The following is a 57,671-nucleotide window of genomic DNA, read 5'->3' on the forward strand; positions in this document are numbered from 1 at the left end:
ATCGACACCGAAGAGCGCTGGGGCATTCACCGTCCAGCACCTTCGTTCGCGGAACAAGCTGGCGGCAACGACCTGCTGGAAACCGGCATCAAGGTTATCGACCTGGTTTGCCCGTTCGCCAAGGGCGGTAAAGTCGGTCTGTTCGGTGGTGCCGGTGTAGGCAAGACCGTAAACATGATGGAACTGATCCGTAACATCGCCATCGAGCACAGCGGTTATTCCGTGTTCGCCGGTGTGGGTGAGCGTACTCGTGAGGGTAACGACTTCTACCACGAGATGAAGGACTCCAACGTTCTGGACAAAGTGGCACTGGTTTACGGTCAGATGAACGAGCCGCCGGGAAACCGTCTGCGCGTAGCCCTGACTGGCCTGACCATGGCCGAGAAGTTCCGTGACGAAGGTAACGACGTTCTGCTGTTCGTCGACAACATCTATCGTTACACCTTGGCCGGTACTGAAGTATCCGCACTGCTGGGCCGTATGCCTTCGGCAGTAGGCTACCAGCCGACCCTGGCTGAAGAGATGGGCGTTCTGCAAGAACGTATCACTTCGACCAAGGAAGGTTCGATCACCTCGATCCAAGCGGTATACGTACCTGCGGATGACTTGACCGACCCGTCGCCTGCGACCACCTTCGCCCACTTGGACGCCACCGTCGTACTGTCCCGTGACATCGCTTCCCTGGGTATCTACCCAGCGGTCGATCCACTCGACTCGACTTCGCGCCAACTGGACCCGAACGTGATCGGCCAGGAGCACTACGACACCGCTCGCGGCGTTCAGTACGTGCTGCAGCGTTACAAAGAACTGAAGGACATCATTGCGATCCTGGGTATGGACGAACTGTCGGAAACCGACAAGCAGTTGGTATCCCGCGCTCGTAAGATCCAGCGCTTCTTGTCGCAGCCGTTCTTCGTGGCTGAAGTCTTCACCGGTGCCTCGGGTAAATACGTTTCCCTGAAAGACACCATTGCTGGCTTCAAAGGCATCCTCAACGGTGACTACGACCACCTGCCAGAACAAGCGTTCTACATGGTCGGCGGCATCGAAGAAGCGATCGAGAAAGCCAAGAAACTGTAATCCCGGCGCCCGGCAACGGGCGCTCATCAGGTTGAGGCAATCAGATGGCTATGACAGTCCATTGCGATATCGTCAGCGCGGAAGGGGAAATCTTCTCCGGTCTGGTAGAAATGGTGATTGCACACGGCGAACTCGGTGACCTGGGTATTGCCATGGGCCACGCGCCATTGATCACCAGCTTGAAGCCAGGTCCGATTACGCTGACCAAGCAAGGCGGGGAAAAGGAGGTGTTCTACATCTCCGGTGGTTTCCTCGAGGTTCAGCCGAACATGGTCAAGGTACTTGCCGACACCGTGCAACGTGCTGGCGACCTGGACGAAGCTTCTGCTCAGGAAGCCGTCAAGGCTGCCGAGAAGGCCCTGCACGAGAAAGGTGCGGACTTCGACTACAGCGCTGCTGCTGTACGTCTGGCCGAGGCTGCAGCTCAGCTGCGCACGCTCCAGCAGATCCGCAAGAAGTAAGCGGCCACGCCGTCATGCTTCATGCGCGATTGATTAAAAAGGGTAGCCTCGGCTACCCTTTTTCTTTTTTAGCAAAATACTTCTCTGGTCTGAAGCCGGACCGCCCAGGATTGGTAGCCATTCATGTCTCTTGAAATCGTCATTCTCGCCGCAGGCCAGGGCACCCGCATGCGTTCGGCATTGCCCAAGGTGCTGCACCCGGTCGCGGGTAACTCCATGCTCGGGCATGTTATCCACAGTGCCCGGCAGTTGGACCCACAACGTATCCACGTGGTGATCGGCCATGGTGCTGATGTGGTGCGTGAGCGCCTGGCCGCGGATGACCTGAATTTCGTTCTGCAAGACAAGCAACTGGGGACCGGTCACGCCACCGCCCAAGCCGTGCCGTTCATCACAGCCGACACCGTGCTGATCCTCTACGGCGATGTGCCGCTGATCGAAGTCGAAACCCTGCAACGCCTGCTCAAGCATGTAGTACCTGGCCAGATGGGCCTGCTCACCGTAGAACTGGATGACCCTACCGGCTACGGGCGCATCGTGCGTAACACTGACGGGAAGGTCGCGGCAATCGTCGAGCACAAGGACGCCAGCGAAGCCCAGCGCGCCATTACCGAAGGCAACACCGGTATTCTTGCGGTCCCTGCCAATAAGCTCGCGGATTGGATGAGCCGTTTGTCCAACAACAACGCCCAGGGCGAGTACTACCTCACTGACGTGATCGAAATGGCTGTCAGCGATGGCCTGCTGGTCGCCACCGAGCAGCCCCACGACCCTATGGAAGTGCAAGGCGCCAACGACCGCAAGCAGCTTGCAGAGCTCGAACGTCACTACCAACTGCGTGAAGGCCGCCGCCTGATGGCCCAGGGCGTGACCCTGCGCGACCCGGCGCGTTTTGATGTACGTGGTGAAGTCACCGTGGGCCGCGACGTGCTGATCGATATCAACGTCATCCTCGAAGGCCGCGTGATCATCGAAGACGACGTGGTGATCGGCCCGAACTGCGTGATCAAGGACAGCACCCTGCGCAAAGGCGTGGTGATCAAGGCCAATAGTCATATCGACGGTGCAGTGATGGGCGAGGGCAGTGATGCGGGTCCGTTTGCACGGTTGCGTCCGGGCAGCGTGTTGGGAGCCAAGGCCCATGTGGGTAACTTTGTCGAATTGAAAAATGCCCATCTGGGCGAAGGCGCCAAGGCCGGCCACTTAACGTACCTGGGCGATGCTGTGATCGGTGCGCGGACCAACATCGGCGCCGGCACCATCACCTGCAACTACGACGGTGCCAACAAGTATCAGACGACTATTGGTGAGGATGTGTTTATAGGCTCCAATAATTCGTTGGTTGCACCTGTAACCATCGGAGATGGCTCGAACACCGCTGCCGGTTCCACCATCAATCAGGATGTGGATAAGTCCCAACTGGCCGTAGCCCGCGCCCGCCAACGCAACATTGACGGATGGAAGCGTCCGGTCAAAATCAAAAAGACCTGAGTTATCCACAGCCTCATCAGCAGTGCTATCCAAATGTGGGAGGGGGCTTGCCCCCGATGGCGGATTTTCAGTCAATGTTTTAGTCGACTGATCTACCGCAATCGGGGGCAAGCCCCCTCCCACATTTGTCGTGTGTTGTTCGAAAAATCTGTTCCCGACGCTTGACGATATCTTGCCAATAGGTTTTGATTGCCTTCGTTATCTTTCGAAACGAAACTTATCATTACCATGTCGAAACGAAATACACCCCAACGACGCCACAACATCCTGACGTTGCTCAATGAACAGGGCGAAGTCAGCGTGGACGAACTGGCCAAGCGTTTCGAAACCTCGGAAGTGACCATCCGCAAGGACCTGGCCGCCCTCGAAAGCAACGGCCTGTTGCTGCGTCGCTACGGCGGCGCAATCACCATGCCCCAGGAACTGGTCGGTGATCCGGCCCAGCCCATCTCGGCCTACAAGCGCGCTATCGCCCGTGCCGCCGTGATGCGTCTGCGCGAACACGCCCGCATCATCATCGACAGCGGCAGCACCACTGCCGCCATGATCCCCGAACTGGGCCATCAGCCCGGCCTGGTGGTGATGACCAACTCCCTGCACGTGGCCAGCGCCTTGAGCGAACTGGAACACGAGCCGGTGCTGTTGATGACCGGCGGCACCTGGGACCCCCATTCGGACTCGTTCCAGGGGCAAGTCGCCGAGCAGGTGTTGCGGTCCTACGACTTTGATCAACTGTTCATCGGTGCCGACGGCATCGATCTGCAGCGCGGTACCACCACCTTTAACGAATTGCTGGGCCTGAGCCGCGTGATGGCCGAAGTCGCCCGGGAAGTGGTGGTGATGGTCGAATCCGACAAGATCGGCCGCAAGATTCCCAACCTGGAACTGCCCTGGAGCAGCGTCCATACCCTTATTACCGATGATCGCCTGCCGCTCGAGGCCCGCGACCAGATCCAAGCCCGCGGCATTACGCTGATATGCGCGGCAATCATCTAGGAGAAACACCATGTGTGGAATTGTAGGCGCAGTCGCTGAACGCAACGTCACCGCCATCTTGCTCGAAGGCCTCAAGCGCCTGGAATACCGTGGGTATGACAGCGCCGGTGTGGCTGTCTTCACCAACGCCGGCAAGCTCGAACGCATGCGTCGCCCAGGCAAGGTCAGCGAGCTGGAGCAGGCGTTGCTCGGTGAGCCGCTGGTCGGCCGCCTGGGCATTGCCCACACCCGTTGGGCTACCCACGGTGCGCCGTGCGAACGCAACGCCCACCCGCATTTCTCCGGTGACCTGGCGGTGGTGCATAACGGCATCATCGAAAACCACGAAGTGCTGCGCGAACAACTCAAGGGCCTGGGCTACGTGTTCACCTCGGACACCGATACCGAAGTCATTGCCCACCTGCTGAACCACAAGCTCAAGGACCTCGGTGACCTGACTGTCGCCCTCAAGGCCACCGTCAAGGAGCTGCACGGCGCCTACGGCCTGGCGGTGATCAGTGCCAGCCAGCCCGACCGCCTGGTCGCCGCCCGCAGCGGTAGCCCGCTGGTGATCGGCCTGGGCCTGGGCGAGAACTTCCTCGCCTCCGACCAACTGGCCCTGCGCCAGGTCACCGACCGTTTCATGTACCTGGAAGAAGGCGATATCGCCGATATCCGCCGTGAAAGCGTGCAGATCTGGGACGTCAACGGCCAATCCGTCGAGCGCGAAGCCGTGCAATACCGCGACGGTGCCGAAGCCGCCGACAAAGGCGAGTTCCGCCACTTCATGCTCAAGGAAATCCACGAGCAGCCCGCCGTGGTGCAACGCACCCTGGAAGGTCGCCTTGGCGACAAGCAAGTGCTGGTCAACGCCTTTGGCCCGCAGGCCGCCGAGCTGTTCGCCAAAGTACGCAATGTCCAGATCGTCGCCTGCGGCACCAGCTACCACGCCGGTATGGTTGCGCGTTACTGGTTGGAAGAACTGGCCGGCATCCCTTGCCAGGTCGAAGTCGCCAGCGAGTTCCGCTACCGCAAGGTGGTGGTGCAGCCCGACAGCCTGTTCGTGACCATCTCCCAGTCCGGTGAAACCGCCGATACCCTGGCTGCCCTGCGTAACGCCAAAGAACTGGGCTTCCTCGCCAGCCTGGCGATTTGCAACGTCAGCATCAGCTCCCTGGTGCGTGAGTCCGACCTGACCCTGCTGACCCAAGCCGGTCGCGAAATCGGCGTCGCCTCCACCAAGGCGTTCACCACCCAACTGGTGGGCCTGCTGCTGCTGACTCTGTCCCTGGGTCAGGTACGTGGCACATTGGCCGCCGGTGTCGAAGCCACCCTGGTAGAAGAACTGCGCCGCCTGCCGACGCGCCTGGGCGAAGCCCTGGCCATGGACAGCACGGTAGAAAAAGTTGCCGAGCTGTTTGCCGACAAGAATCACACCCTGTTCCTGGGTCGTGGCGCCCAGTACCCGGTAGCGATGGAAGGCTCCCTGAAGCTCAAGGAAATCTCCTATATCCACGCCGAAGCTTATCCGGCCGGCGAGTTGAAACACGGCCCATTGGCGCTGGTGGACGACGACATGCCGGTGGTCACCGTGGCGCCAAACAACGAACTGCTGGAGAAGCTCAAGTCCAACCTGCAGGAAGTCCGCGCCCGTGGCGGCCAGTTGATCGTCTTCGCCGACGAAAAAGCCGGCATGACCAACGGCGAAGGCACCCACGTCATCAACATGCCGCATATCCACGACACCCTGTCGCCGATCCTCTACACCATCCCGCTGCAGCTGCTGTCTTACTACGTCGCGGTGCTCAAGGGCACTGACGTCGACCAGCCGCGTAACCTGGCGAAGTCGGTGACGGTGGAGTAACCCGCTTTACCCTGGAGGCCCAACTGAAGCTACGAAATAAAGTCTGTCGGAAATAAATAAAGTCTGTCGCTGGCGCCTTCGATCCCCCGCGATTGAGGAGCCGGTGACGCTTTGTCCGGGCCACCGTGCTCGGGACGCACTTCAAGGTTTAGACGAGCAAATGATCTTAGCTATTCAGCCTGAGGAGACGGTGCGTTCCTTTGTGGCAAGAACTCTTTTTATTAAAGGGAAACATTCTTCCGAGGAGGTTTTTCGGAAGTTTCCCAAAAACTGCATCTTAAGCACGGATATTTTGTCGATCGCCGGAACGCAGGGATGGATTGGTTGCTACGGCTTTAACAAAATTCTTCATAAGCATACTGATTATCCGCTAAAAGAGATTTTTAAAAATATTCAAGATATTTCCTACTCTAGGGACGAATATATAGGTCGTCCGAATCTCTATAGTTCCGATAGTACCCAGGCCGGGTTTTGCCCAGTTTGTGTTGCCGAAGATGTTGAACGCTTAGGGTTCTCCTTTTGGCGACGTGCTCACTGTTGTGAGCTGAAAGTCTGTGCTGAGCACAATGTAGAGTTAGTCAAACGCTGCCCATACTGTGACAAGCCGTTCCGCCATGGTGGCCATGATCTGAATGTGATGTGGGCTACCTGTGAGGGACAGCAGTTTAAAGATAGCTCAGTGATGTTGAACGCAGACCAATTTGAGCTGAAGAAAGCTCAATTCTTTGCAGAGATCCTGTCAGCCACCCATCACCTCTCTGAGGAGGCAGTTCTTGCGGCCTTGGATGAGAAAGTCCATCAAAATGACAAACTAAAGCTTAAAATTTGGAATTCCAGATACAACCAGCCTCTAGGATATACAATTAAACGGCGGCTAGAGATTGTCCAAGAGGCTAGGTCTAGGAACAGGCTGCCACATGGAGAAACTACTGATTTTATTATTCAGGCTATATTGGGAGTCTATGAAAGATTTGCTGACTTTGTCATTGACGTGAAGTCGTATGGGGACGAAGTTCGCCCAGTGGAGACATTATGGTCTACTTATATAGCAGGACATCAAGAGTCAACACATTTCGTTGAAGAAAACTATGACCAAGGTGTTGGTGTCTGGTGTTGTCCGTTCCCTGCTAGGGACTTTTTACGGATGTGGGATTGGCGGCCAGTGTATTATCCCTGCTGTAGTTTTGAGCGACCAAAAAGAAAAGGTCCTCAACCTCGACCCGAGCTAGTCAAGAAAGCGCCGCCGGGTGTTTACAGACGGAAATAGGTTTCCGCTCTAAATGTACGCTACGAGGACTAACCTCCAATAAAGTGATTCCCATGAGTATCGATATCCCCGTCATACTATAGGATCAACAGCTCAATCCCTGGCGGTGAGCACCGCTTTTCCTCTCGCAGGCCGCTAGGGAGCCAGAACAGGTCACATATAGACTCCGTGTTCAATTCTGAGCAATACGTCTCGAACCTCGGGATAGCCGCTAGGTTTGGTCAGCATCTCGCAAGGGCTGCGTCGGTTGAGCGCAAGTACTGGTGAACCGAGCCACCTATCGGCGCTTTTACGATTTCCTAAGGTGTGACTTGCCTGCATCAAGACTTGTACCCGTCTGAACTCGTAGCCACGGTATGTTGAGCTCCAGCATGCTGGCGGGCGCGAAAGGGCCAATCCTAGGATCGAAATCTTACTCATGTCCTTACACCTCGTTCGTTTCTTCAGCTAGCGTGAGGGGCTACCGAAATCCGCTGGCCTTACCGCATTGCACGTGGTCGTGAAGGACCTTCGACTTGGAGCGATGCAGCACCGTGGACAAGAATGCTCTTGAGGCGGGGTATCGGTTCCGATTTTCCAAGCAAGACGAGAGCATGGGAACCCGGGCGTAAAGCTCGGTCGTAGTGACTGGACCGCGCTGCAGTCCAGTAATCGCCTCGTACGCCGTTCGTATCATGCTGAGCAGCCGAGAATCCCGGGCCTCCCAGTCAATGGGGTGTTTTTCCACTTTGGCCGGTTTGACGAAGGTTTGCTCTTTGGCCATCAACCATGCTTTGTCGTTTCTATAAAGCCAGGCATAGATAGAAGGAATGGTGTTTCTCAAAGCCTGGACCCCCAGTTCAGGATGCAAATTGTGTAGATATTGCCACTGCGCTCTGTGCTCCGCTAGTTCCCGGCTGTTCCTAGCTTCAATAGCCAGGGCATTGGTAACTGGATTGGCACGCAACAACCTATTGATCGTTGAGACCGAGATCTCAAGCTCTTTACAAAGCTTCTGTTTCGGAATGCCCTTGCCCAGTTTTGAGAGCAGAACCTCTTTAAGCTGGCCTTTTAATCGTTTGGGCCTTGGAGTGTTTTTGGTTGGAGCCGCAGCGTTTGAAAGCGAGACTTGCTCATCAGGTTTTCGCGATGGAGTGCTAGCGACTCGCTGGACTAATCTGGCGACTTCAGCGTCGTAGGCCTTCAGGAACGAGCGCAGGTCATCAAATAGCCAATCAATCAGTAGCAGATGCTTCAAAGGATGAATGCTTCTGCGGGGGGTACGGATAAGCTGGTTCATAAATGACTCAGTGCTTTTCTCATCTTCCGGCAATGATTCAAACAGATGAAAGCGGCGAAGCGGCTCTATGCGATCAAGCAGCGATGCAGATCTACCCCCTTGGAGCACAGCTTTTCGATAGGTCGCAGCGACGGTGCAGGACTCGAGGGACATTACTCTGCCGATGACCGCAAGATCGATGACATTGTTTGCCAAGTTCAGGAAAGCCGGGCGTAACCACAGCTTCTGTGAGGAGGCCTGTTGGATCAAGCAGTCCTTGGTTGGTAGCGACCATTCAAACCTACCTGACCACCGCCTACTTTTGGTGGATACCATGAGCCAAGCTTGGTGGCGTGGACAGATCAACACACCTGGATATTGGTGTGTGAGGTGCCAGTAAGCTATACCATGGGCGTCCACATCCTCGCGCATACAATACGGACATGCTTTCAACGGGTGTTCAGCGCCAAAACCACTTGATACCAAGCCAAGTCGATATTTAAGTGAATCAATTCGATCGCCTTTTATAGTTATTATTGCATCTTCAATTTTTATTTTATTTTGGAACGGTACAAACACTGAGAATATTGTGTGATGTAGGAGAATCGACTCCGCGTTTCCCCAATAATGAAATCCATTCTGTTCTAAAGCTGCTATGCCGCAAGGAATATCATGCTTTATAAATTTCTCAGATAGGCCCAGCACGGCAGTCGATGTAGTCGCAGGGTCCAGGTTACCCATTACAAGATGCTGTCGACTGCATAGGCTGAATAGTGTTTCGTCGGGTAGCCAGTCCAGCCGAGGGAATTGCCCTCTCACCCATTCCTGACCTGAAGTGACGCTCATGTGGCCTCCGAGCGGAAACAGAGGAAATGAGTTTAGCGGCCGGCTACTCGTGCTACGGATCAATTTCGCCTAAACAGGTAGACGATTATTCACGAATCGTAGGTCCCATAACTGGGGGGATTTACCAAATTTTTTTAATTGCCGGGTCATCTATGCATGCCGGTTTTTGGCGCTCCAAGCACCGAAAACACTGGGAAGTCAGTAAAAAAGCGCCGGCGGAGGCGCAACTTAGCTGTTTTATTCCAGTTGTCAACCGACATTTTTCGGCGGTACCATGCATCATTAATTGACGTTTACTAAAGGCAGTACTGAAACTGAAGATGCATTACAAACGACCGATGCAAATTCTGCCTAATTAACGTCGAGGTTGCTATCAAAGTGCAGCTATCTCAAACGAGATAGTTTGAGTGCCTATTACTGAAGCTTGAGGAAAAACAACATGGAATCTGGATAGAAAACCCAGGAGCCAGATAGACAAAGGCCCAAGTGTGACCTTGGGCCTTTGAGGATAAGTCAGCTTTCGACTCCTGACGAATCCATTGTCTATCCCCTCGCGTAGGGCGTCAAGCCCTGCACGGCTCCGCTCGTCTCCAGAAAAGTATACCGCGCGTGGTGTAGCTATCGCCGTGCCCGCGCTATTGGATGGCTTATTCAACCGATGTAGGTGGACTGTTATGCGTCACCTGCTAAGGATTGAATGGATGGTAGATAACATAAGTGGATCTAAAAAAATCGTTACTCCGCATAATAGGCCGACAAGGCCGTTTCAAATGGGGAGACAATTACTTATCCGGAATTTATGCGGTCCCTGGTGAAGCACCCAAGGGCTCTCGTATATGCCGCCTTAATAGCAGGAAGCTTGGACGAGCGCTGCATCTTCTTTCTACCCCTGAAAGAATCTTCGCACAACTGGCTCTTTATAATCCCGACGTGTTCGAGTTGCATGAGCAGAAAATGCTCAGCCCCATTCCACAAGTTCATCCACTTCAAGGAAACCCCTTAGCTGCTGGGCTGAAACTTCTGCCAGTGAAGGGAACATCATTGGTTGCAGAGGAAATCGGTCTCAAACACGCTACAGCTGTCGTGACCTACGATGATGGTGAGCGCCAGAGGGTTCCCCACCCCTATTTGGGCGATCTGCTTCTCTATATCCAGCCGCAAGGCTCGGACCCCTATGCCGTGAACTGGACAGTAAAGTTGAATGCGATGGATTTTGATGAGGTCGCTCGGGGAAGTTTGAAGAGCTTGGCGAAACAGAAAGAAAACCGCGAGAAAGCTCGCTTACGGCACGCCTTGGAAGAGATTTACTACCACAGTGCAGGAATCAGGACTGTGAGGGTTTCCAGGGATCTGCTGGATCCAGTCCTAGTGGCCAACTTGGATCTTCTGTATGGCTACCATGATCGCGAGATCAGCCTCGAATCAAATCTTCTCGAGGATTTCTCACACGACATCGAAGACTGTGTCACTCAAGGGAGACCAGTAGCGTCCGTTGCGTTGATGTACGGACAGCGGTGGGGGCGGCGTGATCTGTTTCTGACGAAGATCTACAAAGACATATGGGAGCGCAAACTACCGGTCAGTTTGTTTGACCCGATCCTTATCGATCATCCATTGATGACGGATGCGCCGGATGTTCTGCAGGTCTATAGCTCACTTTTTGCCGGGCTATCCGAATGATCACTGGTTCTAAGCTGAGAGCACCTGAAGGATTCAAAGGGCTGACGAAGGATGTCGAATACTATTTCCTTGCAGGTGACGGCAGGGTAAACAGGGCACGCCTTGTATTTTTTGATGAAGAGGGCACGACTGCAAGTTTGCTAACGTTTTCCCGGCCTGAATTTGATCTGGCTCTGACCAATGGTGATCTTGTGGAATGCGGTAGCGACGCCACACCTCCTTGGTTAATGGCCATCCGTGGCATTTCAGTGGATCAATTGGAAAAAGATCGGGTAAGGGCAACGAAAAGCTACGATGAAATGGTTAACAAGCGTTACCTCGCCATAGCGGAGTTGGTAGGCCATGCTGAAGAGATCCTCTCTAACGACAATCCCGAATCGATCATCAACGCTCATGCTGCCAATCAGTCACCTTCTCAGAATGCAGCCCGGTTGAGGTTTTGGTTTTTTAGCTATCTGGTATTCGGCCGCTCGAAGTGGGCGCTTATGCCCAAGTTCGACCGCTGCGGCAGAGGCAAAAGGGAACAGACCGCAGACGGGCAAATGTTGGGAAGGCCGCCAAAGTCAGGACGCAAATCCCGATCTCCTGCTACGGCCCAAATGCAGGCTTCTATCCTGGACGGGTTCATCAAATACAACGATAAAACTAAATCTGACGCTGAAATCTTTGGTGCCGTGCTGGTGGGTGAATTCGGTTGTATTCCTTTTACAACATCGACAGGAAATAAGAAGTTCTATCACCCCGAAGGTAAGCCTTTCCCCACAAAAGGACAGTACGATTACTACCTTGGTCAGGCGATAAGCACCAAGGCATATAGGAAGGCACGTAGAGGTACCAGTGGGGCTCGAGCTAAGTCCGGGTTTGTTGGAAGCTTTTCCCATGACTTGGTCAATGTAAACCAACTTGTTGAATTTGACGGCTATAACCCCAAAGGCAAGATATCTGGCTTGCTCGAAGGATCCGCTATGGATTCGGCCTGTATAGTTCGAGGGGTGTGTGGCCAGTCTGGTGCCGTAGTCGCCTTGGGTTTCTCCGAAAACAAAGAAACTATGGAAGCCTACCGCATGGCCCTGTTCTCGATGGCCATTTGCAAGGTCAAATTTGCGTCGTTGTTTGGTCTGACGATCAGAAAAGAAGACTGGCCGACTTACGGTCTGCCGCAAAACATCGTCTTTGACCGTGGGCCAGGCTCTACCATGGGCGTACCGATTCGTTCAGAAGCAGTGGCCCGTGGCGAAATGATGAGTTGGTTATCCAGACTTGAACTGACTCCTACTCACTCGGGTCAGTCGAAAGCAACGGTTGAATCGTCGCATCCTAGGACCAAATCTGACAATGATCAGCCAACACACTTTCATAGCTCTCTCAACTTTGTAGAGATATGCAAGCGGCATATTCTGCAAGCTATTTACGATAACCATGTTTCAGATGCTGAAGGGAGAATGACACCTGAGATGTTGGAAGTGGGCTTCAGCCCCACCCCGCATAACATTTACAAGTTCTATAGTGATCTTGGTTACGATTCCGGCACGGAGGTAAGTTTTGACTACGCCGTGAGAGAATTCCTGACACTTCATCCGGCGCACATCAAAAGGAGTGGGGTATATTTTTATGGTCGTAAGTACAATTCATCGAAGCTAATTGACACCGAGGTTTTTGACCGCATTGCGCTCAATGGCAAGATACCGGTCAAAGCTTATGTGATGACCATGTGTGTCAGACATATCTGGATCGAATTAGAAGGCGTTTTGTACGAGTTGGACTTTGTAAAGCCGGCGAGCGTACATCCCAGCAGTGTCGACATTTCGCTGTCGGATCTTCAAGTGCTCAATGAGAATCGGCTGCGCGGCAATGCGGAGCGTCGTGAGGAGAAGCCCGCAATCCTTCAGGATCGCAATGCCCAATTTTTTCACGCCACAGGCAAAGCCTGGGACAGTGGCACCCGCAAGCCTGGGCGTCCTGCGAAGGGCGGAGCGGCTGAGCGTGATGCCGCTGACCAGAAGCGGTTGATGGGGAAAGGCAATGACTAACATCTTTTCTGCACGCTTTGACGGGCTGGACACGCTGGCTGATATCCGGCGTTTGATTACAGTGCAACCTGATCCGGTAGCCGGGCTTGAGGAGTTGAGCCCTGCATTGGCCGCTGAGCGTTTGTCAGAGGTACTGAAGACGATTTTCCTTCCCAACCAGTTTTCTTTGGACTTCATCAAAGATAGCGTTGATCGTGCGCGCAGCTTTTCGGCTGAGAGTTTCTCCACGGACCGGCAATATCAGCGGCGGCTGTATCACCCCCCTGAGAACGAGGCGTTTCCTATCTGCCTCACCGGCCTTGCAGGGGTTGGGAAGAGCCAAACTATCAGTGCGCTGATGAAGGTGATGCCTGGACCTGCACCGTATGCATCCGCTCATTACCACGAACCTCATATATTAATCTCGTACTGGTACGCCAGCGCCAGGGGTAAGGCTGGCGGCAGGCAGCTGTTGGGAGACTTCCTTGGCGGCGACGCAACAGGGGTGAGAGCGAACACGTCCAAGCTTCTGACCGAATGCCGGCGTAGGGTCAATCGTGATGGTGTATCACTGATGGTGCTCGAAGAAATGCAGCATCAGAGTACTGGGCAAGGCGTAGCCCGGGTGACGGACATATTGCTCACCATGGCCGGGCTTGGGGTTCCTATGATCTATGTGGCCAACTACAGCCTGGGCCACAAATTGCTGACAAGGAACAGTGAGGACAAGCAACGGCTTCTCTCTGAACCCCGTGTCATGCTACCGGACCATCCTGACTCGAAGGCCTGGAAGGATTACGTTCTAGAATGCATACGGGTAAGCGGGCGGCGCGTATCTGCAGATCCGAGTGCCCTGATACATGAGCTGTATCGCTGGACGTTCGGTATAAAGCGCTTGGCGGTACAACTGATCAAGGTGGCGTATCTTGAAGCCCGTGCAGCCCGTCGCCATACGATTACTTTGGAGGACGTCAATAAAGCATACCTTTCAGCCGCTTACTCCAGTAGTAGGGACGACGTCGAGGAGCTAATTCGCCTCAGCGTTCATAAGAACAAAACCAGGGTCAGGCCTGACCTTCGTTGCCCGTTCCCGGTGCCGATGCCATCAAACGTCTTGAGCTTTGCCAAGGACGATCGTGCTTCACGGGTGAGCGAGAAGGTTTTTGTTTCATCCCTTACAGCCGAGGAGCGCAAGAGTTTCGAGCAGCTCCATCCACCGGGTTCACCGTCCAATCTCCCTTCGAAGCCCAAGCGGGAGAAGAAACCAGCATTGCCCGCGCAAACTCGGGAAGGCTTAGAAGATGCGTACAGCCGACTGCTATCAGAGTCCAAAGGGTCACCTAAGCCCAGAGGGCCTGCAAAGTAAGCTCTACGAAAGCAGTCGCGTGTCCTTCCAAGACATTGTCAGTCCTATGAAGAGGGTGTGGCCTGCAACAGCGCAGGCAACACATTCTCGGCCGAGCCCATGAGCATCAGCTCGTTTGGAGCTCCTAGGCAAACGTCTGCAATGTTGACGTGGATGACCGTCGCGCCAGATGTCGACGCGATTTCAGGAATATCCGCCGCAGGCCTGACGATTCCCGAAGTCCCGACGGAGATCAGAACGTCGCAATTTTTGACGTCAGCCAATGCTGCTTTCCAAGATCCTGAAGGCAGATCCTCTCCAAACCACACAACTCCGGGTCGGAGTTTCCCATTGCACCGGGTACACCGTGGAGGCTCTACCCATTGTCCTTCTGCAGAGACCTGGAATTGATCAGTTGTGAGTTCCGCCGGACGCTTGCAGGCAAAGCAGATCGGATTGATCAAGCTGCCGTGCAAATGCACGACGTTCTGAGATCCCGCGCGCTCGTGCAGGTCATCGATATTCTGAGTGATAACCGAAACCTTTATGCCGGTGCTCGCCAGTCGGCTAATCGAAAGATGAGCGGCGTTTGGTTGGGCTTGGCCAGCTTGGGAACGCCGCCACAGGTACCACCCCCAGACCAGTTGAGGGTTCTCTCGAAAAGCCCGTGCTGTTTCCAACTTTTCAGGGGCGTGTTTCTCCCAAAAGCCTGTGAGCTTGTCGCGAAATGTTGGAATTCCACTTGCAGCAGAGACGCCGGCGCCGGTGAAAAACACGACTTTTCGAGCAGCGGCCAGGGCTCCGATAGCTCTATCCCAATCGTTCATCTGGGGACTTTCGCGTCTGTGGCGTAAGTGATCGGGGAGTGATAGCTGCTTTCGGTGGAAGAGCTGAAAACCGGACCCATTGGGGACACGTCAGGATCTGAAGCTTCTTCTATCCTACCCGCCAGCAGCATCTGAAACGGATTTGGATAGTGACGCAGGAGAAATTTGGCTTCACGGCGTATCCGTTCGGGCAAAGATATATCTTGGGATAGTTCGAGCAGAAATTCCCCCGATTGAATGACTGCACGGGTGCGTTCATTCGGCATGGTCATATTGAGCCCCTCAAAGTCATCGTGCAGGAGTACCTTGGTACTCATTCTCGGTAATCTTCAGTTTAGCTCTGTTGAGCTGGCCTAAGGGCTAGGCACGCCGATCTGCATCTTCTATGGCTCCAGGTGCTCCTAACCTCGGGTGCTGTGCATACCGTAACCTCCTATCTTTTTATATGTCCTTTTTCAACAACAAGACACATAAAAAAAGGGTTGCCTTGATAATGTGGTTCACGCTGTGAACTTCCCTGAATAGAAGCAGTGATTTTCTAATGAAACTCATGAGTTGGATTTCATAGTACTTTTCCCGGCTCATGCCTTCCTTGCTCGGATAATACGTGATGCATTGACTTGACTCCTTATAGTTATATTTGTAGTGGGCGATGGCATTCCTAAGTTTGTTATCGATGGCATTAAGATCTATCGCATAAAATGAGCTGTCTATGAAATCGATTTTGTTGCCTAGGTCGACGTTAGCAAAAGCATCAAGGCTTTCTAGGCCTGGCCTAATACCCTTTTTCGTTTGCTTTAAAGACGATTCGAACTGGTTAAAGTCGCCACGTTTCAATAGGTTGTTGATACCGGCAATCAGTGTTATTTGACGTGAGAATACTTCAGCAAGGTCTTTGTAAAAATTATTGCAACTATCAAAGTCTGCAGTCGACATCATGGCTGGGATGTCACCCAGCTGTTCTGTATCAGCGTAGTCATAGAAGAAAGCAGGCCGAAAAGCTAAGTCCATAGAAACTAATTTTGGATATAGAGATAGACAGTCGTTGTGTAAGTTTTTAAGGAAGCCATTGCTCAGTATACTGTCGATGAACTCAATAGTTTTTTCGCGATGATTGTCGAGTAGCCAATAATAAATTTTAGGAGCCACATCGCTAATCTCAGCATTATGCTCATGTATCGTAAATGGCGAGGACATGACTGAAGTCGCAGAATACAGTGCTGCTAATACGTCTTGTTTCTTTCTCGATATTAAGCTGACCCCTGGAATTCTTGCGCAAACCTTTTCGAAACTATCAAGATCTCCTCTTTTGTACTGGGTAATAAGGCTGAACAGATCTCGTTGTACCGGATAGAGGTAATTCAGCATATGCAGTCGCTGATTAAGATGTGCGTACGCTCCCATACCTAGCTCTTGGGTCACACGAAGAAATGTAGTCATCCCCTGCTTGTATTCCCCTACGTAGACAGGAAAATCTAGGTGGAGGTCGACAAAAGGCTTATCACCCTTGAATGGGGCCTCAAAATCCTCGACTTTTTCAGCCCCCTGCAGTTCGGCGTCAACTTGCCCGAACACAAATGAAATCCTTTCCTCGCAGTTGGGGCAGGCGAACTGGAAGGGTTGAATGTCACGATTTGACATCCCAATCCGACAGTCGATTTCAGTCCCGCATGTGATACACCTAAAACATTCACAAAGATTCATCTTGGCTCCCTATTATTCCCAAGATATGCCTCGTTTCTAACTGGCACATTCAGCCAGTGGTTATCTGCAACGTTCTTGATCTAGCTAATGAGTCATTGTGACTGGACATAGGTATTGCTGGAAATACGTTAGTGCCCTTAATTGATTCCAGCCAGCTTTTGGTTTGCGCCAAGCCATTGGCCTGCTGAGCCTCACAAGGATGGTTGGGGCCTAGCCGTATGGGCTAGCTCACCGAATGTGCTACATGTGAGAAGTCTTCCCAAAGACCTGATCGATTCGGATCCCCGGATCGGGACGGTAGTGGCGCTGAAGGTGAGTTGTTTACAAAGAGAATGACCTTATGGTCTTTACAAGAGAAGGGACCGGTGGGCGCTGGGCACGCGCGCTCGCTAGGGTAAAAGATCATGCAGGGGGCCGCCGCAAGAGGCGAATCTGGCAGCGCCCCGATGCGGGGCGCCATCCGCTGCGGAGTTAACTTATAAAAACTGTGCTAAAAGGAGTGGTTTCGCTCAATCTAGTTTAAAGGCCATACCAGTGCCCAGCAGCTGAGCCTTGCTTATGAAAGTAGCTGCTCACTTTGCTTTGGGCTCATGTAGGAGTGCTGCTGCGTCCAGTCAATGCTGGAAGGCGATCTACCAGCACACAGCGGATATAGCCAAGACGCTCGACTGCAATGCTTAAAATCAAGGTAGTAGTTAGGGTGGTGGTCCCACATCGTAGAGTCATTAGTCGGCGCTGTGCAGTTGTACTCGCTGAATTGCAAGTTTCTATTCTCATTGAGAAACTTGACGAAACTTGCCAGGCAGCCATGACCACCACCACCCATATGACCATTTAGATAAAAGCGACCGCTATATCCCGATGCAATGTTTAGTTTGTCGTCCTTGCATCTGAACATCAGCAAGGTACCGTCATGCGGGCCTGAATTGCCTTCGGCATCCTCAACGGTGCAGAGCCGGACCAGCTTGATACTGATACCGCTACCGCTGATAGCTGGCTCGAAAAACTCGTGATAGTTCCCGCCAATTTCTGGATATGAAAACATGGAGCTAGAGCCACTGATTAGCCACTCCAGGCTGCAACTGTAGCGATCAGCAATACGTTTGGCCAGATCAAAGGGCAGCGCTTCACGACCGTCGATGCAGTTCATCAGCGTTGCCGGCGACGGTTCCCCCAAGGCCAGCGACAGGTGAGGTAAATCGCTGCGCTCGTGCCAAGGAAAAACGTTGTCTTCGCGCAAGCGCGCAAATAGCTTTTGCAAGCGCTGGCCTGTAGAGCGCTGCCAGGATTCACATAAGGACGTCGCCTCAGGCTTGGGCGCATTGAGAGACTCGAGGTAGCGCGCCAGGCCAAACCGTGTTTCCCCCTCTAGGGAGCGTTCATGTCTGGCAGCTGACTGGAGCAGCAACTGGTGCAAGTTATCAGGAAAGTCGCGAACGCTTAATCTGGCCATGGATGATACTCGCTGTCATTTTGAGGGCATTTTGCTGTCATGTCGGCATAATAGCGTCAAAATGACAGCAAGCGCTATCTATTGCGGTATATCTGAATAATCACATTGCTAAGGCTGGATACGGGCGGGCATCAAGTTGGCACGTTAGAGGCACGTTGGGGTTACGGCGCTGCTCACGACGGGGATCGTTATGAATTGCACCTTTGTGAAAGGTGCTTCTTCCAGACAGTCGCATACCTAAAACAGGAGAGGCGAACTCAACATATGTTTAGCGCAGATGCCTCCGAGCTGCCCGATGATCTCAGTCTCGTGGCGAAGGATGACTACTTCGCTGACTCTGGCCGTTGAGGTGGGAAATGAAAGGGCGTCGAAAGATCAAAACGGATAAGTGGTTTATTCGGGAGTAGATCATCAAGGAAGTCCGAGAAAAACTGTTTTCTAAAGTGGGTGTAAACCGGACTTGTTAGAAAGCATTTGTGCTTCAGATCGACTGGCGAAGTCTACACAGTGCCAGGAACCGATCAGCACTAAGTCGCTCCTTATAGCGCTCAGCGGTGAGCGTCCGCGAGGTGCTTGATCCGCCGCTAGAAGAAAGCAGTGTCGGCAACTCTCAAATAGAGTCAAGTCAGTTACTTCCGACCACCTCCGTGCGAGGCTCGGATAATGGGTCCCATGGCTTCGATCATTAACGCCAAGGTCTGCGCCCCCTCTTCTGTTCCATCCCAAGCACAACCCAGCGCTTTGCGAATCGCAGGGTGCTGAGCCAAGTCTGTTACATCGTGAACTATGCCAATATTGGCATAACTTAATGCTTTCTCGATTGCGGGAGTGAGGCTCTTGATGTGCCCAGTCAAAAACTTCGAAATGGTATATTGGGGCACACCACAACGCCTTGAGTACTCATTATCTGAGATCCCTAGGTCTGTGATATAACGTCGAAGCTGCCCACGAGCAGCGAGCACTTCTACTGATGATGTTGTTGCGATTCTTGGCATAGATCAGTACGATATCAAGTGTGAGCTAGGGCAACAAGCTCTCAATCACTAGGAGGTGGAAGAGGGATGCGAACGATTGACTCTGTGAGACGCTACCGGGCAGCGCTGGATGCGCGCACCCGTTTGGGTCAAATCCTGACTCCGCAACCCATGGCTGATGCCGTGCTGCGACTGCTTGGTGCCCAAGGCGGTGATTGGTTGGAGCTTGGATCTGGCTCAGGCCGCTTGGCTCAGGCCGTTCATAGTGCAGCGCAGCCGGCAAGTTATACCGGGGTGGAACTTGAACAGGCCATGATCGATGCCAGCCCGCAGCTGAGTGGCGTGCGCTATCTAAAGCGCGATGTACTGTCGGTCTCCGGCCTAGGAAAAGCGCTTGGGAACGCCCAATTCGACCATGTGATCGGCAACCCGCCATACGGTATTCACGATCTACCCGCCCGAGCACGCAAGCGCTTAATGTCCTTCTGCCCCGACCTCGACATTCAACACGCCTGGGCCCCCATCGATCTCTACTTCGTCATGGAGTCATTGACCAGACTCAAAGCTGCAGGCTCTGCGGCCTTCATTGTGGGCGCTGATATCCCCTGCGCCATCCAGAGCCAGCCATTCCGCAAGCAACTCATCGAATCGGCAAGTTCAGTGGAATGCTACGAGCTCCCCAGATTCGCTTTCGGCTGGCAGGTCGAGGTTCAGGCCTATGTTCTGGTGATTCGATTCGGACACAAACGACTTCGCCATGTCACACTGGGGAAGCTCGACGATGAGTTTGCGTTGATCGCACAACGCAGAATCGGCGTCGCGCAGGCCATCGAAAGCATGGACTCTAGCCACCATGCATTTGAGGAAATGGATTCTACCCTGAGGCGCGCTCGCGGCTCTGTCACCATGAGAGACCTCAACGTGTCCATCGTCAGGGGAAGTCGAACTCGCACCCAATTTGCGCAACTTGGTGTGCAGCACTTTCACACGTCGGACTTCCCCAAGTCTGGCCTGGAAATCGCTTTCGAAAGCGCTACATTGCCCGGCTACCAGCACGCCACGGCCGGAGATATTCTGCTGCCGCGGGTGGGAACTCGCTGCATCGAACGCAAAGCCGTGGTAGTCAGTGGGGAGAGCCCATATTCGGACTCAGTATTCAGAGTACGAGCGCCGGCCGAGCACCTGGAGCGAGTCGTGCGCTGGATTACCAGCGCTGAATGCTCGGATTGGCGCCGCGGAGCGGCACGGGGGGCTTGCGCCAAGCATTTGACCGTCGCGAAACTTCTCGACATGCCCGTACCTGTTTGAAACCAAGAACACGGATCGATTTGGCGCCAAGGGCTGCAACATTACGAAGAGCGAAAAATCATGCACAGCTTGTTGCTAGGGAATGGCGTCAACCGGGCTGCGTTGCAGAAAGACTGGACACAGATCCTGCGCGAGCTGGCCACACAGTTCGAGGTAGCAGAGTTGATCGATTATCTGGACGATAAGCCTTTGTCCATGTTCATCGAAGAATTGTGCGCTCGATCACCTGGCGTTTTCCGAGAAACCGAACACGCTGTGAAAGTGGCATTCGCCAAACTGCTTGAGCAGATCAGCCCTATTGAGGCGCACCGGCGAATATGTGAGCAATTCAAAGTCATCCTCACTACCAACTACGATTTCACCATTGAGGAAGCGTTCACAGGCCCACTCCATGCTCCTGCCTTTCTGTCCCCCGAATCTCGATACAGTCTATTCCGTCGCTATAAAGCAGGCGAAAGGGAGGTCTGGCATATTCATGGCGACTCAGACAGACCCAGCTCAATGGTCTTGGGATACGACCAGTATGCCGGCAGCCTTCAGAAAATCCGTAATTACGTCACTGAAGGCGTAGAGATCAAGAAGCTCGGTTACCGCCTCTCCTCTCCGGTCAAGAATGGCGATCTCGATTTCACGTCGAATAAAAGTGTCTATTCTTGGGTCGATCATTTCCTCAGAGATCACCTACATATCGTCGGATTGGGCATGGATTTCACCGAAATTGACCTTTGGTGGCTGCTCCTCCATAAGCGTAGACGCCTCAACCAGACAGGCAAAGTTTTTTACTACCAAGCGGGACTTGCTCCCAGCAAAAATACAGCCGCCACGTCACTGATGAAGTCCCTCAACGTGGAAATCGTTCACGTCGTGGCGGATAGTTGGACCGAGTGCTATCTACACATCGCCGACGAGATCGGACGCAGGGTTAACGCTCACCCTGAACTACTAACCCGACATGATCGCTCGACAGGGGGATTTAGCTCCCCGCTACCCCGCAGCCCAAGGCCAAAACAAAAACAGGGAAGTTTCAAATTCCCTGTCACTCCAGAGGATCTGAGGCGCTTCAAAAGCCTCCGCCCTTAGGCCATCTCTACCTCATACCAATGCATGCAATGCACACCCCTGGTACGACCCGGCTTTCGCTTGGGGTGATCGAAAAGAACACGAGCCTTGCGTTGGTCGGCGCAATACAACGCCGCTCCGATCGCCATCGGCTTAGTACCGAACGGGCAGATGGCCAAGCGGTTGCATTCGCTTCTCGAGGTGAGTGCCGAAGTGGCCGTCATGAGCAAATCATAAGCAGCTTTCGGGTTATTCGCCCCGCAGTACTTAACGTTCGCTTTGGACGTTTCCAGCAGTCGACTGTTGGCCATGAACGCCTCAAGGTCCCAGGTCGCCTGGAAAGGAGGGATTCCAAATACGATGGTAACCTTTCGAAAATGCTGACCATCATCTTCATTGAGCTTCTGGGTGAGTCTCCCACCTTCAAAGCCCAAGAACGCGACAAGATGCACCGTATCACTCGGGGTGAGCAATGGGATGAATGGTGGAATCGGCTGCCTTGAAAAGCCACTGCTAAGATCAAAGGCCGCACCGTGAACCGCTGGTTCTTCAAGGTTGCGGCGTACATATTCCTTTGGCTCGACATACAAGAATCCGACCCTCGGCTGCTTGTTCGAAAAGGTATACGCATAAAGCAGGAGCGCGATTTCCGAAAAATCTAAAGAGGTAGCGTCTACTACGATTGAGACCGCCCTGTGATCCCGACAAAAGTCCTCAAATCCGGCGTCAGTGACACGGTACTGCTTTCCGCCAACATGCAGAACTAAAGCCTCAGGGTCATATCGCACTTGTACACTCCGGCGCGCCAACAGCCTTGAGCGCGCGACTGAATAATCGGTACGGTCATCCAGACCCTCCACCCCAGTGAAGGCAATTTCCATCTTGGCCAAAGCATCGAGGCCTGGCTCATCAATCAGGTCTTGTCTGATAAATCGCACGATAACCTCAGAACAGGGATCCAGTGATCTGAGCAGTGATGTCGTCGTCTTGCGAGTCGACAAGCTGCTTCACCAACGTTTCAAAGTTTGAGTCCGACTGAGACAATATGATGTCGAGCTCCGCTGCAGTGAGCGTGATCTTGCGCCGCTTTCGGTAACTGATTCTGAAGTGCGGTGCGTAAATGGCATTCAGAACCAACTCGAATTGCGCTGTGTCCACTTCAGCTTTGTTTTTGGTGTCTTTAGTCTCCCTAAGTACCGACCAGATTTTTGCCTCTCGCAAAATAGTCTGAGCATCCGCAGAAAGACCCGACGTGTCAGCCTCGTTGATCGAGAAGTGATTGATCTCTGGCTCGCTTTGGCTACGGCGCCTGTTATATGCCTCGAAAAGCCCACCGAGACGTCGCGCGAACTCGAGCAGCCGATAGCCCTGCGGGCCTAGCTGCATAATGTCTCCGAACATGGCATCCGAGACTTGCTTGACCGCGGTCGCCTGGGTGTCGTAGTCGACACGTAGTGGCTCCCCTATGTCATTTGCCGATTTGCGCTGATACCCCAAAAGCAAAGTGTTGTGACATAGCTCTTGGAAAAACCGCAGGTTCGGCGCTGTTATCTTGCAGAACCGCGAGAAACCGGAGTAGAGGATGTTGGGCCGTCTAGGCAGGCCAGCGTAGAGATGAAAAAGGCAGCCGTATAGGTTGTTGTCTACCCACCCCCCCTGCTTGTGGAATGGATCTGTCTTGGAGCGGCCGTTGACCAGCAGTTTCTGGAACAAGCCCAGGGCGTCTTTCCCGGATTGAGTTTTACGATTGAGGATCGCACCAAGCACGACTGTGGCTTCCGGAACATTCTCATTGATCAGATCGTCAACCTCAACGGTGCGATCCAATCCTTGAAACTCCAATCCTTTCTTGATCATCTTCCCGACCCGCTGACGAAGCGACTGGTCTTGAAGCGCCATGCGGGCAATTTCAGGTGCACTCAGTTCGGGGAGGATCTGCTTCACACAGTTGACCACGTCCTGCCGGTACTCTTCAGTAAGCCGGTAGGTCAGATGCTTCGGATCGTGAAGCAGCTCGGGCCTGAAAGCTGGACAGGAAATCACGCCATCTGCTTGGTAGATTCGGAATAGAAATAGCTCCGCAGCCAAGACATCAAAGTCGCTATCGCGGGCCAGATACGATTCAAGATCGATCGTTCGAATATCATGGATTTCGGCGATCCGCTCCACGCCACTGGTTTTAAGGTCTGTCACCGCGTCCCGCTTATGAGCTATGTGCACCGCAATCCGCTGGCTTGGGTGCTTGATTGCATCGCAGACTATTTCACGGTGACGAGGCAACAGGTTCTCGAACTCATCCACGAACACGCGAAATGCTATCGACTCCAGGCGTGGCGAATACTTCGCCAGATCCTTCGCCAAGGCGGTAAGGATGACGGAGAAATGGACAAACTGCGGCACCTGGCAGTGATCAGGGTTACGCACCCAAAGATCGAACTCTGCCATGCTCTGCTCAATCCTCTGGTGCAATGCAGCAATGCTGGGCTCGGGCAATCCAAGTTGACTAACCAACGTCGCTCCCAGGCGTGCACTTCCAACGCTCAGTGGACCATTGGCCAGGTTCTTGGCCGCATCGATAGTTTTGATGGCCTCGCAGATCTCAGCAACCAAGCTCAGCGTAAGGTAGTGGGAGAACGCATGACCATCTTTCTGGCCCTGCAACCATTCAGACGTCATCAGGGAACAGAAGCCGGTGTCGGGACGGAAATACAATCCAAGGTTCGAAAAAACCTCATCGCTGATGTTCTCCCTGTGACCGCTGAAAGTAGATCCGTGACAGAGGAACTTCAAAAACATCGTCTTGCCGCAACCTCGACCGCCCAGGATCCGTACTGACTTCTTGTCTTGGAAAATGCTGATGTGCTGGAAGAACGGTGGAACGATGAATTCCTGAAAGACGTCAGGCGGCAGGTTGTCAGCTCGGTTCTTCAGAAACGCATCTGCTAGTGCTGGCATTGAAGTCATCTCTTAAACAAAGGGGTCCAGTTATCCGATCCCGCCCAAAGCAGGGACAGCGAATTGTTGGGCGTGGAATGCTCAAATCCGAGTACAAGCTCCAAGCCGTGCCTCGTGGTTGGCGGGATGCCTTTGTCTTTGGCCAACTGATCGTAAAACGCACGTGCGTCCGCAACGGTGTTGGTGTCATCAATCGCCCACAGGCCCGGGGTCTTTACTGACTCACTGAAGAACTGATGACGCGCCTCCAGTACTTCTATGGGCAATACAGTCAGCCAAGGGCTTTTCTCGAACGCTTTTACGCCCGCCCGGAAAGCTACGAATGGGCAATACACCATGTGCACGCCTTCAAGCTCCTCCAGCTTGTTATCGCGTACAAAGTCCTTGAACTGCTTGCCCGTTCCCAGCATGTCGTCAACAAACACGAGGCACTTGACCTGCTCGGGCAGCGGATGCAGCTTGTCCGGCCGACAGGTGAGGATCTTGTTGATACCTGCGTGGCGTTTGTAGTGGCGGATGATGACCGCACCACTTTTCCCTGTATCGGATGCCTTTTGGCCATCGACACCCACAAAACGCAACGGGTAGGACGAGTCCGGCTTACCTAGTGCCTCAAGGAAAGCCTCGATACTCGAGTGCGAATAGAGTTCGTGTTGGCGGAGATATGCAGGGAGTACGCAATGCAGCAACTGGTCGATCGAGCTTTCGATCATGCTCTGTGAGCGGAAAATCAGCCGCTCCAAAACGCGGGAAGCGAAATATAGTTCTTCATCGCTTTGGAAGTTGTCGAGCCAGCGGTCGAGGGTTGATTCCTCAGTGCCGGTGATCACTCCTCGCTGCAGCATGCCTTTAAAACGACGCTCGACTTCGCTGTAAAGGGAGTAATACCTTTCGGGGACGTGGAAGGGCATGGAGCATCCTTTGCTAATGTGGCTTTGGACTCGATAGAGAAACCAACCTCTCCGGAGCACCCTTGGCAGCGTCAATGCTAGCCTTTTGCTAAGATTGCTTCCTCTTGGGAGCCGACGCAAGCATCTTTCGTCTACCACTGCTCTGTCTCGCTGAACTAAAGGCCGACACACCCCGAACTCCAATAAATCGATAGTGGGCTTGGTCACAGTGATTTTTGCTAGTGAGTGTTTGGTCCTCGCAAACTCAACGTTAGCCGATAACTACGACAACCATGCTCTTACATCTGTAGGGTGTCCTCGACTGGTTCAGTTACACCACTTCCCGGGACACGATCGAGGCAGTAGCATTGGAGAAATCGGTGGAAACGGAGCACGAAGTGGAAAAGGAAAAACGGAAGATTGTCGTGCTGCATAGCGGTGGGCTGGACTCTACTGTCTGCGTACTACTCGCACAATCGCGTGGGCATGAGGTCGTTAGCCTCGGAGTCAGCTACAACCAGCATCATCACGTCGAGCTGGACTATGCAGCGGCCCAGTGCGCTCGCTTCGGCATTGAGCGAAAGATTGTGTCGGTCGCTTGGAGCAAGCCCGTACGTGAGATCCCAAAAAACCGCTCCATGGCAGAAATTAAGAAGGGGATTTCGAGTGCCTTCCTTCCAGGCCGCAATGGGATTTTCCTCATGCTGGCTGCGGCCGAAGCAGCGGGGATAGGCGCTGACGAAGTATGGACGGGAATCAACTCGATTGATTTCTCCGGCTATCCTGACTGCCGCCCCGAGTTCATCGAAAGTTTCAGAGAGATGCTCTCATACGCTATTCCCAAAGGGCCAAAGCTTTCCGCGCCGCTGCAAAAGAAGTCGAAGCCTCAGATCGCCAAGCTCGCCCACCGTCTGGGCCTGCAGCGCCATGACACATGGAGCTGCTACAGGCCAAAAATTGCAGAGGCCGGATTCGTACCATGCGGCGCGTGCGACGCGTGCAAACTCCACGAGTTCGCGTGGCAGGGCATTAAGTGACGGAGTTTTTGGAGAAGGCCCGCGTGAATACAGTTTGTTTGGTCGCTTGTACCAGTAGAAAGGGTGATCAACCGGCAACAGCTGAGTTTATCTACCGGTCACCGCTCTTTTTTGCTGCGCGCAGCTACGCTCAACGGCGTGCCGATCAATGGTTTATTCTTTCTGCGAAGCATGGACTGCTGTCTCCCGAGGAAGTAATTAACCCTTACAATGAGTCGCTCCTAGAACAAAGCGAGACGCAACGACAAGCATGGGCTGCAGATGTCCGTAGTGCCTTAAATGCGCGCGTGCCCACAGGGGGGCGTGTCATATTTTTGGCGGGATCTGCATATCGTTCGTATCTTGCTCCTGCATTCGAGGCAGACGGCCGTGAAACTGCAGCTCCGATGTCGGCGCTGGGGATTGGTAGCCAGGTATCTTGGCTGCAGAAAGTCGAAAGCGAACACGCACGCCTGTGCTACATTGACCGCTTTTACGCGCTTCTTGAGCGTGTCGCAGCTTTGAATACCGGCTTGGGTCGGAAACTATCTCAGCAGACGGCTGCATCGGTTAGACACAAACGCGGCATCTACTTTTTCTTTGAAGATGGCGAGATGCGTATGACCTCACCGTTCGAGCACCGAGTTGTTCGAATCGGCACTCATGCGGTAAGTGTGGGATCGAAGGCCACCCTTTGGAACCGCCTCCGTACGCATCGTGGGGGAGGCAACGGTCTTGGTAATCACCGCGGATCAATTTTTCGCCTTCACGTGGGCGAATCCCTAATAAGGCGTGGCGCGCTTGAGCCAAACTTCCCTACTTGGGGCAAGGGACAGTCTGCATCGACCGACGTTCGCTCTGCAGAAGAACAGATTGAACTAGCAGTCTCCGAGCACATTGGAGGTATGGAAGTAGTATGGCTGGAGGTGCCAGACATATCGTCGGCTGATAGTGATCGCGGTTATTTGGAAAGGAATTTCATTGCACTCCTGGCAGGCCCAACGGGGCCATTAGACCTACCAAGTGGAAAGTGGCTCGGCCGCTGGAGCACACGCGAAGCCGTCAAAAGCTCAGGGCTCTGGAACGTAAATCATGTGTACGAGACATTTGATGCAACGTCCCTAGACGTATTTGAACAACACATTGAAGTCGCCGAGGGACTACGTGCTAGAACAGAACAGTCTTTAGCGCCAAATGGATGGCGCCTGCGCATCAAAGAGCGTGAAAACGCGAGCGGACAAATTGATTTACTATAGGGCTGAGCATGGTCAAGGAAAACGATAAAGATAAGGATTTTTGCGATCTTCTGAAGCGGTACCCTCGCGCCATCGTGCATTTACGAGCACAAGTCCGCAAGCAACGCTTTGGCACAATCCTTGGAGCAGGAATCAGCGTTGATTTTGGTGCTCCGCAGTGGGGTAAGTTGATCAATGACATCGCTTCAGATCCCGCCGTGGACGCAAAAGATATAGTTGAAGGTAATGCGTTCAAGAGCATGGCAGCCCCCTACCAGACAGAAATTCTCTATCAAAAATTTCGAGCCGCGTTTTTTGAAAAAACGACGGATCTATCCCCAGCGGAACAGTTGAACACTGTAGCGGCGGAGTGGCTCACTATTTGTCAAAAATATTTATACAAGACACCACCGATCGACATAGCTGCTGAACTACCAAAACACTCCTATATGGAAGCGCTGATCCCACTAGTTCAAAATAGCGCGCTAACTATTAACTTTAACTTCGACGACTATCTAGAGCGCGCACTCGCGGTAAGAAAGCGCAATAAAGATAAGGGTAACCGCGGCTTCGAGGTTGTCACTGATCCGTGGCCACAATTTCGGCGACAAGACTGTGTGATTTATCATCTTCACGGATATGTTCCCGAAGGGCTTATGGAGAAAACTGTCGACCGTTTTGTATTTTCAGAGGCTTCGTATTCAAAGCAATATGTAGGCTCTCGGGGTCACGACTCGTCATTTCTTTTGGCTCACTTAGCTAGAAATACCTGCCTGCTAATCGGCTGTTCACTAGAGGCAGAACTTAGAAATGTTTTAATGCGAGGCGCCGAGACAAATCCCGGAAACTTTCACTACTATTGTCATTGGATTCAAAATAGGGAAACCCTTTCCGAAATCGAACAACAGCTAATTTCCGAGACAAATTTCAAAGTCTATAATCTAATAACGCTTTTTTTAACATCTTCAGAAGTTAGATTGCTACTAAAACTAATAAATGAGGATGCTATTTCTGACGGCAAACTTAGTGACCTGGCGACACGCAGCGGCACTCCTCTGCAATACACTTTCTATATGACTGGCGCCCTAGGAGTTGGTAAGAGTACGACTACCAGTCATCTCCGCAACCTGAACGTTTTGGACGAGTGGCTCGAACCTCGGCCCGATGTGTTAGGTATCCCGTGGGACAAACTGACGGAAGAGGAGAAAGTTTTCACAGACAACTGGATCGCAGATCAATTTACGAAAAAAAATGACACGCTTCGGTATGAGAAACAAGCCGTAATCAGTGTTGTTGACCGTCCACCGCTTGACCCATTAGTTTTCACGGCTAGTAATGAGAGATCCGCCAAGGCAGAATTCCTAGCGAATCACATATGCCCTGATGATGGACACGGCGGCTACGGTATCGAAAAAGGCGTCGTCATCCTGTTGCTAGGTGATCCCAAAGAGCTGTCGGCCCGAGTACGTGCCACAGGCAGGGATAAATATACTGAGAAGAAACTGGAGGCTATGCAGAAGGACATGAGGGATCTATACGAACCCATGCCGGGCACCATCACAATCGATACTCAGTTTATGGGTATTGCGGAGCTAACGAAGCGAGTCGCCGAAGTCATACACCGCCAGAAATACGAGCCGGCGGATCTGACTCAAAAGCTGCGGAGCTACATAGGAGCAAACAGTGGATCTGTTTGATCACAATCGGCCGCTTGTGTACCTCGCGGCCCCCCTTTTTTCAGAAGCCGAACTTGACTTCAATCTCGCTCTAACGGAACGAATTGAGGCAAGCTTGGATGTCTATCTACCACAGAGAGACGGCGGCAAACTCGTTGATTTGCTGGCTTGTGGTGTAGAAAAGCGAGCAGCCTACAAGTCGATTTTTGACCGTGACGTGCGAGCTCTAGAGGCCGCATGTGCGGTAATAATCGTACTTGATGGACGTACGATCGATGAAGGCGCAGCGTTCGAGCTCGGGTACGCCTATGCTCAATCAAAGCTTTGCTTCGGCCTCCAAACCGATCCCCGACGTCTACTGCCGTCAGGAAATAATCCGATGATCGAAATGCCGCTGCAAAAGATTTTCCATAGTATCGAGAGTGCTGGCGAGTGGGCCGACTTGTTCGCTCGTTCTCAGATAAGGTCGATGTCGCGCAGGCACTAGGCTACTTCGCGGGTGAACCTCCGTGTGTGCTGCCAGTGGGCGGTGGTTATGCTGGTGGGGGGTAGGCGTTCCTACCCGAGTCGATTACATGAGTGCACGATGACGGAGTGGCTCAATGCTACCGGTGCAATATATCCTGCTGACTATAATTTATAGTCGGTAGGATATATTCGGATATTAACTCTGGACCGGGATGGCGGTGCACTATAAAAGGTGCGTTGCTTCCAAAAGAGTGGCCTCTCCATCGGACACGTCGACGACGTTATAGATTCTCAACCGTCATAATTCCAATGTGCTCGCGCTCGGCGCATTTTTGTTTTTTATGAATAAAACGTTTTAAAATCAATTGTCTGCATGTTCTAGACAGACTTTATTTAGTAGGTCGAACGGCAACGCCCCATAAAAATGGCGTTGCGACAGACTTTATTTCTGATCAGCCCACCGGCTAGCCCTTGTAATTTCTGGGCGCGATCCGACAGACTTTATTCCGTGGGATCACAACCGGGTCTCCAGGCCCCCGCGAAAGGACACGCCTTCGATGAACACCCCCTCGCAAATCCACAAGCGTTTGAACAACCGCCGATTCACCGTCGCCAACAACACCCACGGGCTATCCGGCGCGGGCACGGTGTTTCATTACCTGGTTGAGGGCGATGCGGTTTCCGGTACGTACCAAGGCGGTCGAATTCGCTTGGGTACGCAGGTTGGGCGCGTCACAGGTCCAGACTCTATCGAGCTGTTGTATCAGTGCCTGACGCTGGAAGGTGAACTGCTGGCCGGCTGGTCGCGAGGCATCGTCGGTGTGGATGCTGTCGGGCGTACCACGCTGAGTTTCGTGTGGGGGTGGTTGTCGGGGGCGACAGGAGGTGGGGAGTCGAACTATGTGGAGATCGCAGAGGGTGATGGCCACACCTAAGGCACAAACTCCACCCTCAACCCCCGGCTCACACTCCGTCCCTGATCATCACTGACCCGCAACCGATACTCGCCCGACTTGCCCGGCCGCCAGTTCAAGGTGGCTTGTGGCGGGCCCTGGCCGATCAGGGTTTGGTCGGCGAACCAGTAAAGCGTCGTCGCATCGCTGGCCGCGTTCGCGTTCAGCGGGATGCTTTCCTGGGGTTGGGACAGGCGCAACTGATAACTCACTTGCGTCAGGGGCGAGCGGATCTGTGGGGCTTCGCTCTGGTCGCTGATGCGGTTGGGCTGGCAGTTTTTCATCACGCCGGGCGGCGTGCGCCGGGGCAGGCCGGCGGCGCGGTACAGGCGCTGTATGTCGCTGGGCCAGAATTCGAAGACTTCTTCGCGGGTGTACTGTGGATCGAACGGCGGGCAGGCGGCCTTGCCGGTGCGGGTGTCGATCAGCACCGGGCGATGCAGGTTGGACACGCGAATCGGCGAGACGCCGGGGATGTACCAGGTCTTGCGGGTTTGCGGGCACCAGCGGTTGGGTAACTCGCCGGACGCGGCGCACACGTCGATGCGCACCAGCCCGGCGGGCGGCTTGTCGGGCTTGATGACGGTGTTGGGCAAGGCCAGGGGCAGGGCATCGGCGATGCGGAAAAACAGCGGCGCGGCGGTCTTGGCGCCAATAAACGCGGGGTTCGGGCGACCGTCGAAGTTGCCCACCCACACCACCAGCACATAGGGGCCCACCAGGCCGGCGCTCCAGGCATCGTGAAAACCCCACGAGGTACCGGTCTTCCAGGCAGTGCGCCAGTGGCGGCCGGGCAGGCCATCCGGGCGCGGGTTGCGTCGCAGCATGTCGCGCACCATAAAGGCGGCCTGGGGCGTGAGCAGCGCCGCTCCGGTGGTTTGCGGCTGTTCCTGTAAATAGCGCAAGGGTCGCAAATGACCGTCACCGGCCAGCATCACGTACAGCCGCGCCAGTTCCTCCGGGGTCATCTCACCCCCACCCAGCGCCAGCGCCAGGCCGTAATGGCTCTCGTTGCGCAGGCCCTTGATGCCCGCCTGTTGCAGTAATCCGTAGAGCGAGGGCGATTTCACCTGGCTGGCCAGCCACACGGCCGGGATATTACGGCTACGGATCAACGCATCGCGCGCCGTCAGTGGCCCGACAAAACTGCCGTCGAAATTTTCCGGTTGGAAGTAGCCGAAACTACTGGGCAGGTCCTTGAGGATGCTCATGGGGTGGATCACCCCTTGGTCCAGCGCCAGCCCATACAGAAACGGCTTCAGGGTCGACCCAGGCGAGCGGCGCGACAACACGCCGTTAACTTGGCCGTGGATGCCTGTGGATAAATAATCCGCCGAACCCACCAGCGCCTTGACGCTCTGGTCGCGACTGTCGATCAGGATGGCGGTGGCGTTTTCCACACCGGTGCTGCGCCGCTCGGCGATAAACCCGCTGATCAGGCGCTCGAGCAATTGCTGCAAGGGCAGGTTGAGGGTGCTGTTGAGTTCGTTACCCGGTTGGGACGCGAGCAGTTGTTCGCTCAGGTGCGGTGCCAGGAACGGAATCTGCTGGCGGTTGCGTGCTTCCAGGGGCAAGTCCAGCAAACTGTCGTTACGCGCGTCCTGTGGATAAGTACTCCGCCAGTCATTCATCAAGCGCAGCCGTGCGTTTTGCAGCGAGGGGCCGAAGCGCGCACGCCTTCCCGGCTGTTGCGGGATCACTGCCAGCGCCAGGGCCTCGGATAACGAAAGCTGCGCCGCTGACTTGCCAAAATAGATGCGACTGGCCGCCTCCGCGCCTTCGATATTGCCGCCCATGGGGGCCAGGTTCAGGTAGGCCTCCAGGATGTCGTGCTTGCTGTAGCGCGCTTCCAGCCACAACGCCAAGGCCATCTGCTGCAATTTGCCCGGCACCTGGCGCGTATTGAGGTCCCATAGGCGCCGCGCCAGTTGCATGCTCAAGGTCGAGCCACCCTGGCGCTGCCCGCCGCTGTAGGTGGCCATGGCCGCGCGCAGCAGCGCCGGGGGATTGATCCCCGGGTGCCAATAGAAATTGCGGTCTTCCTTGAGCAGCAAGGCTTCGACCAATGACGGCGAGATCCGCTCCAGCGGCAGCCAGAGGCGGTATTGCCCATCATCCGCCAGGGTCATGCGCAGCAGTGAGCCATCGTCAGCCAGTACCACCCTGGAGGACGTTACCGCCTGTTCCAGCGGGGCATGGGGCCAAAGCCGCAACCCCGCCAGTACCACCGCCGCTGCGAGCAGCGGCGTCAGGCACTTAAGGCTTGGTAATTTCAAGCTGGCCTACTTTGCCACGCCCTTGCAGGGTGGTTTCGTACATACCTTCGGCGTAGGCCGGTGGTGTATTAAAGGTGCCGGCGTTGGTGGCGCGCACGCGGTAGACGAAGGTGCCGGCATCGCGCAACGCGGTGCCGTACAACACCACCCGATCATCGCGTACATCCACATAATCCGGCTGCCAGTTGCTCAACGCGGTCTCGCCGATCGGCGCTTGCCAGGTGTCGGCTTCCTGGTTGTCTTCGACGTATTCAGACTCTTCGCCTTCACCTTCGCTGTCCTCGCCGCTGGCGGTTTCCGGCTCCGGCGGCAAGTTATACACAGGCTCGACGCCACCGGGCAGCAGGTCAACCACGGCCACTTGCTGCACCTGATCGCGATCCGTTGCGCGCAGGCGCAGGCGTACGAGGAATTCGTCGCCCACCGCGACCTTGCTCACCGGCTCGCCTTTGAGGTCAAGGTACTCGTGGATGATTTCCAGGCCGTTGTTGATGGGCTTGAGCTTGGAGCCCTTATCGAAACCGGCTTCGCTGAGCATGTAGAACGCTGCCGGGCCTTCGGTTTTTTCCATCAGCAGTTTTTGCGTACCCACGGGCACGGCGGCACGCGGTGGCTGGCCGGCCATCTCCAGTAATTGTTGCTGTTTTTCACCCAGCCACGCGGTGGCCTTGAGGGTCATGTCGCTTTGCGCGCGCTGGCCATAGTTGTCCAAGGCCCGCAGGAGCAGGGCGGCCGAGAGTGAGTTGTAGCGCTGTTCATTCAGGCGCTTGCCGAGTTTATCCAGCAACGCCGTAGGTACCTCGTCAAGCAGCTCGGGGAAGTGCCGAGCCAGCAGGTGCAAGTGTTCGGCATCGTGCACCAGCGGGTCGTAATAAAGGCCGTCGCTGTCCCACTTATCCACAAGCGAACGCCATGGGATTTTGCGCAACAACGTATCGGCCTGGCGATCCTGCTTGAGCAGCTTGTAGCTGGCGGCCAGGTAGGCGGCACCGAGGTCGTTCTGCCAGCTATCCTTGAAGGTGCTTTCGTAGCGTTCGCGGATATCGCTCAAGGCGCCACTGACGAGAATCCCCTGACGGCTCAGCAGGTAACTGGCGTAGGCACGGTTGCGCAATTCCGACAGGCCTTCGCTCGGGCCGTTGGCCAGGTCCGTCAGATAGGCATTGGCTCGCACCAACAGGTCTTCCGGTACTGGCAGCCCGCGCTCCTTGGCCTCGATCAGGAAGTCGGTGGCGTACAGGCTGGCGTAGGGCGCTACATCCGGGTTGGCCGCCCATAAACCAAAGCCGCCGGCCTGGTTCTGGCGTTGGCGCAGCATGCGCACCGCGCTGCCGAAGGCTTGCTCGGCCTCTGGCGCCGTACCGCCCCAGATCAACGCTGGCATGGCCTTGGACACCAGTTGTTCGGTGCAGGCATAGCCATAATCATCCAGGTACTGCTTGAGGCCATTGGCCCACACTAACGGGGAGGCCGCCACACCCACCTGTACATCGCGCAGTTGGTTGAACAGTTCGCGGGTGGGCTTGAGCTCTTTGCTGGCGCTGTCGAAACGTCCCAGGCTCAGGGCCACGCGATGCTCACTCAGGGGGCGGATCGACGTGGTTTCCGCCACTTGGATACGCTTGCCGTCCGGCAGCACCGCGACAAAGCGCAGATCCGCCGAGCCGAGGTGCTCGCCGACCTTGATCTTGAACTCGGCGGTACCCTCCTTGCGCGGTTGCAGTGACAAGGTTGTGCCCTTGCCGCCCTTGACTACCAGTCCGTCGCTGGTCTGCACTTCAAACTTCACATCCGCCGCGGCATCCAGGTTGCTGAACACCCCGGCACTCACGTTGAACACATCCCCCGGCGCGACAAAGGCCGGTACGTTGGGGGTAATGACGATCGGCCCGCGTACTTCGGTGTTGGCCTCGCTGACACCGACGCTGTCAGCATCCACGGCCACCGCAAACAGGTGCAGCTTGCCATTGAAGCTGTCTGGCACCTGGTAATGCAGCACGCTTTCACCGGCGGGCAGGTCCACCAGCCCGGACCACCAGGCCACAGGCGGCTGATGTTTGCGCTTGAACGGGTTGAGGTGATTGGCCAGGGCGCCTTCGGTATCGCCACCGGGCGCGGCCCCACTGAGCAGGCGGCTGAATTCCGGCAGGATCAGGTCAAGGATCTGACTGGTGCCGACCTCCAGTGCACGCTTCTGGAAGAAGAAGCCCAACGGGTCCGGCGTCTGGTAGCGCGCTACTTGCAGGATCCCTTCGTCCACCGCGTAGACCACCGCCCGGCCCGGGCGGTCGGCGGTGACCTTGATATCCAGGGTCTGCCCCGGCTCGATCTTCGCCGGGCCTTCCACCTTCAGCGCCATGCGCCGTGCGTCGAGGTTGATGCTGAACGGCACCACGCCATAGGACAGCGGGCTCATGTACACCTCGGCCGAACCCATGTCGCGTACAAACTGCACGTTGACGTAGGCATTGCCCTCAAGCCCTGCGGGAACGCGGATATGTTGCACGCTGTTGGTGCTGTCGGCCTTGAACCATTGCTGGGTATAGACCTTGTCGCGTTCGATGGTGATCAGGCCCGCACCGGTATACGGCGCACGAATGCTGATCGCGATCTCATCCCCGGTGGCGTAGCTGCGTTTATCCAGGCGCAGTTGCAGCTCGGCGTTGCGTTCCAGGGAGCGCGAAGTGTTGCCACGCCCGGCCACGCTGTAGTCGATCTGGTTGAGCAGGTTGCCGTTGGCATCCTTGAGTTGCAGGGTGAAATCGCCCGGCGTGGCGGTGTTCAGTGTCTGCTTGGCGCCTTCCTGGGTCATGACCACCGGCGAGGCCGGCTGGCTGATGTTCTTGATGCGCGACTCGTATTTGTAGGTGCCGTTGGACTGCTTGACCAGCACCGAGACGTAGCGGTGCTCGACCACTTCGCTGGTCAGGCCATCCACCGCCAGCGGCGTGAGGTCCGGCGCCACGGCCAGCCAGTGCACCTGGCGGGGAGCGTCTTTGGCGACATACGACAGTGAGTCCTGACTTTTCACACCGACCAGATAGGGCGCGGACGACACCAGCAACGCACTTTGCGCCGCCACGTTACGTCCACCTTCGGCTTCAAATACCTGGGTCATCACTTGCAGGCGGTAGGTGCTGTTGGCAAAGCGTTGCAGGTTGAGGTCAAGCAGCGCCTGGCCGTTATCGTCGACGGTGGTCTCGGCCAGGTCTTCGGTGCTGGCCTCGTCCAGCGAGTTGTTGAGGCGGAAGCGATAATCGGGGTAGCGATCGAAGGCTGCCAGCGTCGGGCTCAGGGACATTTTCGCGGTGACGCGACGGCCGGACGCCGGGGCCCCGAACAGGTGCATCGCGGTGACTTTGGCCACCACCTGGTCCGGTGGAATCCAGCCCAGCACCGGGGTGTCATGCAGGCTGAGGCTGACCTTCATACGGTCCGGCTCGAAATCGCGAACCTTGAAGCTGACGCTGCCCAGGTCTGTGCGGGTCTGCTTCTGGCCGATCAACTGCAAGGTGGCGGTGTAATCCCCGGCGGGGGCGGTCTCGCTGCTGGGGAAATCAAAGGCTTCAAAGCCGCTGGTGGACAGCTTCAGCGGTTGGCGAATCACTTCCAGGCCGCGTGGGTCGGTGATCTGCAGTTCCACCGGCAGGCCCTGCAGGGCGCCTTTCCAGTTGCCGCTGCGTACGATCATGCCCAGGTGCGCGGTTTCACCGGGCCGGTACAGGCCACGGTCGGTGAATAAGTAGGCGCTGAGACGATCAATCGCACCGTCCTCTTCCAGGCCGCCGACATCGAAGCGCGATAGATCCAACTGCTGGGACTGACGGGCAATCGGCAGGAAGGATTGGTCATTGCCACGGCTGACCACATACATCAGCGGCGTTTTCTCACGGCGCAGTTCATCGAGCTTGGCGAAATGCGCGTGGCCTTCGTTATCGGTGTGGCCGCTGGCGACCGGCAAACCGTTACGCCCGATGATATCGACCTGGGCGTCGGCGACCGGCGAGCCATTGCCGATGGACTGTACATACACATCATGGCTGCCGTCGCTGGAGCGTTTGGCGATGATCCCCAGGTCCGTGACCACGATAAAGCGCAGGTCGCTGGTACTGCTGCGCGAATAATCGAAGGTGCGTTCGGCCGGTTCATCCTGCGGGCTGAGCTTGAGCACGAAGATGCCGCGACGACCGCCGTTGGCGGTGAGGTAATGGCTGAGGTCGACGTTGTCATAGACGGTTTTCGCCGGGTCATTGGACGACAGCGGAATATCCAGCGCCTGACGCTCGACCATGCGATCGAAATACTCGTTGCCGAAGTTAGGCCGGGCGAAGCTGCCGCTGCTTTGGTCGACCAGATGCTGCAATTGGTTGGGCAGCAGGCGCGCGATTTCCACATGGGCACCCGGCACGCCACGGGCCATGAAACCCAGGCGTTTTTCGCCGTTGAGGCTGAGCAGGGCGCCGTCGGAGAGGAACTGCAAGGTGCGCGGATACGCCGGCATGCTGATCAGGGACGCTGTGGGGTTTTTCGCCAGGTAGCCGCCGATGGCTTCCAGGTTGGCGGGCACTCGCACATACAGCGCTCGACCGGCCGGGGCCTTGAACTTGAAGGCGTGCAGGGTGTTGAGCGGCTCGACGCTGGGCACGTGGGTCAGGTTGACCTTGGTGCTGCGGGCGAGCAGGGCATCGTCGATATCGTTGCTGTTATAGGGGCGGGTGTCGTCCTGGGCTTTTTCCGGCAACAGCCAGGCCTGGACCTTATTGGCGATGGTGTCATCGGCTACGGCACTGGAACTGCTGAACATCAGCACCGGCTCCGGTTCGCCGCGTTCGTTGTCCACAAAGCTGACTTCGGCGCCGGTAAAGGTCAGGCGATAACGACCCGGTACGGTGACTTCCGCCACCAGCGGTGCGGTGCTGGCGTTACCGCCGTCGCGGGCCTTGATGCCTTCATCGAGCTTGGCGCTGACAGGCGTGCTTTCCAGCGGGGTAGCCAAGGCGGCAGAGCGCACGAAGGCGTTGAGCTTGGTGTCGTCGAAGGTTATTTCCGGGCGGTTGGGCAGCTGTGCATCGCGGTAGGCCAAGCCTTTTCCTAGGGCGACCGATACGCGCTTGCGCACGCTTTCTTCATCAACCGGGTGGGAAAAACGGAAGGTCGCTACCAGTTGTTTCAGGGTTGGGTTGGATGGGTCCTGGTACAGCTCGTTTTGCGCCAGGCTGGCGCGGAACGGCTGGGTGGAGAATTGGCTACTGTACTGGCTGAGCAACACGCCGTCGGCCAGCAGGCTTTTCTTCGCCAGGTCGAGGGTGTAGTGGGCGTCAACGGGCCAGTCTTTTTCCGGCACAAACACCAGGCTGCGATCATCCGACCAACGCCACGTGCCTGCTATCGCAGGTTTGAGGCTGATGCCCTCGTTCACGGGTTTGCCGATGGCGGCCAACGGTGCCACGGATTCGGCAAAGCGCACCTGCAGGTTATCCACAACCGGTGGCTGCTGGGTGTAGTCGGTCAGGTTGGGTTTATGCAGCGAATAGCCCACGGTGTGGGGCTGCGGCAGGTGGGTGTACCAGTGCCAGCCATAGAAAGCCGCGGCGGCCAGCAGCACCAGGCCCAATACGCCGGCACCGGCCTGGCGCGGATAAGCGCGGGCTTTGTTGCCCAGGTTCGCCAGGCCGCGGCCAATGGCACGCAGCCATAGCGGCGGATGCCATTGACCGAAAACGGCCCCCACCACAGTCAGAAACACACCGACAACACGACGGCTGATGGCTTTGAGCGAATCGAACATGGTGAGCATCCCTGGCTAAGTGCGGCGTATCTTACACGCGTCTTTGATACAAAAGATGACACCGATACGCCGCACGGCGGGGATGTTTACCGGGTCAGCGGGGCCCCTCCCACATTTTGATCGTCATTGGGCTTGAGAGGGGTGTGGGGTCAGGTCCACCAGTAGCGTACGAGGTGAAAGAAGATGGGGGCGGCGAAACACACCGAATCCAGCCGATCCAGCATGCCGCCGTGCCCTTCGATCATATGGCCCCAGTCCTTGACCCCGCGGTCGCGCTTGATTGCCGACATGACGATGCCGCCGGCGAAGCCGAGCAGGTTGATCAGCAGGGCGATCAAAAACGACTGCCATGGGTTGAACGGCGTGGTCCACCATAGTGCCGCGCCGATCAGGGAGGACAGCAAGATCCCGCCGACAAAGCCTTCCACGGTTTTCGACGGTGACAGGTTGGGCGCTATCTTGTGTTTGCCGAACAGCTTCCCGCACACGTACTGCAGCACGTCCGACAGTTGCACCACGATCACCAGGTACGCGATCAGCAGCAGGTTACGGCCTTCGTAGCCGGGGATATCGAGGGTCAGCAGGGCGGGCACGAAGGACACGCAGAACACCGCGATCATCAGGCCCCATTGCACCTTCGACGCGCGTTCCAGGAAGTGCGTGCTGTCGCCGCCGAGGGAGGCGAGGATCGGCAGCAGCAGGAACACGTATACCGGGATGAAAATGGAGAACAGGCCGTACCAGTCGGCATAGATCAGCAGGTATTGCAGCGGCAGGGCCAGGTAGAACGCGGCCACCAGGGCCGGGTAGTCGCTGCGCCGGGTGGGGGTGAGGGTCAGGAATTCGCGCAGTGCATAGAACGACACCGCGTAGAACAGCAGGATCACCGCGCCGGTACCCAGCCAGAAGGCAATGCCGATCACGACCACCATCACCCACCAGGCGTTGATGCGCGCGTTGAGGTTGTCGATCACCGCATTCGGCGCGCCACGGCTGCGCAGCTTGAGGATCAGGCCGATCAGCGAGGCGAGTACCAGGATCGCGCCGATCCCGCCGAACAACATCAGGGTTTGGCTAGCCATGTCAGGAGTGCTCCGGGGCGAGGGCGAGCAGGGCGTCGCGGGTACGGGCCAGGAACAGCGCCTTGTCTTCGCCTTCCTCCAGTTGCAGCGGTGCACCGAAGCTGGTGGTGCATAGCAGCGGCAGTGGCAGCACACGACCCTTGGGCATGACCCGGTTGAGGTTGGCGATCCACACCGGGATCAACTCAGCCTGTGGGTAACTTTTTGCCAGGTGGTACAAGCCGCTTTTGAACGGCAGCAGGCCGTCTTCCAGGTTGCGCGTGCCTTCGGGAAAGATGATCAGCGAGTCCCCGCCTTCCAGCGCGGTGAGCATGGGTTGCAAGGGGTTATCCACAGGGTCCTTGCGTTCGCGGTCGATCAACACGCCGTTGAATACGCGGTTGATGATGTAGCGGCGCAGTGCGCTTTTGTTCCAATAGTCGCTGCCGGCCACTGGGCGCGTGAATTTGCGCAGGTTCTGCGGCAACGACGCCCATAGCAACACGAAATCGCCGTGGCTGCTGTGGTTGGCGAAGTAGATGCGTTGCACCGGCACCGGTGCGCAGCCCAGCCACAGGCTACGAGCCCCGGTGACGGTGCGGGCCATCGAGGTAATCAGCGTGGCAACCACGGGTTCGAACATGGGGATTCCTTATCCTGCGAAAGGTAGCCAAGGGCTGGCGAGGATCACGGCCAGGGTCAGCAGCACTTGCGCGCCCAGTAGCCAGGCTTGTTTGCGCAACAGTTTGAGAGCACCGCGACGGCGTTCGGTCCAGGGTCGACCGGCGCGTTTGGGCGATTGCAGGCCGAGGGTTTGCAACGCCTGGTCGAGGTCCGGGGTGCGCTCGGTGTCGCGGGCCAGCAGGGCGAACAGGTCGGCGTCGAAGGCTACCCGCAGCGACCAGTACTTTTGCAGCAGGCCGAGGATAATCATCCACAGGCTGAGCAACAGGCAGATGGACGAAATGCTGGCGAGCAGCAGTTGCGCCAGGCCGAACAATACCCCCAGTAATGTCAGGCCTGTGGATAACTGATCCAGCGAACGGCCGCGGCGCAGCAGGCTGGCGACGACTTGGAGTTCCATATCAGCGGGCATGGAGCAGACCCTCCAACGCTTCACGGTGAGCAGGATGCAGGACCACTTGGTCCCGCGCTGTACGAATAATAGCCAGTGCTTCATCCACCGTGGCGGCGCGCCCGCTGTGCAGCAGCCAGGCGGCCATGGCGGTGGCGCTGCGCGAGTAACCGAGGGCGCAACACACCAGCAGCGGGCCGCTGGAGCGCAGGCGTTCGATGGCGTGTGCCGCTTGCAGGCATTCGGCGGCGGTTGGGGCGATCAAGTCCAGCACCGGAACGCATTGATAAGCGCCCTGTGGATTAATCGGCAGTTCGGCACACAGATCGACGATTGCCTTGAATGAAGCCTGCTCGTTCGTGGCAGGAATCCTTCCAAGCCACACGTTATCCACAATCCGGTCGGGCTGTGGATGCTGACGTGTCCACAGGCGTGAATTGATCCACGCGGCCGCCAGGTAGGGCGCATACAGCCAGCGAGCCGCCGGCGTGAGACGGCCATCGGCACGTTTCTGAAAGCCCGCCGCGCCGAGCACACAGTAATTGGCGTTGACCAGGGCCAGGGACACCGCCGGCCACAGCAGCCATAGCCACCACCCGCGCAGCACCCAGGCGAGGATCACCAGCGTCAGGGCGCCCAGGCCATAGCGCAGACCCAACCGCCAGCGCTTGGGGTCGCGGCTAAGCCGCGCATTCAGCAACGGGCTGGGATGTTCCAGCGGCCACAGCCACACACACAGCCAGCCGGCGAGGGCGCCTGTGGGTAAGTCAATAAAGTGGTGTTGATAAGTGGTCAGCACCGAAATACCGATCAACCCGAACCAAGCATGCACCACCCAGCGCCACACGCCCTGGGCATGGCGCTGGTACATGATCCACAGGATCACCAGCAGCGCGATATGCAGCGAGGGTGCCTGGTTGAACGGTTTGTCGAAACCCGCCAGCACGGCAAACAGCCAGCCGAACACGCCGTCCAGTTCCGGCCGCTCGAAGGTGAAGCGCAGTGGCCAGATCAAGAAGCAGCTCACGGCGATGACCTGGGCACTGAGCAGGCGCAGCGCATGTTGCTTCAGTTCATGGCGGGTACTGGGCAGCAGCAGTGAGAAGCCGTAGAGCAGGTCGATGGACCAGTAGGGCACGATGGTCCACGCCCAGAATGGCATATGGGTTTCCCAGCCGAACACCAGCGTGCCGACGTCGCTGCGCTGGCTGGTGACCCAGGTGGCGAAACCATAGGTGCTGAAAAACAGCGGCGCCAAGAGCAGCAGCCACAGGACAGCTGGCTTTAACAGGCCGGGTTCGCGCATGTTCAGATCTTCTGTGCCAGGGACACGGTAAAGATGCCCCACTCATCCACACGCTGGGTGATTTTGCGGAAACCGGCGGCCTCCACCAGTTGGTCCATTTCCGCCTGGCTGCGGCGACGCATCACCCAGGCCTGGCCTTGGCGATGGCTGGTCAGCGCGCGGGCAATCAACTCCAACTGCGGGTGCCATGGCTGGCCGGTGTAGACCAGGTAACCGCCGGGTTCCACCGCGTCAGCCAGGCCGGCCAGCGAACCGCCGACCATGGCGTTATCGGCGAACAATTCATACAGCCCGGAGACCACGGCCAGCGTCGGCTTGGGCGCCAGCGCGGCCAGGTCAGCGCGGTCGAACGCATCGCCTTTGACGAACTGCGCAATCTCCCCCAGGCCTTTCTCACGAATCAGCGCGCTACCGTCGCGCACGTTGATGTCGCTGTAGTCGCGCAGCAGGATCGATTCCGGCAGCGGCGACACGCCTTGCAACGCTTCAAGGATGTAGCGGCCGTGGCCGGCGGCGATGTCGACAATGCGTACTTCACGCTGTTCATCCCGCAGCTTGGCCATGGCCAGGCGCAGCAGTTCTTCGACGTTCAGCTTGCGCTGGCGAATACCGCGCCAGCCGATGGAGTTGAGGTAATTGGTGTCGATCATCCGACCCAGCGCGCCTTTGCCGGTGGGCGTGTTGCGGTACACGTAGTCCAGGGTGCTGCCGGAGTCGAACCCGGTGTCGAAGCCCAGCTTTACGCCATCCGACAGGTTCTTGCCCAGGCCCATGCTGGCGCGGGTCATGCGCCAGTACAGGTCGCGCAGGGAGTTGCGCGGCAGTGGCGCGGCAAGGGCTTCGGACTCGGCGCAGGTGGCGCCCAGCTTGTCGGCGTCCAGCAGAGACGCGCGGTCCAGCGGCTGGGTGAAGTTTTGCAGGATAAAGCGCCTGGCGCTGCTTACGGCCACGGCGCGGTTACGTTCGCCGAGGGTGTCGTGGAAAAAGCCGGGGAGGATATGCAGCTCTTTTTTCAGGCTGCCCAGGCGATCGAAAAACTGCTGCTGGGGTTTGCGGTGCACCACGAAGTCGGAGCCGGAGATCAGCAACTGGGTGGGGACCTGGATCGCCTGGGCATCGGCTACAACCCGGTCGGCCGCTTCGTACAAGCCCAGCAGCACATTCACCGAAATCGCCTTGGTGATCAGCGGGTCGCTGTCGTAGGACGCCACGCGCTCCGGATCATGGCTGAGGAACTTGGCCTTGACGTAGCTGTTGACGAAAAAGTTGCCGCGAAACTTGCGCATCAGTGCCAGGCCGGGGCGGGCGAAAGGCACGTACAGCTTGACCTTGAACGCCGGGGAGGCCAGCACCAGGGCACGGATTTTAGGGGCGTAGTCGTGGACCCAGGTGGCGGCGATCACGGCGCCGACGCTTTGGGCGATCACGGCGACATTTTCTTCCTCGATACCGTGGGTGGCGCCGACATGGTCGCAGAAGGTCTGCACGTCGCGGGCGCTGGTGGCGAAGCTGGGGCTGTCGCCGCGTGCGCCAGGCGATTGGCCGTGGCCACGGGCGTCCCAGGCAAAGAAGTCGAACTGCGGCAGGTTCAGTTCATCGACCAGGTGGGCGATGCGCCCCGAATGCTCGTGACCGCGATGGAACAGCAGGATCGCCTTGCGTGGCTCGCCGTCCGCGGGGGCGGTGGCCGGCCAGTGCCGGTAGAAAAGCTCGACGCCGTCATGGGTAGCGAAGGTGTGTTCTTGCTGTTCGCGCATCGCAAAATCCTTATGCAGAAGGGGAGATGGAGTGTTCTTCTTTGAGACCCTGGCGCACCCGGTTGATCAAGGTGTAGGCGAGCAGGGCGGCGACCAGCCACATCACCACATCGACCCAACCGGCGCCAAGCCAGCCCAGCGCCACACCCATGGCCAGTACGCCAAGGACGAACGCCCGATCACTCTTGCCCATTGGCCCGTCATAACGCCGTGATGCGCCAATCATCGGTCCCAGCACACCCGCGTATTCGCTGAACACCGCAAGCAAGGTCACCAGCAGTACGGGCACCAGGCTGACGCCGGGGATCAGCGCAAAGGGCAGGATCAGCGCGCTGTCGGCGATCACGTCGCACAGTTCATTGAGGTAGGCACCCAGGCGCGACTGCTGGCCGAATTCCCGCGCGAGCATGCCGTCGATGGCGTTGAGGGCCATGCGCAGGATCATCCACAGCGGGATCAGTGCAAACAGCCAAAGGTGCTGGGCGAAGCCAGCGATCAGCAGACCGACCAGCAGGGAAACGACGCCGGCCAGTACGGTGATCTGGTTGGCGGTGGTGCCGTTGTCGTAGAGGCGCTGCACGAGGGGGCGCAGCAGGTTTTGAAAACGCGGTTTGAGCTGATAGATCGAAATCATGGGAGGTGACGCTTCCTTGTCCGTGAGCCCGCGAAAAACTGGTTTGGAGTGTGCCGATTATTCGTGGCCTGTACCAGTGATGGCTTGTGTTTATGGGGGGTTAGTCACGATCTGGAAAGCACGCAAGAGCAAATGTGGGAGGGGCTTGCTCCCGATAGCGGTCTGTCAGTTGATGCCGGTGTTGGCTGATCCACTGTCATCGGGGGCAAGCCCCCTCCCACAGGGGATCTGTGGGCGGCTTGAAAAGGGGTGTTTATCGAACAAAAATTTCACTATCCGTGTTATATCGTAACGAATTGTGTACGAGCGGGCGTTGAGTGGATGCAACTGGATCTAGAAGCTGAAGGCGCCTCGGTAGAAGGCCTGCCGCGTTTTCAGCAAGGGCTGTTCCATGCCCGTCGATTGAGACAAGCCGGTATCAGCCTGACCCTGCTGGCTATCAGTGGCTGGGTATTGGCGCTGTTTGTCGCGCTGTTTGCGCCGCTGTCGATCTGGCCGGTGGTGTTGATCAACTGCGCGTCGGCCCTGCTGGTGCTGGTGGCCGGCTTGCAGTCGGCGTGGTGGGTGGCCGATTGGCGCGCCCAGGCGCTGGAAGGGACCATCGTCGAGCTGATCGAGCCACCTGTTGAGCCTGCCGCCTGGCACCGCGACCTGATCAATCGATTCGGCAGCGGGCTGCTTGCCCAGATCGGCGCGCCCGTGTTGTGGCTCGTCGGTTGGTCGCTGCTGGCGCTGGTCAGCGTCCTCGAGTTCTGGAACCTGGCCTTGCCTGCGGCGGCGGTTAGTCAGTCTGCCAGCATCGGCGCGGCGCTGGCGCTGGCATTGGCCTTCGGCTTGCTGGTGTTCGAGCGCCGCCTGGCACAGGAAACCGCTGCGCAGTGGCCGGAAGCCGCGCAGTTGGTGCAGCTCAGTCGAGTCGCGATCATCTGCCTGGTGGTCAGTGCGATTTGCCTGTTGTTCGCGGGTGCCGAAGCGGTCTGGCCATTGCGCTTGGCCACGCTGATCGGGCTGTTGCCGGCGCTGGTGGCGCTGGAGTTTCTGTTACGCGGCCTACTCTCGTTGTTCAGCCCACGGCAGCCGCGCCTGGAACCGCGCCTGATGGCGCAGAGCTTTATCGCCGGGTTGCTGCGCTGGCCGCCACAACCCTTGCAGGCGCTGCAGCACGAATTGCACAACCGCTTCGGCATCGACCTGCGCCAGATCTGGGCGTTTACCTACATGCGCCGGGCGTTCCTGCCGGTATTGCTGGTGGTGCTGGCCGTAGGCTGGGCACTGACCGGCGTACACGAAGTGCCCCTGCAAGGCCGTGGGATTTATGAGCGCTTCGGCAAACCCGTGGAGGTCTTTGGCCCTGGCCTGCATGCCGGCTTGCCCTGGCCGCTGGGCCGCGTGTTGAGTGTGGAGAACGGCGTGGTGCATGAGCTGGCGACCAGCGTCAGCGAGGCGGCCACGCCGGAGCTTGCCGCCGCCGAAGGCCCTGCGCCGTTGATTGCCAACCGCTTGTGGGACGCCAGCCATGTCAATGACAAATCCCAGGTGATCGCCAGCAGCAGCGGCGACAAGCAGAGCTTCCAGATCGTCAATATGGACGTGCGTTTCGTCTACCGTATCGGCCTGACCGACCAGGCCGCGCTGGCCGCCACCTATAACAGCGCCGATGTGCCGACCCTGATCCGCAGCACCGCCAGCCGCATCCTCGTGCATGACTTCGCTTCACGCACCCTCGATGAATTGCTTGGCGAACAACGCACCCGCTTGGCCGACGAAATCGGCCACGCCGTACAAACCGACCTGCAAACGCTCGACAGCGGGGTGGAAATCTTGGCGACCGTGGTGGAGGCGATCCACCCGCCGGCCGGTGCCGCCAATGCCTACCACGGCGTGCAAGCGGCACAGATCGGCGCCCAGGCCCTGATTTCCCGTGAGCGCGGCGCTGCCAGCGAACAAACCAACCAGGCGTTGTTGCAAGCCAGCACCGCCCGCGACCAGGCATTGGCCATCGCCCGTGAAGTGAGTGCCGGCGCCCAGGCGGCAGACCTGCGTTTTAGCGCCGAACAGAAGGCCTACGCCACGGCCGGCCGGGCCTTTGTGCTGGAACAGTACCTCGGCCAACTCAGCCAGGGCCTGGCCCACGCCAAACTGTTGATTCTGGATCATCGCCTGGGCGCCAACAGTGCGCCGACGATCGATCTGCGTTCTTTTACCTTGCCGGCCGATCCCTCGGTACCGCGTAAAGCCGTTCAATAAGGAGTCTGTCTGTTGAGCGCTCATTCTCACGATCATGGTCACCACCACGGCCACCATCATCACCATCATGGTGATGAACAACCCGCCGGCCCATTCCCTTGGCGCCGCATGGCCTGGGCCGTATTGCTGGTGCTGTTTGCGGTCGCTGCCGCCAGCCTGGTGCAGGTGCGGTCGGGCGAGGCCACGGTGATTACCCGTTTCGGCAACCCATCGAGAGTGCTGCTGGAGCCGGGCCTGGGCTGGCGCTGGCCGGCACCGTTCGAAGCGGCGATCCCGGTTGACCTGCGCTTGCGCACCACTTCCAGCGGTTTGCAGGACGTGGGCACCCGCGACGGCCTGCGCATTATCGTGCAGGCCTATGTGGCATGGCAGGTACAAGGCGATGCCGACAATGTGCAGCGCTTTATGCGTGCAGTGCAGAACCAACCGGATGAAGCGGCGCGGCAGATTCGCACCTTTGTCGGTTCGGCACTGGAAACCACGGCGGCCAGCTTCGACCTGTCCAGCCTGATCAATACGGATGCCAGCCAGGTGCGCATCGCCGAATTCGAGGCGCAGTTGCGCCAGCAGATCGATCAACAATTGCTGACCACCTATGGCGTACGCGTGGCACAGGTGGGTATTGAGCGGCTGACCTTGCCGTCGGTGACCCTCACTGCCACCGTCGACCGCATGCGCGCCGAGCGTGAAACCATCGCCACTGAACGCACCGCCGTGGGCAAGCGTGAAGCGGCGCAGATTCGCTCCGCTGCCGAGCGCGATGCGCGGATCGTGCAGGCTGACGCCACGGTAAAAGCCGCCGATATCGAAGCCCAATCGCGGGTCGAAGCCGCGCAGATTTATGGTCGTGCCTACGCCGGCAACCCGCAGCTGTATAACTTGCTGCGCTCCCTGGATACCTTGGGCACCGTGGTCACCCCGGGTACCAAGATCATCCTGCGCACTGACGCTGCGCCATTTCGCGTCTTGGTGGACGGGCCGAAGGACGTTCAACCATGACTGAGCGTGACAGCCCGGACAGCCCCTGGATCCAGGCCGGCCGCCTGACGTTCCTGGCGCTGTACGCGGTGACTGTGTTGGCGGCGCTGGCCTGGGCATTTTCCAATGTGCGCCAGATCGACCCCCAGAACCGCGCCGTGGTCTTGCACTTCGGCGCACTGGATCGAATCCAGAACGCCGGGCTATTGCTGGCGTGGCCGCAACCCTTCGAGCAAGTGGTGCTGTTGCCGGCGGCAGACCGTGTGATCGAACGCCGCGTCGAGAACCTGCTGCGCTCCGATGCGGCGGTACAGGCCGACCGCGTGGCCAGTTTCGCCACGCCGTTGAGCGATGCACTGGCCGGCTCCGGCTACCTGCTGACCGGCGATGCCGGCGTGGTGCAGCTGGATGTGCGGGTGTTCTACAAGGTCACCGAACCCTACGCGTTTGTGTTGCAGGGCGAGCATGTACTGCCGGCCCTGGATCGCCTGGTGACCCGCAGCGCCGTGGCATTGACCGCCGCCCGTGACCTCGACACGATCCTGGTGGCGCGCCCCGAACTGATCGGTACCGACAACGGCGCCGCCGAGCGCCGTGAACGGCTGCGCGGGGACCTGGTGCAGGGCATCAATAAACGCTTGGCCGAGTTGGCCGCCAGCGGTCTGGGCCTGGGTATCGAAGTGACCCGTGTCGATGTGCAATCGAGCCTGCCGAGCCCGGCGGTGAATGCGTTCAATGCGGTACTCACTGCCAGCCAGCAGGCTGACAAAGCGGTGGCCAATGCGCGTACCGACGCGGAAAAGCTCACCCAAACCGCCAACCAGCAAGCCGACCGCATGGTGCAAGTCGCCCATGCCCAGGCCAGTGAGCGCCTGGCCAATGCCCAGGCGCAAACCGCCGCTGTCGCAAGCCTGGCCCAGGTCAAAGACCCCGGCCTGCTGCTGCGACTGTACCGCGAGCGCTTGCCGAAGATCCTCGGCCAGGCCGGCTCAGTAACCACGGTCGATCCCAAAGACGACTCCCGCTTGATCATCCAGGGAGCCGACCAATGAGCGCACCTATGCTGACTTCCGCCGAGCAGCGCAGCGCCGCCCGGCAATTGACCCTGGCCATGCTCGCCTTGGGTTTGCTGGTGCTGGGCCTGGTGTGGCGCTGGCTGGCGCCGGACCAGCAGGGGGTGAGCCAGTTGTTGCTGGGTGTCGCTTCGCTGCTGGTGGCCGTGCCGGTGATGCGTTCGGTCTGGTACAGCCTGCGGTTTCCCAGCCTGCATGGCATCACCGACCAACTGATCGCCCTGGCCATGCTCGGCGCCTGGGCGACGGGCGATCTGCTGACCGCCGCGCTGCTGCCGATCATCATGATCTTTGGCCATGTGCTGGAAGAGCGCAGCGTGATCGGCTCCCAGGAAGCGATCCATGCCTTGGGCAAGCTGACCCGCAGCCATGCACGCCGGGTGCAGGCTGACGGGAGCATCATTGAAGTGGACAACGGCACGCTGAACACCGGCGATATTGTCGAAGTGCGTGCGGGCGACCGGGTGCCGGCGGATGGGGTGGTGTTATCTGGCCAGGCGAGCCTGGACACGGCGCCGATCACCGGTGAGTCGGTGCCGCTGGAGGCCAGTGTCGGCATGCAGGTGTTTGGTGGGGCGATCAACCTCGACGGCTTGCTGCGCCTGCAAGTGACCCGCACCGGTAATGAATCGACCCTGGGCAAGGTCATCGCTCTGATGCAGAACGCCGAGCGTTCCAAGCCACCGATCACGCGGCTGCTGGAGCGCTATGCCGGCAGCTATATGGTGTTGGTGCTGTTGCTGGCGGCGGTCACCTGGTTTGTCACCAACGACGCCCAGGCGATGCTCGCGGTGCTGGTGGCGGCATGCCCGTGTGCGCTGGTGCTGTCGGCGCCGGCCACGGCAATTGCCGGGATTGCCGTGGCGGCACGGCATGGGATTCTGATTCGCAGTTCAGCCTTCCTGGAAGAGTTGGCGGACCTGACTTCGTTGGTGGTCGACAAGACCGGCACCCTGACCTTTGGCACCCTGCGTTTGCAGTCGATCGAAACCAGCGTGCCGGACCGCCAGGGGTTGCTGAACCTTGCCGCCAGCCTCGGCTCGGCCAGCAGTCACCCGGTCAGTCGGGCGTTGGCGGGGTTGGCGACCCAGGCGCAATTGTTGGTGCTGACTGATATCCGCGAACGCCAGGGCCTGGGCGTCGTGGCACAGACCGAGCAGGGTGAAGCCGCGTTGGGGCGCCCGGAGTTGTTCGAACAATTGGGTATTGTCACCACGACCGTGCCGAACCACGACGGCCCGATTGCCGGGCTGGCGCTGAACGGGCGATTCCTCGCCTGGTTGCTGCTGGCTGACAGCGTCAAGCCGGAAGCCCGCCAGGCCCTGCAAGAGCTGCGGGAGCTGGGCCTGGGCCGGCAATTGCTGCTCACCGGCGACCGCCAGAGCGTGGCCGACAGCCTGGCCCTGGACGTCGGCATCAGTGATGTCGAAGCCCAGGCATTGCCGGAAGACAAGCTCAATCGCGTGTTGGGGGAGATCAGCAGCGGCTTCCGGCCGATGGTGGTGGGTGATGGGATCAACGACTCCCTGGCACTCAAGGCCGGCGTGGTCGGCGTCGCCATGGGCGCGGGTGGGGCGGATATCGCACTCGCGTCGGCGGATGTGGTGTTGATCGGCAGCGACCTGCGCCGGTTGGGCACCTGTGTGCGCTTGAGTCGCCAGTGCCGCAAGACATTGCAGGTCAATGTGATCATCGGGCTGGGTTGGACGTTGGCCATCGTGGTGTTTGCCGCATTCGGTTGGCTGGGGGCCGCGGGGGCAATGATTGCGGCGGTGCTGCACAACCTCAGCACCTTGCTGGTGCTGGGTAACGCCGGGCGTTTGCTGCGTTTCCAGGAGCCGCTGTTGAAGCTCGACGAATAATTCCGAGGAATTTTTGCAAGCGGCTGTAACGCCGATAGGGGGCCTCACTCTAGTGGTGTGTCGAGACTGAGCAATCCGTTCAGACCGACTCCACTACTGATTGATGAGGACTACACAATGAACATCAAACAAGCCGTTTCCGGTGCTGCCCTGGCGATCGCTGCCGCTTCCATGTTTGCCGGTGTCGCCACCCAGGCGCAGGCCGCAGACGCGGCGGTTCATTGCTACGGCGTGACTTCCTGCAAAGGCATGAACGACTGCAAGACCGCTGAAAACGCCTGCAAAGGCCAGGCGGTGTGCAAGGGCCACGGCTTCAAGGCCATGACCAAGGCTGAGTGCGACAAGGCTGGTGGCAAGGTCGGCGAGTAAGCGCAAGCCGAGTGCACCCGCAGCGGGTATTTCGACCGCTGCGGACACCTTTCCAGGAGTCCATGATGGCCAGCTCTTTCCCCTCCCTGGGTTACGGCCTGGGTTTACGCAACGAATACTATGAACAGATCCTTGAGCAATCCCCTGCGGTGGATTGGTTCGAAGTGATCTCCGAGAATTATCTGGTGCAGGGCGGCAAAGCCTTGTACTACCTGGACGCAATCGCCGAGCGCTACCCCCTGGTGATGCACGGCGTGTCCCTGTCCATCGGTGGCCCCCATGCCCTCGATACCGATTACCTCCAGCACATCAAGCAGCTCGCCGAGCGTATCCAGCCAGCGTGGATTTCCGACCATCTGTGCTGGAGCCGCGGCAACGCGCATCAGCTGCATGACCTGCTGCCGCTGCCTTACACCGAAGAAAGCCTTTACTACGTCGCCAACCGTATCCGCCAGGTGCAAGACGTGTTGCAGCGCCCGCTGGTGCTGGAGAATGTCTCCAGCTATGTGCGTTCCAAGCTGGATGAATTCACCGAGTGGGAATTCCTCAACGCGCTGTCCCATCTGTCGGGCTGCCAGCTTTTGCTGGACGTCAACAATGTGTATGTCAGCGCCCGTAACCACGGTTTCGACGCCTGGACCTTCATTCTCAACCTGCCGCCCGAGAGCATTCGGCAGCTGCATCTGGCCGGGCATAGGGACTACGGCGACTATGTGGTCGATACCCATGACCAGCCGGTGTGCGATCCGGTATGGGCGCTGTATCAACGGACGCTGGAGCACCTGGGGCCGGTCTCGACACTGTTGGAGCGTGACGATCATTTCCCGCCCTTCGAAGAGCTGTTGACCGAGTTGAGCAAGGCCCGCGAACTGGGCGCCACCGCCTTGGCCAGGAGGTCGCGATGCGCCTGACCGATTGGCAGATGGCCTTCGAACAGCACCTGTTATCGGACACCTCGACTGCCGACAGCGGCTTTGCCGCGACCTTGCTCGGCGGGCCGACGTTGGATGTGGACACCGGCCTGGCGATTTACCACAACGCCTATCTGGAACGGCTGCGGGATGTCCTGCGGCATGACTTCGGCGCCATCTGGTATTGGTTGGGGGATGATGAGTTTGCGCGGCTGGCCGAAGCCTATGTACGTCGTTATCCCTCGGCTCATTACAGCCTGCGCTGGCTGGGTGAACGGTTTCCCGCGTTTATCCTTGAGCACCTGGTGGCTGCACAAAGTGCGCCGCTGGCTGAGCTGGCGCGCCTGGAGTGGGCGTTTACCCTGGCCTTCGATGCGCCGCTGGGGCAGCCGTTGACCCTGGACGCCATGGCGTCGTTGCCGCCTGACGAGTGGCCTGGGCTTAAGGTTCAGTTGGCGCCGACCGTGCAACAACTGCTCTGTCGCTTCAACACGGTGGCGATCTGGCGTGCGAGCAAGGATCAATCGGAATTCCCCGGCAGCCAGGCGCTGGAGCCGGCGCAAATCTGCCTGGTATGGCGTCATCGGCAAATCTGCCATTACCGCAGCATGGACTCGGCGCAAATCTGTGCGTTGGCCGGAATGGTGACCACCGGTTGGAGTTTTTCAGAACTGTGTGCGCAGTTGCTAGTCACTTATGGAGAGGGCGCACCACTGCAAGCGGTCACGTGGCTGAAACAGTGGGTCCAGGACGGTTTGCTCGAACGCCGAGCCCCATAGAAGGCTGCTATTAAATCGATAGCCTCCTACTTTGTCTTCGGATGGTCTACCCTCATTCCAGACGTCTGAAACAAGGGGGGACTACTCATGCTCGCGCAACTTCCACCGGCCTTACAGAATCTTCAGCTACCGCTGCGTCTTCGACTCTGGGATGGCCATGAATTCAACTTGGGCCCTGAGCCCAGTGTGACCATCGTGGTGAAGGACCCCACGGTTGTGTCCAAGCTTAGCCATCCAACGCTCGACTCACTGGGCGAGGCCTTCGTCGAGGGCAAATTGGAGCTGGAAGGCTCCATCACCGAAGTGATCCGGGTTTGTGACGAATTGAGTCACGCCCTGGTCGATGACGACGCAGGGAATCGTCCGGTGCGCTCGATCCACGACAAGGCCACTGACGCAGCGGCGATTTCCTACCATTACGACCTGTCCAACGAGTTCTACCAGCTTTGGTTGGACCAGGACATGGCCTATTCCTGCGGATATTTCGAAACCGGCAGCGAATCCATCGACCAGGCCCAACAAGACAAATTTCGCCATCTGTGCCGCAAGCTGCGGTTGCAGCCGGGGGACTATCTGCTCGACGTCGGCTGTGGTTGGGGCGGGCTGGCGCGTTATGCGGCGCGGGAGTTCGGGGCCAAGGTGTTTGGTATCACCCTGAGCAAGGCCCAACTGGCCTTGGCTAAAGAGCGGGTAAAAGCCGAGGGCCTGGAAGGTCAGGTCGACCTGCAGTTGCTCGACTACCGTGACCTGCCCCAGGACGGCCGTTTCGACAAAGTGGTGAGCGTGGGCATGTTCGAGCACGTCGGCCACGCCAACCTGGCGCAATACTGCAAGACCCTGTTTGGCGCGGTGCGTGAAGGCGGCCTGGTGATGAACCACGGTATTACCGCCAAACATACCGATGGTCGTCCCGTAGGTCGTGGCGCCGGGGATTTTATCGAGCGCTACGTATTTCCCAACGGCGAACTGCCGCACCTGGCGATGATGACCGCAGAGATCAGCGAAGCCGGGCTGGAAGTGGTCGATGTGGAAAGCCTGCGCCTGCACTACGCCCGCACCCTGGACCATTGGAGCGAACGCCTGGAGGATAACCTGGAAGCGGCGGCGAAGATGGTGCCGGAGCAAGCGTTGCGTATTTGGCGGTTGTACCTGGCGGGGTGCGCGTATGCGTTTGCACGGGGCTGGATCAACTTGCACCAGATCCTGGCGGTGAAACCTCACGCGGATGGCAGCCATGAACTGCCGTGGACGCGGGAAGATATCTACCGCTGATCACGATGACGAAAGCACTAAAGAACTAAAGGTGGGAGGGGCGGTGCCCCTCCCACCTTTTTTCTACTGCGTTGGCGGTTAGAGAATCGGTGAGATCAAGCGCGCGATCCGCATGCCCAGGTGTTGCAGGCGGCGGGTTTCGCGGCTTTCCTCTTGGCTGACTTCATGCGCCAGGGCAAAGTCGTCCAGCAACATGTGCTCCACTTCCTTGGCGAAGGCTTCGTCGACGGTCAGTAACATCACTTCGAAATTCAGCCGGAAGGAACGGTTGTCCATATTCGCACTGCCGATGGCGCTGATTTCGCTGTCCACCAACACCACCTTCTGATGCAGAAAACCTGGCGTATAGCGGAATACCCGCACCCCGGCGCGTACGGCTTCGATGGCGTAGAGGCTGGACGCGGCATACACGATTCGGTGGTCGGGCCTGGATGGCAGCAGCAGGCGTACGTCCACCCCGCGCAGGACCGCCAGGCGCAGGGCGGCAAACACCGCTTCGTCGGGAATGAAATACGGGCTGGTGATCCACACACGCTCGGTCGCCGCGTGGATGGCCTCGACAAAAAACAGCGAGCAGGTTTCATACGGGTCTGCCGGGCCGCTGGCGAGCAATTGGCAGAGCACACCGTCGTCGGGGTAGGTGTCCGGCAGGATCAAGGGCGGCAGTTCCCGTGCGGCCCAGAACCAGTCTTCAGCGAACGACTCCTGCAGGCAGGCCACCACCGGGCCGGTGACTTGCACATGGGTATCGCGCCACGGAGCCAGCGGCGGTTTTTTGCCCAGGTATTCGTCACCGACGTTGTGCCCACCAACAAAGCCGGTGATGCCGTCCACCACTACGATCTTGCGGTGGTTGCGGAAGTTGACCTGGAAGCGATTGAGCCAGCCGCTACGGGTGGCGAACGCCTTGACCTGCACCCCGGCGTCGCGTAGCGATTGCACGTAGCGATGGGGCAGGGCATGGCTGCCGATTCGGTCATAGAGCACGTAGATGCCTACGCCTTGCGCGACCTTTTCCTTCAATAAGGCGTGCAGTTGGCGGCCGAGTTCATCGTCATGAATGATGAAGAACTGAAACAGCACGGCAGTATTGGCGTTGCGAATGGCGTCGAAGATCGCACTGAAGGTGGCGTCGCCATTAATCAGCAAACGCACTTCATTGTTTGCCAGGCATGGCATGCGCCCCAGCTTGGGCATGGCACGCAGGGAGGCGTAGGCGCTGGAGTTGCGCGCGGCCAAGGCTTCCTCGACCCACGGGCGCCAGTTCAGCTCGGTGATAGCAGTGTGCATTTCCTGGTTGGCCTGGCGCCGCGCCTGGATGTAGGCATCGAAGGTGCTGCGGCCGAAAATCAGGTAGGGGATCAGGGTCAGGTAGGGCATGAACATCAGCGACAAGGCCCAGGCGATCGAGCCTTGGGCGGTCCTGACGGTCAGCACCGCATGGATCGCGGCGAGGGTCCCGAGAAAGTGCAGCGTGGCGATGAAGTAGGCGAGCAGGTGCGGGCCAAAAAAATCCATGGACGACATGACTCCAGACAATCCAATGCGTAACAGACCATGTTCGGCCACGAATGTCGCTATTTTATTTGTCGTGCAACACTGGCACGTTTACGGCGTCTAACGCCAACAATTGCCCAGGAGTTACCCGATGAATGCTCGTCTGCTTGGTTTGGCCATGGTTGTTGGTTTGTCGTTGCCCGTGGCAGCGCAGGCGCAGATGCTGGCGCCGGGCTTGTGGGAATTGACCACCAGCAATATGAAAGTCGATAATCAGGACCTGCCGGACCTGTCGCTGATACTGGGTCAGCTCAAGCAACAGATGACCCCCGAACAGCGCGCCATGTTGGAAAAGCAGGGCGTCACCATGGCCGGCAAAGGCGTGCAGGTGTGCCTCACGCCCGCCCAGGTTGCCTCTGACACGATCCCCCTGACCGACCCGCAATCGGGCTGCAAACAGGAAGTCACCGATAAGACCGGTAACCAGTGGAAATTCCGTTTCAGTTGCCCCAAAGCCCAGGGCACGGGGGTTGCCACCTTCCAGAGCCAGAAGGAATTCACCACCACCGTCAACGGCACCTTCAATGCCACTGGCATTCAACAGAAGGGTAGCCTGGACAGCCATGCCCAGTGGCTGGGCAGCAATTGCGGTACGGTCAAGCCTCGCGCTTAACGCAGGAACTGCAACGGTAAACCCTGGCAACTGTCGACCACCTTGCCGTTGTGCCAGGCCAGGTGGCCGGAGACCAGCGTGGTGCTGACGCTGTGGCGGAAGCTGCGCTCGGCGAAGGGTGTCCAGCCGCAGCGAGCCAGGATCGGCTGGCTGCTGACGGGCTTGCCCGCCGGCTCTGGTTTGATCAGCACCAGGTCGGCCCAATAGCCTTCGCGTAGATAACCCCGATCCGGGATGGCGAACAGGTCGGCGACCCGATGGCTGGTCTTCGCCACCAGGGTGGTCAAGGGCAGCAGCCCGTCGGCCACCAACTCCAGCAGCGCCGGCAACGCATGTTGCACCAGCGGCAAGCCCGATGGCGCTTCACAATACCCCAGCTGTTTTTGCGCCCAGGTATGCGGCGCATGGTCAGTGCCAATCACATCCAGACGATGACTGAGCAAGGCTTGGCGCAGGGCGTCGCGGTCGGCGTGGGTCTTGATCGCCGGGTTGCATTTGATCTGATGGCCCAGGCGGTGATAGTCGCGGTCGTCGAACAGCAGGTGGTGCACGCAGACTTCAGCGGTAATACGTTTTTGCGCCAGGGGTTTGTCCTCGAACAAGGCCAATTCGCGTGCGCTGGTCAGGTGCAGCACATGCAGGCGTGTGCCGTGGTGCCTGGCCAACTCCACGGCCAAAGAGGAGGAGCGATAACAGGCCTCGGCGTCCCGGATCAGCGAGTGGGCGACGGCGGGGATCTTGTCCCCGAAACGCTCGCGCAGGCGCCGCTCGTTGGCCAGGATGCTCGGCGTGTGTTCGCAGTGGGCCAGCAGGATGGTCGGCACTTCTGCAAACAGCCGCTCCAGAATCCGAGGGTCGTCTACCAACATATTGCCGGTGGAGGCCCCCATGAACACTTTGACCCCAGCCACTTCGCGGGGATCGAGCGCGGCGACGATGTCGAGATTGTCGTTGCTGACGCCAAAGTGAAAACCGTAGTTGGCGACTGAATGCAGGCCGGCGCGGCGCTTTTTTTCGGCCAGGGCTTGCAGGGTCAGCGTGGCCGGCTGGGTGTTGGGCATGTCCATGAAACTGGTGATGCCACCGGCTACGGCCGCCCGGGATTCGCTGTAGAGACTGCCTTTGTCGGGTGCGCCAGGGTCGCGAAAGTGCACCTGGTCATCGATCATGCCTGGGAGCAGCCGTTGGCCCTCTGCGTCGATCGCCAGGGGCGCATTACAGTGCTCGATACTGCTGGCGATTTTCTCGATGCGGCCGTTGGCGACCAGTACATCAGCGTCAAATACCTGGCCTTCGTTGACCAGGCGGGCGTTACGGAT

Annotated in this window: 44 protein-coding genes (2 of these 44 only partly in view); 25 read left to right on the forward strand and 19 right to left on the reverse strand. The window is 57.6% G+C overall.

What is annotated here, in order from left to right; translation table 11 throughout:
• From atpD to A7317_RS30480, 6 genes are all read left to right on the forward strand, one after another.
• Positions 1-1,080, forward strand: the 3' portion of a protein-coding gene (gene atpD / locus A7317_RS29015; protein ID WP_024078252.1) for a F0F1 ATP synthase subunit beta. 297 nt of this gene lie to the left of the window's left edge; the window shows 1,080 of its 1,377 coding nt (coding positions 298-1,377); its start codon lies beyond the left edge, outside the window; the stop codon is at positions 1,078-1,080.
• 44 nt (positions 1,081-1,124) lie between these two features.
• Complete coding sequence (locus A7317_RS29020; protein WP_024078251.1) at positions 1,125-1,541, forward strand: F0F1 ATP synthase subunit epsilon; 417 nt, start codon at positions 1,125-1,127, stop codon at positions 1,539-1,541.
• 123 nt (positions 1,542-1,664) lie between these two features.
• Complete coding sequence (gene glmU / locus A7317_RS29025) at positions 1,665-3,032, forward strand: bifunctional UDP-N-acetylglucosamine diphosphorylase/glucosamine-1-phosphate N-acetyltransferase GlmU (RefSeq protein WP_024078250.1); 1,368 nt, start codon at positions 1,665-1,667, stop codon at positions 3,030-3,032.
• 228 nt (positions 3,033-3,260) lie between these two features.
• Complete coding sequence (locus A7317_RS29030) at positions 3,261-4,028, forward strand: DeoR/GlpR family DNA-binding transcription regulator (protein ID WP_024078249.1); 768 nt, start codon at positions 3,261-3,263, stop codon at positions 4,026-4,028.
• A gap of 10 nt (positions 4,029-4,038) precedes the next feature.
• Positions 4,039-5,871 carry a glutamine--fructose-6-phosphate transaminase (isomerizing) gene (glmS, locus tag A7317_RS29035; protein WP_024078248.1) on the forward strand — a complete coding sequence of 611 codons (1,833 nt, stop codon included), beginning with the start codon at positions 4,039-4,041 and terminating at the stop codon, positions 5,869-5,871.
• Between the two features lie 160 nt (positions 5,872-6,031).
• Positions 6,032-7,138, forward strand: a complete 1,107-nt coding sequence (locus A7317_RS30480) for a TniQ family protein (protein ID WP_081329292.1) — start codon at positions 6,032-6,034, stop codon at positions 7,136-7,138.
• A 153-nt stretch (positions 7,139-7,291) separates the two neighbouring features.
• On the opposite strand, the gene A7317_RS31400 is transcribed toward A7317_RS30480, so the two are convergent.
• The gene (locus tag A7317_RS31400; RefSeq protein ID WP_081002946.1) at positions 7,292-7,558 is read right to left on the reverse strand and encodes an antitoxin Xre/MbcA/ParS toxin-binding domain-containing protein; all 267 of its coding nucleotides are present in this window, start codon (positions 7,556-7,558) and stop codon (positions 7,292-7,294) included.
• 40 nt (positions 7,559-7,598) lie between these two features.
• Positions 7,599-9,242: a TnsD family Tn7-like transposition protein gene (locus tag A7317_RS29040; RefSeq protein WP_081329266.1), complete on the reverse strand. Its 1,644-nt coding sequence runs from the start codon at positions 9,240-9,242 to the stop codon at positions 7,599-7,601.
• 954 nt (positions 9,243-10,196) lie between these two features.
• On the opposite strand from A7317_RS29040, the gene A7317_RS29050 reads away from it, so the two are divergent.
• From A7317_RS29050 to A7317_RS30490, 3 genes are read left to right on the forward strand one after another with little or no spacing between them, the layout of a single operon-like run.
• Positions 10,197-10,922, forward strand: coding sequence for a transposase (locus A7317_RS29050; protein WP_228394610.1), 726 nt, complete (start codon positions 10,197-10,199; stop codon positions 10,920-10,922).
• Positions 10,919-12,952, forward strand: a complete 2,034-nt coding sequence (locus A7317_RS29055; RefSeq protein WP_069077301.1) for a transposase — start codon at positions 10,919-10,921, stop codon at positions 12,950-12,952. The genes A7317_RS29050 and A7317_RS29055 overlap by 4 nt, the downstream gene beginning before the upstream one ends.
• Entirely contained in the window at positions 12,945-14,297 is a 1,353-nt protein-coding gene (locus tag A7317_RS30490) for a transposase (protein WP_081329267.1), read from the forward strand. Before A7317_RS29055 ends, A7317_RS30490 begins: the two co-directional genes overlap by 8 nt.
• A gap of 44 nt (positions 14,298-14,341) precedes the next feature.
• On the opposite strand, the gene A7317_RS29065 is transcribed toward A7317_RS30490, so the two are convergent.
• The 4 genes from A7317_RS29065 to A7317_RS29080 all read right to left on the reverse strand — a co-directional run bounded on the left by A7317_RS29065 (position 14,342) and on the right by A7317_RS29080 (position 18,260).
• Complete coding sequence (locus tag A7317_RS29065; RefSeq protein WP_069077302.1) at positions 14,342-15,103, reverse strand: SIR2 family NAD-dependent protein deacylase; 762 nt, start codon at positions 15,101-15,103, stop codon at positions 14,342-14,344.
• On the reverse strand, positions 15,100-15,420 hold the full coding sequence (locus A7317_RS29070; RefSeq protein WP_237141782.1) for a BPSL0761 family protein: 321 nt from the start codon (positions 15,418-15,420) through the stop codon (positions 15,100-15,102). The genes A7317_RS29065 and A7317_RS29070 overlap by 4 nt, the downstream gene beginning before the upstream one ends.
• Before the next feature lie 124 nt (positions 15,421-15,544).
• The gene (locus A7317_RS29075) at positions 15,545-16,678 is read right to left on the reverse strand and encodes a hypothetical protein (RefSeq protein WP_237141783.1); all 1,134 of its coding nucleotides are present in this window, start codon (positions 16,676-16,678) and stop codon (positions 15,545-15,547) included.
• Between the two features lie 685 nt (positions 16,679-17,363).
• Positions 17,364-18,260, reverse strand: coding sequence for a FitA-like ribbon-helix-helix domain-containing protein (locus A7317_RS29080; RefSeq protein ID WP_069077304.1), 897 nt, complete (start codon positions 18,258-18,260; stop codon positions 17,364-17,366).
• Between the two features lie 1,286 nt (positions 18,261-19,546).
• Between A7317_RS29080 and A7317_RS29090 the strand changes: the two genes are divergently transcribed.
• The gene (locus A7317_RS29090; RefSeq protein ID WP_155766423.1) at positions 19,547-20,542 is read left to right on the forward strand and encodes a hypothetical protein; all 996 of its coding nucleotides are present in this window, start codon (positions 19,547-19,549) and stop codon (positions 20,540-20,542) included.
• A 60-nt stretch (positions 20,543-20,602) separates the two neighbouring features.
• The gene (locus tag A7317_RS29095; protein ID WP_069077307.1) at positions 20,603-21,622 is read left to right on the forward strand and encodes an SIR2 family protein; all 1,020 of its coding nucleotides are present in this window, start codon (positions 20,603-20,605) and stop codon (positions 21,620-21,622) included.
• On the opposite strand, the gene A7317_RS29100 is transcribed toward A7317_RS29095, so the two are convergent.
• From A7317_RS29100 to A7317_RS29110, 3 genes are read right to left on the reverse strand one after another with little or no spacing between them, the layout of a single operon-like run.
• Positions 21,619-22,602: a hypothetical protein gene (locus A7317_RS29100; RefSeq protein WP_147468000.1), complete on the reverse strand. Its 984-nt coding sequence runs from the start codon at positions 22,600-22,602 to the stop codon at positions 21,619-21,621. The two genes, A7317_RS29095 and A7317_RS29100, sit on opposite strands and share 4 nt — an antisense overlap.
• The gene (locus A7317_RS29105; RefSeq protein WP_069077309.1) at positions 22,547-24,556 is read right to left on the reverse strand and encodes a hypothetical protein; all 2,010 of its coding nucleotides are present in this window, start codon (positions 24,554-24,556) and stop codon (positions 22,547-22,549) included. The genes A7317_RS29100 and A7317_RS29105 overlap by 56 nt, the downstream gene beginning before the upstream one ends.
• Positions 24,557-24,561: 5 nt before the next feature.
• Positions 24,562-25,467, reverse strand: coding sequence for a hypothetical protein (locus A7317_RS29110; protein ID WP_069077310.1), 906 nt, complete (start codon positions 25,465-25,467; stop codon positions 24,562-24,564).
• Between the two features lie 377 nt (positions 25,468-25,844).
• On the opposite strand from A7317_RS29110, the gene queC reads away from it, so the two are divergent.
• From queC to A7317_RS29130, 5 genes are all read left to right on the forward strand, one after another.
• Entirely contained in the window at positions 25,845-26,483 is a 639-nt protein-coding gene (gene queC / locus A7317_RS29115) for a 7-cyano-7-deazaguanine synthase QueC (protein ID WP_172831365.1), read from the forward strand.
• Positions 26,480-27,718, forward strand: a complete 1,239-nt coding sequence (locus A7317_RS30935) for a DUF6884 domain-containing protein (RefSeq protein WP_216639835.1) — start codon at positions 26,480-26,482, stop codon at positions 27,716-27,718. The genes queC and A7317_RS30935 overlap by 4 nt, the downstream gene beginning before the upstream one ends.
• Before the next feature lie 8 nt (positions 27,719-27,726).
• Positions 27,727-29,394, forward strand: a complete 1,668-nt coding sequence (locus A7317_RS29120) for an SIR2 family protein (RefSeq protein WP_069077312.1) — start codon at positions 27,727-27,729, stop codon at positions 29,392-29,394.
• Positions 29,381-29,860, forward strand: coding sequence for a nucleoside 2-deoxyribosyltransferase (locus A7317_RS29125; protein ID WP_081329270.1), 480 nt, complete (start codon positions 29,381-29,383; stop codon positions 29,858-29,860). Before A7317_RS29120 ends, A7317_RS29125 begins: the two co-directional genes overlap by 14 nt.
• A gap of 538 nt (positions 29,861-30,398) precedes the next feature.
• Positions 30,399-30,776: a hypothetical protein gene (locus A7317_RS29130; RefSeq protein ID WP_069077313.1), complete on the forward strand. Its 378-nt coding sequence runs from the start codon at positions 30,399-30,401 to the stop codon at positions 30,774-30,776.
• Here the strand turns inward: A7317_RS29130 and pbpC are convergent.
• The 8 genes from pbpC to A7317_RS29170 all read right to left on the reverse strand — a co-directional run bounded on the left by pbpC (position 30,773) and on the right by A7317_RS29170 (position 44,691).
• Positions 30,773-33,070 carry a penicillin-binding protein 1C gene (pbpC, locus tag A7317_RS29135; RefSeq protein WP_069077314.1) on the reverse strand — a complete coding sequence of 766 codons (2,298 nt, stop codon included), beginning with the start codon at positions 33,068-33,070 and terminating at the stop codon, positions 30,773-30,775. The two genes, A7317_RS29130 and pbpC, sit on opposite strands and share 4 nt — an antisense overlap.
• The gene (locus tag A7317_RS29140) at positions 33,051-38,858 is read right to left on the reverse strand and encodes an alpha-2-macroglobulin (protein ID WP_069077315.1); all 5,808 of its coding nucleotides are present in this window, start codon (positions 38,856-38,858) and stop codon (positions 33,051-33,053) included. The genes pbpC and A7317_RS29140 overlap by 20 nt, the downstream gene beginning before the upstream one ends.
• Positions 38,859-39,007: 149 nt before the next feature.
• Complete coding sequence (locus A7317_RS29145) at positions 39,008-39,940, reverse strand: phosphatidate cytidylyltransferase (protein WP_024078218.1); 933 nt, start codon at positions 39,938-39,940, stop codon at positions 39,008-39,010.
• A 1-nt stretch (position 39,941) separates the two neighbouring features.
• The gene (locus A7317_RS29150; RefSeq protein ID WP_024078217.1) at positions 39,942-40,562 is read right to left on the reverse strand and encodes a lysophospholipid acyltransferase family protein; all 621 of its coding nucleotides are present in this window, start codon (positions 40,560-40,562) and stop codon (positions 39,942-39,944) included.
• Between the two features lie 9 nt (positions 40,563-40,571).
• Entirely contained in the window at positions 40,572-41,015 is a 444-nt protein-coding gene (locus A7317_RS29155; RefSeq protein ID WP_024078216.1) for a hypothetical protein, read from the reverse strand.
• Entirely contained in the window at positions 41,005-42,300 is a 1,296-nt protein-coding gene (locus A7317_RS29160; RefSeq protein WP_024078215.1) for a phosphatase PAP2/dual specificity phosphatase family protein, read from the reverse strand. The genes A7317_RS29155 and A7317_RS29160 overlap by 11 nt, the downstream gene beginning before the upstream one ends.
• A gap of 2 nt (positions 42,301-42,302) precedes the next feature.
• A complete protein-coding gene (locus A7317_RS29165; RefSeq protein WP_024078214.1) occupies positions 42,303-44,057 on the reverse strand; it encodes a bifunctional alpha/beta hydrolase/class I SAM-dependent methyltransferase in 1,755 nt (584 codons plus the stop codon).
• A 10-nt stretch (positions 44,058-44,067) separates the two neighbouring features.
• On the reverse strand, positions 44,068-44,691 hold the full coding sequence (locus A7317_RS29170; protein ID WP_024078213.1) for a CDP-alcohol phosphatidyltransferase family protein: 624 nt from the start codon (positions 44,689-44,691) through the stop codon (positions 44,068-44,070).
• A gap of 321 nt (positions 44,692-45,012) precedes the next feature.
• Here A7317_RS29170 and hflK (A7317_RS29175) point away from each other — a divergent pair, with 321 nt between their 5' ends.
• The 8 genes from hflK (A7317_RS29175) (at position 45,013) to cfaB (ending at position 54,182) form a co-directional block, all read left to right on the forward strand.
• Entirely contained in the window at positions 45,013-46,938 is a 1,926-nt protein-coding gene (gene hflK, locus A7317_RS29175) for a protease modulator HflK (RefSeq protein ID WP_069077316.1), read from the forward strand.
• Positions 46,939-46,947: 9 nt separating this feature from the next.
• Positions 46,948-47,937 (forward strand): protease modulator HflC, encoded by a 990-nt coding sequence (gene hflC, locus A7317_RS29180; RefSeq protein ID WP_162163627.1) that lies wholly within the window; start codon positions 46,948-46,950, stop codon positions 47,935-47,937.
• Complete coding sequence (gene hflK / locus A7317_RS29185; RefSeq protein ID WP_069077317.1) at positions 47,934-48,968, forward strand: protease modulator HflK; 1,035 nt, start codon at positions 47,934-47,936, stop codon at positions 48,966-48,968. Before hflC ends, hflK (A7317_RS29185) begins: the two co-directional genes overlap by 4 nt.
• On the forward strand, positions 48,965-50,851 hold the full coding sequence (locus A7317_RS29190; protein ID WP_069077318.1) for a cation-translocating P-type ATPase: 1,887 nt from the start codon (positions 48,965-48,967) through the stop codon (positions 50,849-50,851). Before hflK (A7317_RS29185) ends, A7317_RS29190 begins: the two co-directional genes overlap by 4 nt.
• 117 nt (positions 50,852-50,968) lie before the next feature.
• On the forward strand, positions 50,969-51,220 hold the full coding sequence (locus A7317_RS29195; protein ID WP_024078208.1) for a membrane protein: 252 nt from the start codon (positions 50,969-50,971) through the stop codon (positions 51,218-51,220).
• A 65-nt stretch (positions 51,221-51,285) separates the two neighbouring features.
• Complete coding sequence (locus A7317_RS29200; protein WP_069077319.1) at positions 51,286-52,131, forward strand: DUF692 domain-containing protein; 846 nt, start codon at positions 51,286-51,288, stop codon at positions 52,129-52,131.
• Positions 52,122-52,910 carry a DNA-binding domain-containing protein gene (locus A7317_RS29205; RefSeq protein ID WP_024078206.1) on the forward strand — a complete coding sequence of 263 codons (789 nt, stop codon included), beginning with the start codon at positions 52,122-52,124 and terminating at the stop codon, positions 52,908-52,910. Before A7317_RS29200 ends, A7317_RS29205 begins: the two co-directional genes overlap by 10 nt.
• Before the next feature lie 87 nt (positions 52,911-52,997).
• Complete coding sequence (cfaB, locus tag A7317_RS29210; RefSeq protein WP_069077320.1) at positions 52,998-54,182, forward strand: C17 cyclopropane fatty acid synthase CfaB; 1,185 nt, start codon at positions 52,998-53,000, stop codon at positions 54,180-54,182.
• Between the two features lie 78 nt (positions 54,183-54,260).
• Here cfaB and cls read toward each other — a convergent pair whose 3' ends face one another.
• Positions 54,261-55,700 (reverse strand): cardiolipin synthase, encoded by a 1,440-nt coding sequence (gene cls / locus A7317_RS29215; protein WP_024078204.1) that lies wholly within the window; start codon positions 55,698-55,700, stop codon positions 54,261-54,263.
• A 130-nt stretch (positions 55,701-55,830) separates the two neighbouring features.
• On the opposite strand from cls, the gene A7317_RS29220 reads away from it, so the two are divergent.
• Positions 55,831-56,352: a DUF3617 domain-containing protein gene (locus A7317_RS29220; protein ID WP_024078203.1), complete on the forward strand. Its 522-nt coding sequence runs from the start codon at positions 55,831-55,833 to the stop codon at positions 56,350-56,352.
• On the opposite strand, the gene A7317_RS29225 is transcribed toward A7317_RS29220, so the two are convergent.
• A protein-coding gene (locus tag A7317_RS29225; protein ID WP_069077321.1) for a dihydroorotase crosses the window boundary here: on the reverse strand, positions 56,349-57,671 show its 3' portion. It continues 15 nt past the right edge of the window; only the last 1,323 of its 1,338 coding nucleotides appear in the window; the start codon falls outside the window, past its right edge; its stop codon occupies positions 56,349-56,351. The genes A7317_RS29220 and A7317_RS29225 overlap by 4 nt on opposite strands.

The sequence above is a fragment of the Pseudomonas fluorescens genome (assembly GCF_001708445.1).
Classification (GTDB): Bacteria; Pseudomonadota; Gammaproteobacteria; order Pseudomonadales; family Pseudomonadaceae; genus Aquipseudomonas; species Aquipseudomonas gorinensis.

Bases quoted from the DNA above. Each gene is read 5' to 3' on its own strand.
- A7317_RS29020 (WP_024078251.1), top strand. From the start codon at position 1,125: ATGGCTATGACAGTCCATTGCGATATCGTCAGCGCGGAAGGGGAAATC.
- glmU (WP_024078250.1), top strand. From the start codon at position 1,665: ATGTCTCTTGAAATCGTCATTCTCGCCGCAGGCCAGGGCACCCGCATG.
- A7317_RS29030 (WP_024078249.1), top strand. From the start codon at position 3,261: ATGTCGAAACGAAATACACCCCAACGACGCCACAACATCCTGACGTTG.
- glmS (WP_024078248.1), top strand. From the start codon at position 4,039: ATGTGTGGAATTGTAGGCGCAGTCGCTGAACGCAACGTCACCGCCATC.
- A7317_RS30480 (WP_081329292.1), top strand. From the start codon at position 6,032: ATGATCTTAGCTATTCAGCCTGAGGAGACGGTGCGTTCCTTTGTGGCA.
- A7317_RS31400 (WP_081002946.1), bottom strand. From the start codon at position 7,558: ATGAGTAAGATTTCGATCCTAGGATTGGCCCTTTCGCGCCCGCCAGCA.
- A7317_RS29040 (WP_081329266.1), bottom strand. From the start codon at position 9,242: ATGAGCGTCACTTCAGGTCAGGAATGGGTGAGAGGGCAATTCCCTCGG.
- A7317_RS29050 (WP_228394610.1), top strand. From the start codon at position 10,197: ATGCTCAGCCCCATTCCACAAGTTCATCCACTTCAAGGAAACCCCTTA.
- A7317_RS29055 (WP_069077301.1), top strand. From the start codon at position 10,919: ATGATCACTGGTTCTAAGCTGAGAGCACCTGAAGGATTCAAAGGGCTG.
- A7317_RS30490 (WP_081329267.1), top strand. From the start codon at position 12,945: ATGACTAACATCTTTTCTGCACGCTTTGACGGGCTGGACACGCTGGCT.
- A7317_RS29065 (WP_069077302.1), bottom strand. From the start codon at position 15,103: ATGAACGATTGGGATAGAGCTATCGGAGCCCTGGCCGCTGCTCGAAAA.
- A7317_RS29070 (WP_237141782.1), bottom strand. From the start codon at position 15,420: ATGAGTACCAAGGTACTCCTGCACGATGACTTTGAGGGGCTCAATATG.
- A7317_RS29080 (WP_069077304.1), bottom strand. From the start codon at position 18,260: ATGGCCAGATTAAGCGTTCGCGACTTTCCTGATAACTTGCACCAGTTG.
- A7317_RS29090 (WP_155766423.1), top strand. From the start codon at position 19,547: ATGATCGATGCCAGCCCGCAGCTGAGTGGCGTGCGCTATCTAAAGCGC.
- A7317_RS29095 (WP_069077307.1), top strand. From the start codon at position 20,603: ATGCACAGCTTGTTGCTAGGGAATGGCGTCAACCGGGCTGCGTTGCAG.
- A7317_RS29105 (WP_069077309.1), bottom strand. From the start codon at position 24,556: ATGCCAGCACTAGCAGATGCGTTTCTGAAGAACCGAGCTGACAACCTG.
- A7317_RS29110 (WP_069077310.1), bottom strand. From the start codon at position 25,467: ATGCCCTTCCACGTCCCCGAAAGGTATTACTCCCTTTACAGCGAAGTC.
- A7317_RS29120 (WP_069077312.1), top strand. From the start codon at position 27,727: ATGGTCAAGGAAAACGATAAAGATAAGGATTTTTGCGATCTTCTGAAG.
- A7317_RS29130 (WP_069077313.1), top strand. From the start codon at position 30,399: ATGAACACCCCCTCGCAAATCCACAAGCGTTTGAACAACCGCCGATTC.
- A7317_RS29140 (WP_069077315.1), bottom strand. From the start codon at position 38,858: ATGTTCGATTCGCTCAAAGCCATCAGCCGTCGTGTTGTCGGTGTGTTT.
- A7317_RS29145 (WP_024078218.1), bottom strand. From the start codon at position 39,940: ATGGCTAGCCAAACCCTGATGTTGTTCGGCGGGATCGGCGCGATCCTG.
- A7317_RS29150 (WP_024078217.1), bottom strand. From the start codon at position 40,562: ATGTTCGAACCCGTGGTTGCCACGCTGATTACCTCGATGGCCCGCACC.
- A7317_RS29155 (WP_024078216.1), bottom strand. From the start codon at position 41,015: ATGCCCGCTGATATGGAACTCCAAGTCGTCGCCAGCCTGCTGCGCCGC.
- A7317_RS29160 (WP_024078215.1), bottom strand. From the start codon at position 42,300: ATGCGCGAACCCGGCCTGTTAAAGCCAGCTGTCCTGTGGCTGCTGCTC.
- A7317_RS29165 (WP_024078214.1), bottom strand. From the start codon at position 44,057: ATGCGCGAACAGCAAGAACACACCTTCGCTACCCATGACGGCGTCGAG.
- A7317_RS29170 (WP_024078213.1), bottom strand. From the start codon at position 44,691: ATGATTTCGATCTATCAGCTCAAACCGCGTTTTCAAAACCTGCTGCGC.
- hflK (WP_069077316.1), top strand. From the start codon at position 45,013: ATGCAACTGGATCTAGAAGCTGAAGGCGCCTCGGTAGAAGGCCTGCCG.
- hflK (WP_069077317.1), top strand. From the start codon at position 47,934: ATGACTGAGCGTGACAGCCCGGACAGCCCCTGGATCCAGGCCGGCCGC.
- A7317_RS29190 (WP_069077318.1), top strand. From the start codon at position 48,965: ATGAGCGCACCTATGCTGACTTCCGCCGAGCAGCGCAGCGCCGCCCGG.
- A7317_RS29195 (WP_024078208.1), top strand. From the start codon at position 50,969: ATGAACATCAAACAAGCCGTTTCCGGTGCTGCCCTGGCGATCGCTGCC.
- A7317_RS29200 (WP_069077319.1), top strand. From the start codon at position 51,286: ATGGCCAGCTCTTTCCCCTCCCTGGGTTACGGCCTGGGTTTACGCAAC.
- A7317_RS29205 (WP_024078206.1), top strand. From the start codon at position 52,122: ATGCGCCTGACCGATTGGCAGATGGCCTTCGAACAGCACCTGTTATCG.
- cfaB (WP_069077320.1), top strand. From the start codon at position 52,998: ATGCTCGCGCAACTTCCACCGGCCTTACAGAATCTTCAGCTACCGCTG.
- cls (WP_024078204.1), bottom strand. From the start codon at position 55,700: ATGGATTTTTTTGGCCCGCACCTGCTCGCCTACTTCATCGCCACGCTG.
- A7317_RS29220 (WP_024078203.1), top strand. From the start codon at position 55,831: ATGAATGCTCGTCTGCTTGGTTTGGCCATGGTTGTTGGTTTGTCGTTG.